This is a genomic window from Emticicia sp. TH156, assembly GCF_002855535.1.
GTDB classification, from domain to species: domain Bacteria; phylum Bacteroidota; class Bacteroidia; order Cytophagales; family Spirosomataceae; genus Emticicia; species Emticicia fluvialis.
Genome location: NZ_PKRS01000006.1, coordinates 173,015 through 230,685 on the forward strand (window position 1 = coordinate 173,015; position 57,671 = coordinate 230,685).

39 protein-coding genes (2 of these 39 running past the window's edge) are annotated in these 57,671 nt (G+C 44.8%); 10 read left to right on the forward strand and 29 right to left on the reverse strand.

Annotated elements, in window-relative coordinates; genetic code table 11:
* The 6 genes from C0V77_RS12845 to C0V77_RS12870 form a co-directional block, all read right to left on the reverse strand.
* Positions 1–853, reverse strand: partial view of a hypothetical protein gene (locus C0V77_RS12845; protein WP_101726743.1) — the 5' portion only. The gene continues 395 nt to the left of window position 1, outside the view; only the first 853 of its 1,248 coding nucleotides appear in the window; it begins with the start codon at positions 851–853; the stop codon falls past the left edge of the window.
* A 92-nt stretch (positions 854–945) separates the two neighbouring features.
* The gene (locus tag C0V77_RS12850) at positions 946–1,983 is read right to left on the reverse strand and encodes a glycosyltransferase family 4 protein (protein WP_101726744.1); all 1,038 of its coding nucleotides are present in this window, start codon (positions 1,981–1,983) and stop codon (positions 946–948) included.
* Between the two features lie 4 nt (positions 1,984–1,987).
* Positions 1,988–3,001 (reverse strand): polysaccharide pyruvyl transferase family protein, encoded by a 1,014-nt coding sequence (locus C0V77_RS12855; RefSeq protein ID WP_158237955.1) that lies wholly within the window; start codon positions 2,999–3,001, stop codon positions 1,988–1,990.
* Positions 3,002–3,093: 92 nt separating this feature from the next.
* Positions 3,094–4,626 (reverse strand): lipopolysaccharide biosynthesis protein, encoded by a 1,533-nt coding sequence (locus C0V77_RS12860; RefSeq protein ID WP_101726746.1) that lies wholly within the window; start codon positions 4,624–4,626, stop codon positions 3,094–3,096.
* A 31-nt stretch (positions 4,627–4,657) separates the two neighbouring features.
* Positions 4,658–7,027: a polysaccharide biosynthesis tyrosine autokinase gene (locus tag C0V77_RS12865; protein WP_101726747.1), complete on the reverse strand. Its 2,370-nt coding sequence runs from the start codon at positions 7,025–7,027 to the stop codon at positions 4,658–4,660.
* A 1,514-nt stretch (positions 7,028–8,541) separates the two neighbouring features.
* On the reverse strand, positions 8,542–9,711 hold the full coding sequence (locus C0V77_RS12870) for a LacI family DNA-binding transcriptional regulator (protein WP_101726748.1): 1,170 nt from the start codon (positions 9,709–9,711) through the stop codon (positions 8,542–8,544).
* A 305-nt stretch (positions 9,712–10,016) separates the two neighbouring features.
* On the opposite strand from C0V77_RS12870, the gene C0V77_RS12875 reads away from it, so the two are divergent.
* From C0V77_RS12875 to C0V77_RS12910, 8 genes are all read left to right on the forward strand, one after another.
* On the forward strand, positions 10,017–13,178 hold the full coding sequence (locus tag C0V77_RS12875; protein WP_101726749.1) for a SusC/RagA family TonB-linked outer membrane protein: 3,162 nt from the start codon (positions 10,017–10,019) through the stop codon (positions 13,176–13,178).
* 12 nt (positions 13,179–13,190) lie between these two features.
* Positions 13,191–14,741 (forward strand): SusD/RagB family nutrient-binding outer membrane lipoprotein, encoded by a 1,551-nt coding sequence (locus C0V77_RS12880; RefSeq protein ID WP_101726750.1) that lies wholly within the window; start codon positions 13,191–13,193, stop codon positions 14,739–14,741.
* A 92-nt stretch (positions 14,742–14,833) separates the two neighbouring features.
* Complete coding sequence (locus C0V77_RS12885) at positions 14,834–15,787, forward strand: bile acid:sodium symporter family protein (RefSeq protein WP_101726751.1); 954 nt, start codon at positions 14,834–14,836, stop codon at positions 15,785–15,787.
* A gap of 32 nt (positions 15,788–15,819) precedes the next feature.
* Positions 15,820–16,761 carry an RraA family protein gene (locus tag C0V77_RS12890; RefSeq protein WP_101726752.1) on the forward strand — a complete coding sequence of 314 codons (942 nt, stop codon included), beginning with the start codon at positions 15,820–15,822 and terminating at the stop codon, positions 16,759–16,761.
* A 106-nt stretch (positions 16,762–16,867) separates the two neighbouring features.
* Complete coding sequence (locus C0V77_RS12895) at positions 16,868–18,097, forward strand: mandelate racemase/muconate lactonizing enzyme family protein (RefSeq protein ID WP_101726753.1); 1,230 nt, start codon at positions 16,868–16,870, stop codon at positions 18,095–18,097.
* A gap of 101 nt (positions 18,098–18,198) precedes the next feature.
* The gene (locus C0V77_RS12900; RefSeq protein WP_101726754.1) at positions 18,199–19,029 is read left to right on the forward strand and encodes a fumarylacetoacetate hydrolase family protein; all 831 of its coding nucleotides are present in this window, start codon (positions 18,199–18,201) and stop codon (positions 19,027–19,029) included.
* 496 nt (positions 19,030–19,525) lie between these two features.
* On the forward strand, positions 19,526–22,657 hold the full coding sequence (locus C0V77_RS12905) for a TonB-dependent receptor (RefSeq protein ID WP_229236274.1): 3,132 nt from the start codon (positions 19,526–19,528) through the stop codon (positions 22,655–22,657).
* A gap of 13 nt (positions 22,658–22,670) precedes the next feature.
* Complete coding sequence (locus C0V77_RS12910) at positions 22,671–24,482, forward strand: RagB/SusD family nutrient uptake outer membrane protein (protein WP_101726756.1); 1,812 nt, start codon at positions 22,671–22,673, stop codon at positions 24,480–24,482.
* On the opposite strand, the gene C0V77_RS22955 is transcribed toward C0V77_RS12910, so the two are convergent.
* A complete protein-coding gene (locus tag C0V77_RS22955) occupies positions 24,454–24,630 on the reverse strand; it encodes a hypothetical protein (protein WP_158237956.1) in 177 nt (58 codons plus the stop codon). The two genes, C0V77_RS12910 and C0V77_RS22955, sit on opposite strands and share 29 nt — an antisense overlap.
* Positions 24,631–24,772: 142 nt before the next feature.
* Here C0V77_RS22955 and C0V77_RS12915 point away from each other — a divergent pair, with 142 nt between their 5' ends.
* Together C0V77_RS12915 and C0V77_RS12920 are read left to right on the forward strand one after the other, a co-directional pair.
* Positions 24,773–25,876 (forward strand): endo-1,4-beta-xylanase, encoded by a 1,104-nt coding sequence (locus C0V77_RS12915; protein WP_101726757.1) that lies wholly within the window; start codon positions 24,773–24,775, stop codon positions 25,874–25,876.
* Between the two features lie 89 nt (positions 25,877–25,965).
* Positions 25,966–26,304: a hypothetical protein gene (locus C0V77_RS12920; protein WP_101726758.1), complete on the forward strand. Its 339-nt coding sequence runs from the start codon at positions 25,966–25,968 to the stop codon at positions 26,302–26,304.
* Between the two features lie 49 nt (positions 26,305–26,353).
* Here C0V77_RS12920 and C0V77_RS12925 read toward each other — a convergent pair whose 3' ends face one another.
* The 22 genes from C0V77_RS12925 to C0V77_RS13030 all read right to left on the reverse strand — a co-directional run.
* Positions 26,354–27,517, reverse strand: a complete 1,164-nt coding sequence (locus tag C0V77_RS12925; protein WP_101726892.1) for an aldose epimerase family protein — start codon at positions 27,515–27,517, stop codon at positions 26,354–26,356.
* Positions 27,518–27,537: 20 nt separating this feature from the next.
* Entirely contained in the window at positions 27,538–29,193 is a 1,656-nt protein-coding gene (locus C0V77_RS12930) for a sodium/sugar symporter (RefSeq protein WP_101726759.1), read from the reverse strand.
* A gap of 51 nt (positions 29,194–29,244) precedes the next feature.
* Positions 29,245–29,901, reverse strand: a complete 657-nt coding sequence (gene fsa, locus C0V77_RS12935; RefSeq protein ID WP_101726760.1) for a fructose-6-phosphate aldolase — start codon at positions 29,899–29,901, stop codon at positions 29,245–29,247.
* A 36-nt stretch (positions 29,902–29,937) separates the two neighbouring features.
* Entirely contained in the window at positions 29,938–30,642 is a 705-nt protein-coding gene (locus C0V77_RS12940) for an L-ribulose-5-phosphate 4-epimerase (RefSeq protein ID WP_101726761.1), read from the reverse strand.
* On the reverse strand, positions 30,639–32,129 hold the full coding sequence (araA, locus tag C0V77_RS12945) for an L-arabinose isomerase (RefSeq protein ID WP_101726762.1): 1,491 nt from the start codon (positions 32,127–32,129) through the stop codon (positions 30,639–30,641). The genes C0V77_RS12940 and araA overlap by 4 nt, the downstream gene beginning before the upstream one ends.
* Positions 32,122–33,759, reverse strand: coding sequence for a ribulokinase (locus tag C0V77_RS12950; RefSeq protein ID WP_101726763.1), 1,638 nt, complete (start codon positions 33,757–33,759; stop codon positions 32,122–32,124). The genes araA and C0V77_RS12950 overlap by 8 nt, the downstream gene beginning before the upstream one ends.
* A gap of 76 nt (positions 33,760–33,835) precedes the next feature.
* Positions 33,836–34,534 (reverse strand): NrtR DNA-binding winged helix domain-containing protein, encoded by a 699-nt coding sequence (locus C0V77_RS12955; RefSeq protein ID WP_101726764.1) that lies wholly within the window; start codon positions 34,532–34,534, stop codon positions 33,836–33,838.
* Positions 34,535–34,731: 197 nt separating this feature from the next.
* Positions 34,732–36,273 carry an alpha-N-arabinofuranosidase gene (locus C0V77_RS12960; RefSeq protein ID WP_101726765.1) on the reverse strand — a complete coding sequence of 514 codons (1,542 nt, stop codon included), beginning with the start codon at positions 36,271–36,273 and terminating at the stop codon, positions 34,732–34,734.
* Between the two features lie 30 nt (positions 36,274–36,303).
* Positions 36,304–38,580 (reverse strand): glycoside hydrolase family 127 protein, encoded by a 2,277-nt coding sequence (locus C0V77_RS12965; RefSeq protein WP_229236275.1) that lies wholly within the window; start codon positions 38,578–38,580, stop codon positions 36,304–36,306.
* A 52-nt stretch (positions 38,581–38,632) separates the two neighbouring features.
* Positions 38,633–40,555, reverse strand: coding sequence for an alpha/beta hydrolase-fold protein (locus C0V77_RS12970; RefSeq protein ID WP_101726766.1), 1,923 nt, complete (start codon positions 40,553–40,555; stop codon positions 38,633–38,635).
* A gap of 80 nt (positions 40,556–40,635) precedes the next feature.
* Positions 40,636–41,757: an alpha/beta hydrolase-fold protein gene (locus C0V77_RS12975; RefSeq protein ID WP_101726767.1), complete on the reverse strand. Its 1,122-nt coding sequence runs from the start codon at positions 41,755–41,757 to the stop codon at positions 40,636–40,638.
* Between the two features lie 36 nt (positions 41,758–41,793).
* Complete coding sequence (locus C0V77_RS12980) at positions 41,794–42,873, reverse strand: esterase family protein (RefSeq protein ID WP_101726768.1); 1,080 nt, start codon at positions 42,871–42,873, stop codon at positions 41,794–41,796.
* 10 nt (positions 42,874–42,883) lie between these two features.
* Positions 42,884–44,044 (reverse strand): esterase family protein, encoded by a 1,161-nt coding sequence (locus tag C0V77_RS12985; protein ID WP_101726894.1) that lies wholly within the window; start codon positions 44,042–44,044, stop codon positions 42,884–42,886.
* Between the two features lie 32 nt (positions 44,045–44,076).
* Positions 44,077–45,192 carry an esterase gene (locus tag C0V77_RS12990; protein ID WP_101726769.1) on the reverse strand — a complete coding sequence of 372 codons (1,116 nt, stop codon included), beginning with the start codon at positions 45,190–45,192 and terminating at the stop codon, positions 44,077–44,079.
* A gap of 16 nt (positions 45,193–45,208) precedes the next feature.
* A complete protein-coding gene (locus C0V77_RS12995) occupies positions 45,209–47,293 on the reverse strand; it encodes an alpha-L-fucosidase (RefSeq protein WP_101726770.1) in 2,085 nt (694 codons plus the stop codon).
* 19 nt (positions 47,294–47,312) lie between these two features.
* Complete coding sequence (locus C0V77_RS13000; protein WP_101726771.1) at positions 47,313–48,878, reverse strand: carboxylesterase/lipase family protein; 1,566 nt, start codon at positions 48,876–48,878, stop codon at positions 47,313–47,315.
* Positions 48,879–48,891: 13 nt separating this feature from the next.
* The gene (locus C0V77_RS13005) at positions 48,892–49,797 is read right to left on the reverse strand and encodes an alpha/beta hydrolase (RefSeq protein ID WP_101726772.1); all 906 of its coding nucleotides are present in this window, start codon (positions 49,795–49,797) and stop codon (positions 48,892–48,894) included.
* 96 nt (positions 49,798–49,893) lie between these two features.
* A complete protein-coding gene (locus tag C0V77_RS13010) occupies positions 49,894–50,742 on the reverse strand; it encodes a sialate O-acetylesterase (RefSeq protein ID WP_101726773.1) in 849 nt (282 codons plus the stop codon).
* Between the two features lie 22 nt (positions 50,743–50,764).
* The gene (locus C0V77_RS13015) at positions 50,765–52,342 is read right to left on the reverse strand and encodes a glycoside hydrolase 43 family protein (RefSeq protein ID WP_101726774.1); all 1,578 of its coding nucleotides are present in this window, start codon (positions 52,340–52,342) and stop codon (positions 50,765–50,767) included.
* Complete coding sequence (locus tag C0V77_RS13020; protein WP_229236281.1) at positions 52,339–53,991, reverse strand: glycoside hydrolase family 43 protein; 1,653 nt, start codon at positions 53,989–53,991, stop codon at positions 52,339–52,341. The genes C0V77_RS13015 and C0V77_RS13020 overlap by 4 nt, the downstream gene beginning before the upstream one ends.
* A 49-nt stretch (positions 53,992–54,040) precedes the next feature.
* Positions 54,041–56,497: a glycosyl hydrolase family 95 catalytic domain-containing protein gene (locus tag C0V77_RS13025; protein ID WP_101726776.1), complete on the reverse strand. Its 2,457-nt coding sequence runs from the start codon at positions 56,495–56,497 to the stop codon at positions 54,041–54,043.
* A gap of 341 nt (positions 56,498–56,838) precedes the next feature.
* Positions 56,839–57,671, reverse strand: partial view of a RagB/SusD family nutrient uptake outer membrane protein gene (locus C0V77_RS13030; RefSeq protein ID WP_101726777.1) — the 3' portion only. The gene runs 718 nt beyond the window's last position; 833 of the gene's 1,551 nt are visible here — the last part of the coding sequence; the start codon falls outside the window, past its right edge; its stop codon occupies positions 56,839–56,841.

The window sequence follows — 57,671 nt, forward strand, 5'->3', positions numbered from 1 at the left end:
TTCCTTGAAAACTTTGAAAGAAAAATTCCTCAACACCGCTTCTGGTATCTTCCCCAGCCCTAGAAACTAATAATGAGAAGTTTGAGTTAATGAATGTCAAAATACTAGTACCCAAAATAGCAACAATCAAAACCGCTAAAACAATTTGAATTACTTTATTTTTGGAGTAAAGTAAATACTGAAAAATGAATAATGTTATTAAAAGTAACATATTAAAAACCCCTCCTCGTCTAGCGGCATATGCAGTAGTAAATATACCCAAGCACCAAGAAATAAAGCTAACAAGCTTGTATGGCCTAGATAAAAACGCAAACCAAAGTAAGCAGTAAGCAGATGTAACTAGGAAGGATGTTGGAATGCCTGTTATTCCAATATAGACTTGATAACTTTCGTCATCATAATAAGCATTACCTCTAAAAATATCATTAGAAAACACTATTAATAGTCCAATACCTATTATTCCTGAAATAAAAGAAAATCGAAATATGCTCTTCAGGGAGATCCTCTCAGAATTTATAAAGCAAATACATGGTACAAAGTAGGCCAGCCATGTATATTGATTTATAAACGAGTATCCGTCTCTATTTAAATTCTCCCCTGTAACAATTGGACGAATAATAATTCCAATACTCCACAGCAAATAAAAATAAAATAAGAATCGTAAAATACCACTAAAAGGGATTTGATAGCTTAACTTAAAAGAAAAATTAAAAATAACAATAAATAGCCCTAAGGCACAAATTAAATAACAAACCGGCTTAGAAGACAAAAAGAATATCCTCCCTATGGCATGAATAATCAGGCCGATAAGTATCCATTCAAAGGAGGTAAATTTAAAACTTATTCGCTTCATACTTTTCGCTTTTCTTCTTTCTTCTAATCTTTACCCGCGGTCTGACAGCCTATCATTTGCCTGTCATAAAATTGGGGTACTCAGCACAATTATTAATCTGCAATCAATAAAGCCTTGGTTTCAATTGCTATTTTGTTCCAGGAGTATTTGTCTGATACAAACTCTCTGATTTTTGAGGCCTTAGACTGGTCATAGGGTGTATCAATACTGTTTATCAGCCTCTCAACAATTTTGCCAGTTTCTAATGGCATCAACTCTATTTGCTCAGTTTCAAAATATGAGTTATTAAAATTATTGGTCGCAATTAAAATCGGACACCCCGCTGATGCCGCTTCTAAAACAGCATTATTGGCTGTAAACGACACTAATGGCAAAAACATGCAATTAACTGTTCTATAGAGGTTCCTTAGTTCTTCATCTGTAATACCCGATAATAGCTGAATCTTACTATTATTAAAATGGTAATGATTATGCTTTGATGTAACTACAATCACATTCAGGTCGGGTACCTTTTCAAGCAAGATATTAAACACCTCATTTGCCAGTTTAAAATCTCTCAGCCAGTTGCCCACCATCAGAATGGTCTTTTCTCTTTTCATACCATAATCAGGGCTATAAAAGTCTATGTCTATGCCATGAGGTATAAAAAAAACGTTATCTCTGCCAGTCCATTCCTTAAACGCACTAACCTCCTTTTCACTCATCAGAATTATTTTGTCGAGACACTTTATTGTATTAATCAGCGCCGGCTTATCAACAAAGAACTGTAATGGCTGATGATAGGTACAAACTATTTTGTTTGTTTTGCCTTTCAAACGATGCAGCCACTTATAATTATTTTCTCCATAAACAAAATGAAATACCTGATTCTTCCTGAATACAATCAAATACAAACACTTAATCAGGGTTATCAAATAGGTACTGCCAAAAACAATCATATAGAGCTTTCTGATTATCTTAGACCCAATGTTGCTTAATGAATAACTCAACCATTCGTGTTCTGCCTGACTATCTATTTCTAAATCGTACTTGAGGTAATTCTTAATCTTATCATAACCTGCGTGAGTCCCTTTGTGATGCCTGAACACAAAACCTACATAAATCAGTCTTTTAGATAGATGTTTGTTCATTACTTTAGTTCAAACTTTTTTTAAGAAACTCAAAAGATTCATTTCTAACAGCATTCAACTTTTGATAAACCGCCTGGTAATCTATTTTTGGTATATCGTCTATTTTATGGAAATCCGCCTCTGTTATAAGTAGGTGCTTCAAACCTACCAGCCCAAGCAGGCTTTCCAGCCTTGCCATACCTCTTACCGGGTTACCAATACAAATGAAAGGCTTCTTGAAAATAAGACAGAACGCAACACAATGAAAAGAATCGGTAATAGTAATTTCACTATTCTTTATGAAGTTCAACCATTGCGGAATCGTATATAACTTATTTGTTATCCTACCTAGCACCGGATACTTTTTACCCTTCAGGTTAAGGACCTTCGTATTAACTTTATTTGCTAAATTGTTAATAAAATTAATGTGGCTTGGTTCAACATCAAGGAGCATCTGTGCTATATATCTTTCGTTTTTCACATCAGATATTCCTTCTTTTTTTATTAAATCTGTGTAGTCTTTCTCATCCAGTAAAAAAACCGGGTCAAGCACCAATTGTGCATTTACACCTAAGTCTTCACATATTTTAACTCCTGAAACTTCCCTAACAGAAACAGAGCTGAATCTATTAATCAATGCCTTTATTCTGTCAACATCTTTGGCTGGTACTTCAAGACGGTCAAGGCCAAAGCTTGCTGCATAAGAAATCTTCTTGTGGTTATCATCAACGAAAGAAAAAAAGAAATCTTCTATATCAGGAACGTAAGAATACCTCCAAACCTGGTCGCTTCCTACAAGAAATAAATCAATTGATGCGTTTAAATCAGCTGCCGATGCAGATGTAACCTCTTTGGTTTTGTTAGGTAAATATTTTGCCGAAAATTCACTAAATGGCTTGGTACCCAGCGAATTCAGGATAAAATTTCTAATAGAAGCCTTTAACCCACCACCACTCTCTTTTAAAAACTTATAATTGATTACTACAGGAGTGTGGCCCAGTTTGCTTAGAGTAGTATACGTTGCAAAAAGCTGAAGCATTGCTCCGTAATTTCTATTTTCAGGGTAATGATGCGTTAATATCCCGATTTTCATAATAAAAAAAGCACCTCAATTTAAAATGTGTGTAATCACTAGCTCTTAAAAACCTTTTTCTTTGCCGTTTGAATTAACTGGGCAATCATTGTTTTTTCGGTATCTTTCAAACCTAACAGGTAAATAAAGCCAATGTATGTAACTCCTGAAACCAGGCATGTAATAATAAACTTGAACCACTCGCCGTGTAAATGCTGTTGTACAAACCAAACAATTAATACTGTTGGTAAAAGACTGGCGAAGCTATCAAAGATAACTCCTTTAAAATACTCTTTGACAGAGTAGCCGGTCAGGTAATTGAAGTAAAATATCCTGAATACCGTAGAAATACATTCTAATCCAAAACCTACCAGTATTATATATTGTGGCGGATACCCAAGTTTCAAAAATACGTATCCAACGGGTAATGTTAAAAGCAAAATTCCACCTGCAACCATCTGATAAACCTTTATCTTTCCTATTGCCTGCACAGCTGTTATCAATCCCTGGTTAATCTGGCTGGCCATTGTTAATAAAATAATGGCCCGACAAAACTCTACCGAATAATCCGGCACGTTAGCTAACCATAACTTCAAAATAAACGGCAATTCAAAATAAAACGGAACCGCAAAAAAGGTAAAAAGATAAAACGCAAACCGGTTTGCTGTAAGGGCCAGCCTGATCATACGCGCTCTGTCATTGGCTCCTTCGCTTTTCATTATTTGTGGACGAACAGCACTCAACATCGTTTCTGAAAAAAACATCAGCTGTGTATTAATCTGGTTTGCCACACCATAAGCCGCATTTACTACTGTTGTATAAAACAAGTTAAGTACTACTGCAACCCCTTGATTTCTGGCAATAGCGGCCAGATTACCGAATAACTGCCAACCTGCAAATGAACCTAACTCTACTATCTGCTTTTTGCTATACTCGGCTTTTAAACTGACCGTACACTCAGGGTATTTTCTGGTACAATAGATTTGCTTTATTAACCTTATAACAAAACTTACCACCAGCATTAGTAAGCCATAAAGCAGCAGTTTATCTTCACCAAAGTAAAATATAACAATTGCGGCCAGGAATCTCAAAATGGTTTCAAATACCCCTATAATGGCCAGAAATGTCATGTTTTCATGTGCATTCACTACCGCATCATAAGGAACCGAGATAACCGTCAGAAAGGTAGAAACAGAGACGAAATGTAAAATATATACGGCAGTTGAGATTCTTGTGTGATTAATCTGCAACTTATTATAGATAAAGTACATTCCTGTTACTTCAATTCCGATTAGTATTACTACGCCAATAATTAAATGGGCGATAATACTATTGGCGAAAATTCTTTTGATGTTACCAATATCGCCTCCGCCTAAGCTAAGGGAGATGTATCGCTGGGTAGAGGTGGTCATTACTGAGTTCAGAAAAGCCAGCATGGCTATAAGACCTCCAATCACATTATATAAACCAAAATCTTCTGCTCCGAGCGCATTAAGCACTAACCTAGTTGTATATAATGAGATAAATACAGTAACTGCTGCTTTGGCGTATGTTATACCTGTATTAAAAACTACCCTTTTTGCTTGATTCATCAACAACTAATTTTCAATTTTATCAATCAGGTCACCCAAGGACATTCCACCACTTTTTCTTTTTCTTCTCTTCTCCATAGGCATACGTATAACCGTATCCGTAGCCGTATCCATACCCGTAGCCATATCCATAACTGCTATTGCTGTAATCAACGCCATTGAATATCACATTAAGCGATTTAAACTTACCTGATTTCTTAAGGTCAGCCAATAAATTAATGTAGCTCTTCGGTGTAAATTCGTGCCTTACTAAATAGAAACAGATATCGGTATACTGACTTAATATAACAGCATCTGTTACTAATCCTACTGGCGGGGTATCCAAAATGATATAATCATATTCGGTTTTCAGGAAACTCATTAATTTTTCAAAACGGCCATTAGAAAGTAACTCAGCCGGATTTGGTGGCACAGGTCCGCAAGGTATTACGTACAGGTTATCACTTATACTGCTTCGCTTAACAAGTTCTTCTTCGGTTGCCTGCCCAATCAGATAATTTGAAATCCCCTTGTCTTCAGCAATACCCAAATATTTAGATACTTTAGGTTTACGTAGGTCGAGTTCAAGTATTACAACTTTTTTATCAAGTAAAGCAATACTGGCTGCAAGGTTAATACTCACAAAGCTTTTCCCTTCACCACTTATAGATGAAGTTAGCAAGATTGTTTTGCTTTTTTCATGGGTTGTACCAATGTACTGTAGATTAGTACGGAGAATTCTGAATTGCTCAGAAATAAAACTTTTGCTGGTCAGGTCAAGAATATTATCCTGTACCTCCTTAGGTTTTTTGGCGATTTCTCCAAAAACCGTAATACCATTTACTGCTTCAATTTCCTTGCGCGACTGAATTTTGTTATATATCAGATCTTTACCATTAATAACAGCTGCCGGAATAACCAGACCTACAAGCAGGGCAATGGCATAAATAACGCTTCTTTTAGGTTTTACAGGGTTTGAAACCGTGTAAGGGTCATCTACTACGCGGCTATCAGTAACTGTTGATGCGTAAGAAATAGCTGTTTCTTCACGTTTTTGCAAAAGCAATAGATACAAGCTCTCTTTTATACCCTGTTGGCGCTTGATGTTAACAAACTCCCTTTCCTTTTTAGGAATAGTTCTGATAGAAGACTCAAACCTGTTATTCAGGTTCTTTAAACTGTTTCTTGTAACAACCAACCCTTGTTTCTGGTTAGCTATATTCTCTCTGATGGCCCCTTTAATATTAGCTATTTGTGTATTAACTGTTTCAAGCAATGGGTTGCCGGCCTGTGTAGTACGGGCATATTTTTCTTTCTGGATATCAAGCTCATTTAATTTGCTCAACAGCCCTGTAAGAACAGGGTCACTCACCATGAGTGTGGCAGGGGCTACGCCGGTCTGGCTGCTTCTAAGATATGACTCAACACCATCTAAAACTTTTAACTGAATATCCACTTCATTCAGTTTTGAATCATTGTCTTTTACTTTTTCCAGAAACAAATTAGCCTCAACACTCAGGTCTGTAATACCCTGGCTACTTTTATAAACCTCTACATCTTTTTCAACATCGCCCAGTTCATTGGTAATGAGCTTCAGGCGCTCGTCAATAAACTGAATAGTGTTAGAAGCCTCTCTGTTTTTATCACTCAAGGCAGAAAAAGTGTAGGCCTCAAGCAATTTGCTAAGGAAGGCTTTCCCTTTTGACGGCACTGCATCTTCAATTGTCAGCTTAAGCACTGAACTTTTCTGGTTCAATAACTCTACCTGCAAACTACCCTGATACATCTGAACAAGGCCTTCTTTAGGCGCAAATGTTACCTTAATAAGGTCATTATCCTTACGATACAAAGAGTCGTGAAGAAATACCCTGAACGTACCAAACTCACTTTTGATGTTCTGGCTGTATTGGAAAACTCCTTTAGATTGACCGTACTCATTCAGCAGCTCATATTTTTGTTTATTTAGAATCTTAACAAAAAGAGGCTCTTCATAAGCAACAGGCGTAAGTTTTCCGTGCTGAACCCAAATTGGCGAAGAACCAAAGGCTATCTCGTCGTAGTCTCTGATAGCCCCTTCCTGAAAGTAGGAAACGGTTAGGTTCAGTTCATTTACAACTTTTTCCATTAGGGATCTGGACTTCAAAACCTCCATTTCATTCTCCACAATCTTATTACCCGAAAACAGCTCAAGGTCTTTGAGCACATCGTTTCCGGCCATTCCTCCCTTCTTCTCGTCTTTAATCAACAAAATCGAATTTACCTGATAAATAGGAGTGGTGTACCTTAGGTAGAGAAAAGCCCAGATACCAGTAATGGCCAATGAGATAAAAAACCAGTACCAATACCGCAGGTACTTCATGAAAAATACGCGTATATCAAAATCCTCTTCCTTTTCCCAAAGGTTCAAATCATTACTATTCATCCGTATTTAAGTGTTTTGTTGTTAATTTTTAGATTAATCTTCAATTGACTCTCTACGACGCTCAGCGTTAATGAATAAGACTGCTAGCAGAATCACAATTAGTACAATGAAATCGGTAAGCATTTTTTTTACTTTTTAAAGTTAACTTATTTGGTTGTCTGCAAATTTCAATTTACAATCAGAGCTTGTAAGAAGCTTCGTTTCATGGCTGGTAAAACTCTTTGCTCTGGTTGGTCAGAAACCTGTGATTTAATTCAGACTCAGTTTGATGAAAATTCTAGTGTAATCCCTGTTAAACAATTAATCTTTTTTAAATCACAATTATTCTGAAGGTATTATTTTTTACTTATTATTACTTGGGTTCAGCCTTTTGTTACTACGCAGGTAAAATATCTGTTAAAATTCTTTTACTAATTTTGAAAGGTATTATTCTTTACTTAATTATTACTTGGGTTTTGCCTTTTGTTACTATGCAGGTAAAATATCTGTTAAAATTCTTTTACTAATTTTGATGAGTATGGATTGTTACAACCGTCTGTAAAACTGTCAGACTTAGGTAAAATAACTGAGTAGCGGTTAATTAATGAAAAACTCATTTTTTTAATATAAACTTAGCAGATTGACTTCACCTAAAACACAGCTTCAAGAGCTATTTTGAAAACTTGTTATTCAAAGGTAAACAATTAAAAAACACAATATCAAGATAAATCTATTATTTGGTCAAACTTCTTCGTAAAATACAACTATTACTTTTTTTGGTAATAAACTAACCTTACAATTTTAAGCGCAAAAAATATTCTAAATTATTCCACAAAAACAAAATTAATTAGAAGTAAATCGCATCTGTATTAACGTATTGCAATGGTGTTTGTCTGAATTCTTTTACTTTAAAAAGTATAGCTGCAGGCCTCTTTTTTTTGAAACTCAGATATGAAATTATTATTACCTAATCTTGAAAATTTACTAAACCAATCAGACTATTAATATAACAATTTCAGTACACTTTTCAAAGAAAAATCTAAATTGTTAACAAAAATTAATATGAGTTTAGCAGTTTTTAATTAAAAATTTTCACAGAAAAAGAAGGTATAAAGCAGTAGTAATGATGACGATTTTTTCTTTAAACTCCGGGTAGGTTAGACCTGTTAAGCCTGCATGAAATATTAGTGCAGCTCTAAAAAAAGGATAGAATTCTAATAAAAAATCAGGTTATGTAAGACCCAGGAAAATCTAAGAAACAAAGTTCATAAAGTTATCCGGAGTTTTGATTAATGGCTTAATCAGGCGAAATATAAAACGTTTTGGTTACAAAAATAGTATAAAAGCTCTTTTTTTTGTTTTTTTCTTTCGGTGCCAGGGTATTTTATAAGACCTTTCAGCCCTGCTATATATAGTTTACGCCGGCATAGGTTTGTATCAACATATTGTTGAATATATGCCGCCAATGGCAGTTATGAAGAAAAAGCAATTAGCCTACCGGCCATCAAGCGGGCCGGTAAGCAGGGCAGGTGATTTTATAGACAATATTCTTTCACTCTGCTTGATGAGTTTCTGACCACCAGTTTGCCCTGAATGGCATGAGTAACCGGGGCTTCCTGATTGTTTTTGTTTTTGATGTTTTCAATGAGCAGTTGAATGGCTGCTTCGCCCACTTTGGTAGGATAATGATTAAAAACCGTAAGTGATGGTTCAAAAAGTTCACACAGGGTTTCGTCGCCAAAACTCACAAAAGCCATATCGTCCGGTATTCTGATATGCTTTTTCTTGGCTGCTACCATCATTTCAATGGCGTTTCTTGACAACATCGCAAAAATTCCGTCTGGTGGCTGTGGCAGATTAGTAAAATATTCAAAGGCTTTGGTGCCATCATGTTTATTCATTTCAGAATAATAAATGTATTCATCAACCACTGCTATGCCATGCTTCTGCAAGGCTGCTTTGTACCCCGCAAGCCTGATTTGAGAAATATAAAACTTTTCAGGGCCCAGCATGACAGCAATTTTCCTGCAACCCTGTAAAATTAAATGTTCCACGAGGTCAAAACTACCCTTGAAATCCTGGTGTACTACCTTGGTGGTAGCCACTTCATGGCATACGCGGTCAAAGTGTACAATCGGGATATTCTTCGCCAGCACACGTCTGATGTGCTCAAAAGTAGTAGTCTCTTTCGAATGGCTAATCAGCAATCCATCGACCCGGCAGGCAATCAGGGTATCTGTATTGAGTATCTCAATTTCTTCTGACTCACTTGAGTGGCACACCATAATGCGGTAGCCCGTTTCAATAGCCACCTTTTGCATACTGGCCAGCGCCGTGGCAAAAAAAGGCAACTCTACATTTGGTATCACCACCCCTATGGTATTGGTCTTCCCACGATTCAGGCTTTGGGCCAGCAGGTTGGGTCTGTAATCCAGGTCAACCGCTGCCTTCACAACGGCCTCCCGCGTGCATGGGCTGATATCGGTCTTCCCATTCAAGGCTCTTGAAACAGTTGAAGCCGAAATTCCGAGATACCTGGCCAGATCAACAATGGTAATCTGATTGTTCTTTTTTAGCGGAGCAGATTCTTCGATTTCCAGCACAAAATTGAGGTTACATGACTTACAGTAAAATCGTTGCCTGCCTCTCAGAAAACCTGACTTGATTACTCCGTCTACCGTGTTACATTTAATACACCTCTGCATGTTTGATATTGTATTATTTTAAGATTGCTTTTTAATAATCAAATTCATCAAAAATTCCTCTCTAAGACCCAAAATCTGCTTTAAATATCTATTTATCAGTTTTTTACATCCAAAAAAACGCCCAAAACACGCATCACAAACGTTTCTGATAGTTCGTGTTTGCAAGTTGGTGTCAAATTGACACTTTCCGCTTGCAAATCAAAATTTTGCCGATAGTTTCGATAATATTATTTCAAAAAAGCATCACAATTTTTAGCATTTGAATCATATAAAATTGTACTAATCGAATAAAACTCTACAGAAAAATGAAACATTTTTACCCTGCAAAAAACAGCAGTTTCAAACTGAAGCTACTGGTCTTATGGCTCTATCTCTGTCCGCTGGCCTTGCTGGCTCAGACCAGGCAGCTATCCGGCCGTGTTATCGGAAGTGTAAACAAAGACCCCATGCCCGGCGTAGGCATAACCGTAAAAGGAACCCAGAGAGGCGCCATTACCGATGCCGCCGGAAACTTTAAAATTGATGCTGCCGCAGGCGAAACGCTGGTATTCAGCTTTATCGGATACCTCACGCAGGAAATAAAAGCAGGCAACAGTTCTACCATTGAGGTGGCACTTGTAGAAGACACACAGGCACTTGAAGAAGTAGTAGTTACTGCCCTGGGTATAAAAAAGGAATCAAAAAGGCTGGGTTACGCGGCCGAAACCGTGAAAGTAAGTGAAATTCAGCAAAACAGAACCGTTAACGTGATGGCTTCTCTGGAAGGCAAAATTGCCGGACTTGACATCTCTCCACCGTCATCGGGGGCAGGTGCCAGTACAAAAATCAGACTCCGCGGCCAGTCAGCATTTGCGGGTGCCAATAACTCTCCGCTCATTGTTATCAATGGCCTGCCTATGGATCAGGGCGCTCGCGGGGCCAATGGTTTTGCCACCAGTACGGCATCTGTAGACCTGGGCGATAACATGCAGCAGTTTAACCCTGATGATGTTGAAAGCATGACCGTTCTTAAAGGCGCTACGGCAGCTGCCATTTACGGCTCGCGTGCGGCCAATGGTGCCATTATCATTACCACCAAGAGTGGCAATAAAAACACCGGCATAGGGCTTGAATACTCATCGAACTATGCGGCTGATGAGGTACTGGATTTTACCGATTTCCAGTATGAATACGGCCAGGGGCAGGGCGGTATAAAGCCTACCACCCAGGGCCAGGCCATTACCACAGGCCAGTTTGGCTGGGGAGCCAAATATGACGGCAAGCCCACCATACAGTTTGACGGCGTAGAAAGGCCCTACTTACCACAAAAGAACAGAATCAAAAACTTTTACAGAACAGGAAGCGCCTTTACCAATACCATTGCGCTTTCGGGTGGTAATGGCATGGGTAGTTTCAGAGCCTCATATTCGAATCAGGATGCCCTGGGGATTTCACCGAACAACGATTACCACAAGAAGATTTTCAATGCGGGTATCAACCAGAAAATCGGTAATAAACTCACCACCACCCTCAATATCAATTATACCAACGAAATCAACAATAACCCGCCACAGGTAGGGGTACAAGGTATAGGGTCTCCAAATTTCCTGTATCGCTTATCTAACTCTATCGGTCTTGATGTGCTGAAAGAAAAAGCGGTAGCCGACAACGGCACTGAAAGGCAAACTTCTGGCTTTCAGACCACGCTCCTGAACCCCTATTATATTATGGACCGGCAGTTTATCAGAAACAAACGCGACCGCTTTCTGGGTACGGCCACTGTTAAATACGATATCTTCAAATGGTTGTATTTGCAGGGCCGGGTGAATATGGACTATGGCGTTTCTTTTCTGGAACAAAATCTGCCAACCGGTGTAGGTACTTCTACCCCGCTTAACCAGGCCGGTACAGGCTATAACGGTTCTTATGGCGTTAATACCAGCAACGGCCGCCAGATGAACATGGACTTCCTGCTGGCAGGTAATAAAGAATTTGGTGATTTTTCTGCCGATGTAAGCCTGGGTGGCAATATTTTCACCAATCGCAGCCGCACTTTTGACCAGAGCGTAACCGATTTTACAGTCCGAGACCTGTATTCAATTGAAAACGGTATCACCAAATCGCAATCATTCGGGGTTTACACCGAACAGGTAAACTCTTTATACGGGTTTGCCGAGCTGGGTTATAAAGATATGATATACCTGAACCTGACCGGCCGCAACGACTGGTTTTCAGTTCTGAACCCCAAAAATAACAGCTCGTTTTACCCTTCAGTAAGTGGTAGCTTCATCTTCTCTGAGCTACTGAAAGAGATACCCTGGCTAAGTTATGGAAAACTAAGGGCATCCTTTGCTGATGTGGGTAGCGCCAATGGTATCAATGCATTCAGTGGCCTGCTTACCTACGGCATATTACAGAACGCCTTTAATGGTTATCCACTGGGTACAATCAATAATACCAACAGCCCCAACCCCTTGTTAAGGCCTTTCAGTGTCAGCGAGCGCGAGGTAGGTCTGGAACTCAGAATGTTTAAAAGCAGAGTTAACCTGGACATAGCTTACTACGACAAACAAACCCGCGATCAGATTTTAACTGTCGTTGTTTCCAATAGTTCAGGCTATGACGGCACACCGCTTAACCTGGGTTCGTTACAAAACCGGGGGATGGAGTTTATGCTTGACGTAACCCCTGTACAAACCGGAAACTTTACCTGGAAAAGCTCATTTAATACCGCCATCAATACCACTAAAGTACTGGCCCTGGCACCCAACACCAACCGTCTGGTGGTAACTTCTTTTGGCGGCAATGAGTTTATCGGCAGCCTGGTTTATGAGGTTGGCCAGCCTTTGAACCAACTGGCAGCCAAAACATATAAGCGAAACGACAAAGGTGAAATCATCGTTAACTCAAGCGGCAGACTGGTTCCTAACGATGGCGCCGATGTGCTGCTTGGAAGTGCGCTTCCGAAATTTACCGGAGGCTGGAACAACACCTTCAGCTACAAAAACCTGAGCCTGCTGGTGCATTTAGACTACAAAGCAGGTGGAAAGATACTTTCTTCCACGGCGCTTAACGGCCTCAGACAAGGGCATACCAAGGCCTCATTAGTGGGCCGCAATGGTGGGGTGGTATTTCCGGCAGTTTATGCCAACGGCGAAAAAAATACAACTGCCGTTGACCCGCAGTCTTTTTATACAGATTACCGGAATGCCCAGATTGCCGACCCGTTTTTATTCAAATCTGACTTTATCAAGCTCAGAAACATCACGCTCAATTACGACGCCACCAGGCTGATTGGCAGCCGGGTAAAGTTCATCAAAGGGCTTGCGCTTTCAGTTTCCTGCCGAAACGTGCTGATCATCAAAAAATACCTGGCCGACCTTGACCCCGAGGCTTTCGCTTCATCGGGCGATTTCCGGGTAGGTTATGAGCAAACCACTTTGCCTACCACCCGTACTTACGGTGTTAACCTCAATGTTAAATTCTAAAATTCCAGAAAAATGAAGAAGTTTATATATACAATAAGCACCATTTTTGCCGCTCTGGTTGTTTCTTCGTGCGACAAAGGGTTTGCCGTTATTAACACCAACCCTTATGCACTCACCAAGATTGACCCAGCCATTTTATTTACCAACGCCCAGCGCAATACCGACGCGGGCTCATGGGAAGGCGAACAAACCATCGTACAACAATTTGTGAATGCCTACAACACCGGAGCCACCGCGGGCTTCAATTTCAATGAAGACAACAACAACTTCAACATTCCGCGCTGGAATAACAGCTACCCGGGCCCGCTGAAATTACTCGAACAAATCATTAGCCTTACCAAAACAGATGCCACCAAAGCGAATCTGTACCAGATGGCGCGCATCTGGAAATCGCACATCTATATTGTGCTGGTAGATACTTACGGCGACATACCCTACAGCCAGGCCGGAAAAGGAAACCTGGAAGGTTTGTTTTACCCGAAATATGATGAAGACAAAGTAATTTATGAAGAATTATACAACGAAATAAAGTCGGCAGTGGCGGCGCTTGATGCATCCAAAGGTGCAGTGAAAGAAGATTTGTTTTTTGGAAAACTGGCGGCTGCCGAGCAAATCGACAAATGGAAAAAGCTGGGTAATTCTTTGCTGCTGAGATTAGGGATGCGGTACTCAAAAATTGACCAGAATAAAGCGAAGTCAATTGTACAGGAGGCCTACAAAGGCGGGCTGATACAAACCAATGCCGATAATCCTTACATTGTCTATAATGCCATTTACAATAATCCGCTCAATGCCGGCCCCAGAGGTACCAACCCTTACTTTTACTATCTGGCTGAGCCTTTTATAAATCAGCTGAAATCAACCTACGACCCACGCCTGAAATACATATCGGGTAAATATGCTGACCCGAATCAGGTGCTGGCACTTACCCCGGACACCACCCGTGCCAACCAGTTCGGCTACCCGATAGGCTATGACCAACTGACCATTGTAAAAAACCCGGCTTACCGCGGCCCGCAGGGAACAGGCCATAACTACTCGCAACTGAACTACTCGGTTTTTGGCAGTGCTACTGCACCCGTATTTTATGTAACCAATGCCCAGACCAAGCTACTGCTGGCAGAGGCGTCTCAAAGAGGCTGGCTTACAGGCCTCAGCAACGTGCTCACTACCAAAGAGTATTATGAGGCCGGGGTTATTGCTTCGATGGACGAGTACTCGCTTTATCCGAACGTCCCTAACCCTGCCGTTCCTGCTGCTTTAAAATTAAGCTATCTGGAAAACCCGCTTGTGAAGTTTTCTGAAGCCAAAGCCCTGGAGCTGATTAACACCCAATACTGGATTGCCAGCCTGGGCAATGGCGCCGAATCATTTGCCAATTTCAGAAGAAGCGGCTTCCCGGCCTTAAGCCCGAATAACTACAACAATAACCTGCAGGGTGGCTTTACCAGACGTTTTGGGTATCCGGATGCCGAGTCGTCTACCAATAATGAAAATTATCAGAAAGCAGCCAGCCGGATTGGCGGCGACAAACTGACCAGCAGGGTTTTCTGGGACAAATAATTAAAAATACAAATGTAACTAGCCTATTATGGGGTTAAGCACCTGCTTAACCCTCCTTTCCACCATTCAAAAATCATTATTTAATCAAGCTGATGAAACTCAAAGATTACTGGTACACCCTGGGTATTATTTTCCTTGTTATAATAGGCTACTATTTCCCGCACAGCTTTACCAGCATTGGGGGTGTTAAACTCAACACTTTCATCAAGCCTGTTTTACAGGTAATTATGCTGGGCATGGGCGCTACCATGACCATTGATGATTTTGCCGAAGTCTTCAAATCTCCGCTTAAAGTACTGGTTGGTCTGGTATGCCACTTTACCATTATGCCATTTTCAGGGCTGGCGTTATCCATGATTTTCGACTTCCCGCCTGAAATAGCCGCCGGCATTATACTCATTGGCAGCAGCCCAAGCGGCCTGGCTTCAAATGTCATGGCCTTGATGGCCAAGGCCAATGTGGCGCTATCTGTTACCATCACCACCCTGTCTACGCTGGTGGCTCCGGTGATGACCCCTTTTCTGATGAAATCGCTGGGCGGAGGTCTGATAGCCGTAAATTTCTGGGATATGTTCTGGGATATGTCGCAGATGGTCATATTACCGGTGGTTATAGGTCTGGCCCTGCATAAATTTATACCGCGTCTGATGGCCCGGTTCAACCGGGCGCTTCCGGTTTTTTCTATGCTGGGCATTGCCTACATTATTCTTATAGTAACTGCCAGTGGTGCCAGCTCGCTTAAAACGGTCGGCTTATTATTGGTAGTGGTAGTTATTATTCATAACATTTTCGGGTATGCGCTCGGTTATTTTTTCTCGCGCCTGCTGAAGTTCAAAGAGGCAGACGCCAGAGCCATATCACTGGAAGTAGGAATGCAGAATGCAGGGCTGGCCTCAGCATTGGCCAATGAAATGGGTCGTATTGCCACAGTAGGCATAGCAGCAGCCATCTTCGGGCCGGTTATGAATATTTCAGGGTCTATCATTGCCAACTATTGGAGCAAACGCCCTCCTGAAGACACAGACGCAGCAGTCGCAGGTCATTAATCCCATTGTCAAACCTTAAACCTCTCATAAGCATGCTAAAAATTTATCTGGGCATTTTGCTTTTTTTCGGAGCTAAAACCTTGCACGCCCAACAAATATCAAAAGAGTACTTATTACACCTGACACGTGAATGGAAGGGTGAAAGATTTGCCGACGGCAGGCCTAAAGTAGATGACGCCCTGCTGAAAAGAATGAAAAAAGTAACGCTTGAAGAAGCCTGGGCGGTATTGCGCAACCATAATTACAAGTACCAGTTTGAAGGAAACTGGCAGACCATCAACCCCGATTCGGTACTGGTAGGCAGGGCGGTAACTGCCACTTTTACGCCCGGCAGGCCAGACCTGCAAACAGCCATTGACGACAAAGGACATGAAAAAGACGGCCGGATTAAATCGCAGAACGCCTGGCCGATTGACCTGCTGGTAAAAGGAGATGTATATGTGGTTGACCAGTTTAACGCCTACGAAGACGGCCCAACCATTGGCGACAACCTCGGCAACTCTATCTATGCCAAAACCGGCAACGGCATTGTGTACGAAGGCGCCCTGAGAGACTTAAACGGGCTGAAAGAAATAGGCGGGTTTACTTCTTTCTTCAGAAGCTATCATCCATCGCACCACCTTAATGATGCCAAAAGGGCTTTAAATACCACCCTGGTTGGCATCAATCAGCCTACCCGTATCGGTAAGGCCACCGTAATGCCGGGCGACATAGTACTGGGTCGCGAAGGCGGCGTTGTTTTCATACCACCGCATCTGGCCGAAGAAGTAGTAAAGGTTTCGGAGGTAGTAAGGCTACGGGATATGTTTGGCCATCAGCGGCTGCGCGAACAGAAATATACACCGGGGCAGATAGACAACCGTTGGTCAGACGACATCGAAAAAGATTTTTCGCAATGGCTGCGCGAACACATCAACAAACTACCTGTTGACCCGGCACAGATTCAGGAGATTCTGAAACAAAGAACCTGGTAACCCAGCACCAACCAATCATATTCCACCCGGGAGCTTGCCTCTCGCTAAACACATTTAAAAAGTGAACAGAAGAAATTTTTTCCAGAAAGCAGCAATCAGCTCAGCTATGGCTGCCACTTCATTTTCAACGTTCGGTAATGAATTTATTCAGGCCGTAGACAGAGCCCCTAAAAGTTCGGCGCCCACAGACCTGAAAATCACCGACATCAAGGCGGGCTATATACGCGGCGGCCATAGTTTATTTGTAAAAATTTACACCAATCAGGGTATTATCGGGCATGGAGAAGGGGTGGATGCCACACCCGGCACCTATCATCTGGTCAAATCAATGGGCAGGCGTATTCAGGGTCAGAACCCCCTGAATGTACACAAACTGTTTGAGTCTATCCGTAAATCAGGCTTTTTTGAAGGCGCCCAGTCAGGTATGTTTGTGGCCGTACTTACAGCGGTAGAAACCGCCCTTTGGGACATTGCCGGCAAAGCGCTGGGTGTACCCGTGTATCAGCTGCTGGGTGGAAAGTTCAGAGATACCGTCAGGGTTTACATGGATACCGCCCTTTATCAGAACCAGTTGCCCAAACCTGAAGAATTTGCCAAAGCCGCACGCGAAGCGGTAGATATGGGCTTTACGGCTGTTAAGTTCGACCTCGACCAGGCCAATGACCCTAACAAATATGACCGCTTTAACTGGACAGCCAGCCCGGCCGAGTTGCAACGGATGTACGACCAGATGGCCGCTGCTCGCAAAGAAGTAGGCCCCAAAATTGATATATGCGCCGATATGCACGGCCGCTACGACGCCACCACCGGCGAGCGGGCCGCCAAAATGCTGGAACCACTGGGGCTGATGTGGCTGGAAGAACCCATACCGGCCGAAAACACAGATGCTTACAAAAAAATAGCGGCCTCTACCTCTACCCCTATCTGTGCCGGAGAAAACCATTACCTGGCCTACGGTTTCAGACCTTTGCTGGAAAGCGGCGCCGTAGATATCATCATGCCCGACCTGCAAAAATGCGGGGGTCTGGGCGAGGGCCAGCGAATTGCCAATCTGGCCAACCTTTATTACGTGCCGTTTGCCCCGCACATGGTGGCCTCTTACCTGGGCGCCATGGCCTGTGCCCATGTGTGTGCTTCGGTACCCAATTTTATGATTATGGAATGGCAAATTTACTTTCATAAAGACCCGATGTTTAAAGAAATTGTAACCTTTAAGGGTGACATGGTTGAAAAAAACGGGTACATCAGAGTAAGAGACGAACCCGGCATCGGGGTAGAAATAAACGAAGAAGGCATGAAAAAATATGCCACACCCGGCGTGCCGTTTTTTGAGTAACTTATCCGATACACTTTGCTGACAGACTATCCAGGGTAATTCCGGCACGCCGGAATTACCCCTATCTTACTGAAAAACATAATCAATGCATACCAAACCAGATGAAAATATACAACACAACCCAGGGCCCTTTTGTAGCGCATAAAGACCAATTCTACTCGTTTGCCGAACTCAGCTTTGATTCCCTCGTCAATCAGCCCGGTCTTTATCAATGGCTGCTTCAGGCCGTATCCACCCGGCAACCAGTACAAAATTTTGATTTAAACCCGGCTTTGTTACCGCCTATTGTTTCACAGGAGGTTTGGGCCTCGGGGGTTACCTACCTGCGCAGCAAAAACGCCAGAATGGAAGAATCTAAAGACGCAGGCGGAGGCGATTTTTATGACAGGGTATATGAAGCCGGGCGCCCCGAGATTTTTTTCAAGGCCACCGCGGCCCGAACCGTAGGCCACGGTCAGGGCGTAAAGATTCGCCGGGATTCCAAATGGAATGTCCCTGAACCTGAATTAACGCTTTTTGTTAACTCCGGCGGTAAAATTGCCGGCTATACCATCGGTAATGACATGAGCTCCAGAGACATTGAAGGCGAAAACCCCCTGTATCTGCCTCAGGCAAAATCATACGATAAAAGCGCAGCCATCGGCCCCTGTATATGGGTAACAGGGCAGCCAATAGACCGCGAAACTGAAATCAGACTAACTATTGAAAGAGAAGCAACCGTAGTATTTGCAAACGCTACCCGCCTGAGTCAGATGAAAAGAGGACTCCAAGAACTGGTCAGCTACCTGACATTCGAGTGCAGTTTCCCTAATGGTTGTTTTCTGATGACAGGCACCGGAATTGTGCCGCCAGACAGCTTTACTTTGCAACACAAAGATATAATCCATATTTCCATTGATGGTATTGGCACGCTCACAAATTGGGTGGAATAAGAACCGCATCAGCGTAGGTTCAGTCTTTTTCTCTTACGCTGAGGCTATTTTTCAGGGCTGACAGCCAGCCCGGCATTCCATTAAAATGATGCCCTGATAACATCTGAAACGCAAAATATAACCGAAATCAGGACAACCCAATAATTAAAACTATTCACAACATAATACAATTTAACATTACAGACCTGGCACCGTATTGTATTTTTTATAGATTATTTAGTAAGATACCAAAAATTTTGCTGTTTTTTTTTCGAAAACACTGCTGCTGTTTTAGGCTTCTGATACCCCATGCAAGCAGCCAAAAGTAATGCCGGCACTACGCTCGGCAACGTTACCGATAGTTGGCGTAAAATATTTTGTGTCAATTTGACACCATTTACTTGCCTTTATCAAAGCAGGCACTAGTTTAGGGTTTTAATACCGAAAAGTTCAAAAACAACAATTTTGGATGTCAGGTATTGAAAATTGTACTTTTCATATAAACCTATTTTCTTTTATGATTAAAATTTACAACCTTAAACAACAGTTAACGTGTTGGATGTGGGTTTCGGTTTTATTGCTGTGCCCGCTGCTACTGGCAGCCCAGTCTAAATCTGTAACCGGACAAGTCACAGACGCATCTACCAAAGAGCGCTTACCCAGTGTAAGTATTACCGTAAAAGGCACCAAAAGAGGAACCACCACTGACGTGTCGGGTAATTTCAAAATTGACGCTGCACCCAACGAAACCCTTGTGTTCAGTTTTTTAGGCTATGTTACCAAAGAGATAGGGGTTGGCAACCAGACTAATATCAGTGTAACACTTGACAATAATACCGCCACAGACCTGGAAGAAGTAATTGTGGTGGGCTATGGAACCCAGAAAAAACGCGACATCACAGGTGCGGTTGTCTCGGTCTCAGAATCAACCCTTAAAGAAGTTCCAGCCCCTAACCTGTTAAACTCACTCAAGGGCAGGGCCGCCGGTGTATCTATTGTAAGCAACGGGTCTACCCCGGGCAGCCAGGCAACTATCCGTATCAGAGGTAACCGTTCTATCACCACAGGTAATGGCGACGGACTCGACGGCCCGCTGGTGGTAGTAGATGGTATTCCTTTTGGTGGCCTGAACGACATTAACCCGGACGACATCTCCAGCCTTGAAATATTAAAAGATGCATCTGCAACGGCCATTTTCGGTTCCAGAGGCGCCGGAGGGGTAATACTAATTACCACCAAAAGAGGCCGGACAGGCAAACCCGTAATTACCTATGACGGATACCATGGCGTAACCAGTATCATGGGCAAATACAATGTCATGAATGGCGCGCAGTATGCCAAATTCAAGGAGCAGTCTGCGGCCTTAAACACACAGGGTGCCGGTACAACGGCCTATCCGCTAACAGAAGAAGAAAAAGCCAACCTGGCCGCGGGGGTATCTACCGACTGGCAGGACTTGCTCTATAAACCCGGCTTCAATACCAGCCATCAGCTGGGTTTGCAGGGAGGTGTGGAAAACACACAATACGGGCTGGGTATTGGCTACTTCAATGAAACCGGAATCATGCCTAATCAGGATTTCGACCGGATGAATATCCGCGCTACTATTGACCAGAAAATAGGCAAGCGCATAAAAATAGGCCTGAACACCATCAATACCCTTACCAGAAGAAACGACCCTGCCGGTGGTGGTGTACCTACCGAACTGGTGCGGTTGTCGCCACTGGTTAAGCCTTACAACGAAGACGGAACCATAAACCTGAACCCGAAAAAGGGAACCATTGAAGCGCAGGCGGTGAGTCCGCTTACGCTGATTACCCGCGGCAGCGATATCATTTCAAACGAGCGGTCTATCAGAACCTTCAACAGCCTGTATGCTGAAGTAAACATCCTTGACGGCCTCAGATATCGCTTCAACGCCGGATTAAACTTCAGCCAGGTTCATTTTAACGGCTATGCGCCACCCAATACCTTTGTAAACACAGGTACTGAACAAAGCGTATCAAATGCCGATATCCGCAATACCGAGTATTGGGACGTGAACCTGCAACACTTGTTGTACTACGACAAAACATTTGCAAGCAAACACAAAATTGGCCTTACCGCCCTGTATGAGCTTACTAAAAATCATAACCTGGGCAGCAGCTTTAACGTAAAAGGCGTACCGGCCGATTACATCAAAACAGCCAATTTCTCTTTGGCCTCAGGCCAGCCTACGGGTAGTGGTAGTTTTGCCGAAACCGGTCTGCTTTCTTATATGGCCCGCTTAAACTATACTTTTAACGATAAATATACCCTTACTGCTACCTTCCGCCGTGACGGCTCCTCTACCCTCTCGCCGGGAAACCAGTACTTTAATTATCCGGCTATTGGTCTAAGCTGGAACATCATTGACGAACCCTTCATGAAAGACCTCTCCTTCCTGAGCAATTTAAAACTGAGAGGAGGCTGGGGGATTTCCGGTAACCGTAACGTAGGCGCCTACGCCACGCTGGGAGCGCTTTCAACAGGTTATTACAATTTCGGAACCACTACCGCAGGGCAGGTGCTGGCCTATACCGTAACAAGCCTTCCTGCCACTAACCTGGGTTGGCAATCTACTTCACAGTCTGATATTGGTGTGGAAATCGGATTATTTGATAACCGGATCGTGGGTTCAATAGATGTCTACCAACAAAAAACCAAAGACATTCTGTTGTCGGTAAACCTGCCTGAAAGTAACGGGGCGGGGTCAACCTTAAAAAACCTTGGCAAAACTGAGGGTAAAGGTCTTGAAACCTCATTAACCTTTGATGTACTGAGAAACAAAAACGGTTTCAACTGGAGCCTGGATGCCACGTACTTCTTCAACCGGGAAAAAATCACTCAGTTAACCACCCCAACCGAGCTAGACAACAAAGGTAATTTCTGGTTTGTGGGGCATCCGCTTACCGTAATTTACGACTACAACAAAATAGGTATCTGGCAGCAGGCCGATGCAGACAACGGAACGCTGAAAGCGCAAACTTCACCAGTACAGGTTCCGGGTGAAATCCGGGTAGAAGATGTTGATAAAAATGGGGTAATAGATGCCAACGACCGCAAGATTATCGGCAATTTTCAGCCTAAATGGGAAGGAGGCCTGACCAGCAGAATGTCTTACAAAGGATTTGACCTTTCAATAGTAACCTTTGCCCGTATGGGTATGAAAGTAGTAGTGCCTTATCTGTCTGGTACATCAGGCGGTGGCTCAGGCTTTGGATTCCTTAACCAGGGGCGTTCAAACCAGCTGGTAATGGACTACTGGACACCAGAAAACCCTACGAATGCATTCCCAAGACCTGACGCAGGCGGCGGGGTACGCAACTTTACATCTACCACTTCGTACCAGGACGGCTCGTTCATCAAAATGAGAAGTATCAACTTAGGATATTCATTTGACAGCAAGGTAATCAGCAAAATTGGTTTCTCTACCGTTCGCGTTTATGTCAATGCCACCAATCCGTTTATCATTTACTCTCCATTGGTTAAAGCCAAACTGGCTGTTGACCCGGAAGGCAACGGATACGGCAACACCATTCAGGGTGGCAATTTCAACCGCTTTGTAACAGTAAACCTTAACAACCCGCCGGTACGCCAGTTTACGTTAGGTGTAAATCTTAAATTCTAATTTTTGAAAAGACATGAAAAAAATAAAAGTTATACTCATCATCGCAACGCTGTTTTCTAGCCTGGGTTGCGAAAAAATTCTTGAAGAACACCCCCAGTCGCAGATAGTACCTTCATTTTTTAACAGCCCTGCAGGGGTTCTGGGTGGTATTGCCGGGGTATACAACGAAATCCGTAACCAGTGGGGCACCGAAGGTTTCTCTTCTGAAATGCAGGCCGGTACCGACGAATTTATTCAGGGCGCCAGTAGCGGTGGCGGGCCTATACACACTTTTAACGGCCTGAACGGCACCAACTTCGGTTCTGCCTGGGCTACTTCGTTTACCTGTATCAATACCCTGAATGGTGTATTGAAATTCGGACAGGACATCTCATTGCCCGAGGCCACCAAAAAACAATACCTGGCACAAGCCAAGTTTCTGAGAGGTTTCTGGTATTTTTATCTGGTTCAGACCTGGGGAGATGTGCCGCTGAATACCCAATTTATTACCGTACCGTCTCAAAGCGCCAAAAGAGACCCGGCATCTGAGGTTTACAAGCTGATTATACAAGACTTAACCGAGGCCGCAGCCTCATTGCCAGACAAACCTACGGCTCCGTTTCTGGGCAAAGCTGCTACCAAGCCGGTGGCTCAGTTCTTTCTGGCCAAGGCCTATCTTACACGTGGCTGGTTGACAGGCTCGCAGGCAGATTATGCCGAAGCAGCCAAAATTGCAAGCGATATTATTGCCAACAAAGCCACTTATGGACTGGATCTCTGGCAAGACTTTGGCGATGCCTTTGTGCCCGCTAATGACTACGGCAAAGAAACCATGTTTGTGAGCGATCACATGCTCGATGCCAAGTTTGGGTATTACACCGTTGGCGCCGGTGCCAGCGGCGGGGCTGCTCAAAACCTTACCCCCTGGTTTACCAACTGGAACTACCCCAACAACAGTGGGGTTAACTCTTTCGTTAATGCTTCCGGTGTTCTGGTTAACTCTGGTACATCGGGCATGATCCGTGATTCTTACTATGGCCGCCCGTATCAACGCATTCGTCCAAACAGTGTCAAACAAACATCCGGCGAATATGCCGGCAAGAACTACTTTCTTGACCAGGCCTTTGTAAGAAGAGACATTGACGCCAGATACGCCAATACCTTTTACTCAGTTTACATTGCCAATACCAGTGTTACCAACACCCCAACTGCTGCCAATAATAAACGCGGCATTGGCTATACTACCCAGATAGGGATAGATACTGCCGTATGGCTGCCTGACTTTGAGGTTGTGGGTGCACCGCAGTTTTATGGCAACAGGCCATTTAAGGGCATCATTGCTCCACCCAGCCTTTGGAAAGCCGACTTATACCCGGCCATCAAGAAATTTATGGACCCCAGCCGTGGCAGTAACTTCAATGACCCTTCTACCCGGCCGGTGGTAATTACCCGCTTTGCAGAGGTGTATCTGGTAGGTGCCGAGGCTTATCTGCAAGCCGGAGACAAAACCAAAGCTGCCGAACTGCTGAACGTGATACGCCAGAGAGCGGCTTACCGGAAAACCAACACGGCCGCGCAAAATGCTGCCGCAGCCGAAGCCATGTTAATTAAACCGGAAAACGTAACCGTAGACTTCATTCTGGATGAAAGAAGCCGGGAGCTTTTCGGGGAGTGGATGCGATACCACGACCTGGTACGTACCAAAACGCTGGTAAAACGTGTAAAGGCCTGGAACATCGAGGCCGCCAATTATGTGAAGGATTTTCACATGCTGAGACCAATTCCGCAATCGCAGATTGACCGGACGGTGGAAGGCCCTAAGTTTCCGCAGAACCCGGGATACTGATAAGGTTCTGAATGAATTTGTACTCACTTACCTTAACTGAATAGCTGTTCAGACGTGGCTCAGGCACCCAACCATGATACCGCCACTGCCTTTCAGGCGTGGCAGATTCATGGGCCTGATTCACGCCGGGCTGAAACACCTCAGTCATCTTAGAAAGTTTACAGTACCAATAACAATAGTAGTTTCGTTTCATACAAGTGGGTCTAACGTCTGTATATTACAGGCGTTAGATTTTATTCAGAAGCGTCATAACCCCATTTCATAGATGTTTTACTTTTAATAATTCCCACATGAGAATAAAGCTGTTCATCATCATTGCCTGGGTGGCTGTCCTGTTTGCCAACTTTACCTTTCAGGACAACACCAAAAAAGCCAAGACCCTGAAAGAGGCATTTAAAAAAGACTTTGCTATTGGCACCGCCTTGAATACCGCACAAATTGAAGAGCGTAACGCTGCCGTAAATGAGCTTATCATTGCTCAGTTTAACAGTGCCACGCCCGAAAACATTATGAAATCTGCCCTGTTGCACCCTCAATGGGACACCTATGATTTTACCTTGGCAGATAAGCTGGTAGCTTATGGAAAAAAGCATAAGATTAAAATAAACGGGCATACACTGATTTGGCATAGCCAGCTGCCCGGGTTTATCCGTCGTATCCAGAGCGCCGACTCCATCCGAATGTTCTTTACCGACCACATCAAAACCGTGGCCGGCCGTTATGATGGCCAGGTGTTTTCATGGGATGTAGTCAATGAAGCGCTCAATGAAGACGGCACCCTCCGAAAATCGGTTTTTCTGCAAAAATTAGGAGAAAGTTACATCACAGAGGCTTTCCGGCTGGCGCAGCAGGTATCACCCAAAAGTGAGCTTTATTACAACGATTATAATAACGAGCAACCCGCCAAAAGGGCAGGATGTATCAATCTGATAAAGAAAATACAGCAGGCCGGGGTAAGAATAGATGGTGTGGGTATTCAGGGGCATTGGCATCTGGGTAAGCTACCGCTTAAAGACATCGAAGAGAGCATCATTCAGTATGCAGCCCTGGGCATGAAAGTAATGTTTACAGAGCTGGACATAGAGATTTTACCAAGGAATTTTCAGGGGGCAGATGTGGGCCAGCGCATGACAGCCAACGCCGAGTCGAACCCCTACCCTGATGGTTTACCCGAGGCGGTTCAGAACCAGCTGGCAGATGATTATGAAGCGCTGTTTAAATTGTTTCTGAAACATAAAGACAAGATTACCAGGGTTACGTTCTGGGGTGTAAATGACGGCGACAGCTGGCTGAACAACTGGCCCATCAGGGGCAGAACCAACTACCCGCTATTGTTTGACAGAAACAATCAACCCAAACCGGCCTATTATAAGGTTTTAGGCCTCAGACAATGATATTACGGTCTGAAATCCTGTTTATGAATGTTTAACTTGTTTGTATCAAGTAAATTTTTTGTTTAATTATCAATTCAAATTTATCAACTATGAAACAGCTTTTTGTATTAATGCTGATGCTGGGTGCATTGACAGCTTTTGCGCAAAACCCCATTGATGGCAACTGGAAAGGGTCTCGTGAAACCCCGAATGGTACCTTTGAAGTAACCTATACTTTTAAAGTAGAAGGAAATGAACTAAAAGGAACCTGGAAAACACAATTTGGAGAGACCAAACTTGAAAACGGGAAAGTAGATGGCAAGAAGTTTTCTTACAGCATTTCGTTTAATGACATGACCATCGCCAGCACCGGTGAACTGATTAATGAGAATGAAATTATTGTAAAAAACGAGAGGGGCGAAATGAAACTAACGCGCCAGAAACCTTAAAAACAAGAAGGCCCTTACTCATAACAGAATAAGGGCCTTCTTGTTTTATTTATCTGGCAGAAAAACTATAAACCGTAGTAGTCTGATAGGTTTCGCCGGGTTTCAGCACCGTAGAGGGGAATTTTGGTTGATTGGGCGAATCGGGATAATGTTGGGTTTCCAGACAAAAACCTGTGCGGAATTTGGCAGGGATACCGCCTTTTCCGATAACGGTTCCATCCAGAAAATTACCTGAATAAAACTGAATGGCCGGCTCTGTGGTAGACACCTCCATCAAACGTCCGGTAGTAGGCTCATAAACAGAAGCTACTTTTTTCAATTTATTCCCGGTTTCGGTAAATACCCAGCAATGGTCATATCCTTTGCCGTACTTAATCTGAACATCTTTGGGGTCATTGATGCGCGCGCCTATAGAATGCGCCGTCGTAAAATCGAAAGGTGTTCCGGCTACGGCTTTCAACTCTCCGGTAGGTATAAGGGTTTCATCTACCGGCAAAAACTTATCTGCCAGCAGGGTTACTTCATGCCCCAGAATATCCTTTGTGGCATCACCCGTCAGGTTAAAATACGTATGATTGGTCAGATTCACAACCGTCGCCTTGTCGGTAGTAGCCTTGTAATCTATTTTTATAGCGTTATCTTTCTGCAGGGTATAAACTACCGATACTGCCAGTTTACCAGGATACCCCTCTTCTCCATCTGCTGAAGTATAGCTGAGTTTCAGTTGGGGTTCTGCTCCGTCAACAGGTGTGGCTGTCCAGAGTACCTTATCGAAACCCTTTTTGCCACCATGCAGGGCGTTCACTCCATTGTTTTGCGCAAGGGTGTACTGTTGCCCATCAAGGCTGAATTTACCCTTGGCTATGCGGTTACCATACCGGCCAATTAAGGCACCAAAGTAAGGTACACCTTTCAGATACCCGCTCAGAGAATCGCAGGCAAGCGTAATGTTTGCAAACCTGCCGTTTTTATCAGGCGTCTGCAGGCTTGTAATCGTGCCGCCGTAGTTAGTAATCTGTACCTGCATGCCATTGGCATTGCGCAAGGTATATACTTCGGCCGTTGTTCCGTCCGGCAATTGGCCGAAAGCTGCTTTTTCAATGGTGTTCACTTTGGCAGTGTCTGTCATTTGTGTATTTTCTGATGTTTTAGAGGCACAGCTCTGAAACAGCGCCATTCCGCAGAGAAGTACACCCAGTGTTTTTAGATTCATAATTATCAGATTGAATAGGTTTACCAAAAAACTGTATAAATTATAACAAAAATACCCACCACAACCCAGGCGCCTATGGTAAAAGGAGTATCTACCTTAAACCAGTCTTTCTTTACCTCAAAGGCATTGGCCTGATCTTTACCTTTACCCTGCAAAAGACTGATGACAATATGCACCAGCGAGCAAATCCAGAACACCAGACCCATCCGGTTCATAAACGGAAACTCGGGGTAAACACTGGCAATTACGGTCGATAACACAATACTGAGTACGGCAGCTGCCAGCGCGCCGTTGGCAGTAGCTTTTTTCCAGAAAAAGCCCAGTACAAAAATACTGAGAATACCCGGAGAAACATAGCCTGTATAAACCTGAATATACTCAAAAGCCTGCCCGAAATTAGCCAGAAGCGGGCTTACCAGCAAGGCAATGATAAAGGCAATAACAATGGCTACGCGGCCCGTCCAGACGGTTTGCTTTTCAGTCAGGTTTTTATTGAAAAACTTGGTGTGAATATCCAGCATATAAATCGTAGAAATACTGTTGGCCTTACCCGCCAGCGACGCCACAATGGCTGCCGTGAGTGCTGCAAATGCCAGGCCTTTTAAACCCACCGGCAACAGATTCAGCAAAACCGGATACGCATTATCAGGTTTAACGATGCCGTTCTGGGTAATGCCATTAACAATAGAACTATCGGCGTTTTCTTTGAATATCACATAAGCTGCCAGCCCGGGTAAAACCACAATAAAGGGCATCAGCATTTTCATAAAGGCCGCAAACAATACGCCCCTGCGAGCGGTGGTGATATTGGCACCCAATGCCCTTTGTGTAATATACTGGTTACAGCCAAAATAACTTAGGTTGTTAACCCACTGCCCGCCAATGATGAACATCATAATGCCTGGTACCTGATGATAGGCATCTATGAAACCTCCTTTGCCGTCATGTACCTGATATTCGCCGGGTTTGAAAATCATGTGCAGGTGGCCATTGGCTTTTTGGGCTATCAGACGCATGCCTTCTAAGACACCTGCGCCGGTACCGACTTTGTTCGATAACAATTCCAGTGCCAGGTAAGTAGTGGCCAGCCCGCCGAAAATCAGGCAAACTACCTGAATTACATCCGTATAGCCAATTACTTTCATACCACCCAGGGTGATAATCACAGCAAAAATGGTCAGGAATAGGGCGCAGGTCATAAAACTAAAACCTGTCATTTTCTCTAAACTGAGCCCCCCCAGATAAATGATAGAGGTAAGGTTGACAAAAATGTAAAGAAACAACCAAAAAACAGCCATGATGGTTGCCAGGCGGCCGTCGTAGCGTTTGGCAAGAAACTGCGGCATTGTAAAAATCTTGTTGTTCAGATACATGGGCAGAAAATACACCGCCACTATCAATAAAGACACCCCACCTAAAAGCTCATACACCGAAATAGCGATACCCAACTGAAAAGCCTGCCCGCTCATACCAATAAATTGCTCGGCAGAAATATTTGAGGCAATTATAGAAGCGCCAATGGCCCACCAGGTTAGCGAGCCTTCTGCCAGGAAAAAATCCTTGCTATCGGCCGACTGCTTCCCTTTGTTTTTATAAATCCAGTATCCGTAAGCAGATACAATAACAAAATATATCAGAAATATGATATAGTCCAGGCTTTCGAGTCCGAGTGTCATTAGATTCAGGTGTAATAAGGTTGAATGAGGTTGTCTGGTAAAAGCCGTATATCAGCCGTTTACTTTTTTGTAATCAGCCAAAAATTTCTCCAGGCCAATGTCAGTAAGCGGGTGCTTCAATAAAGCTGTAATAGCGCTCAAGGGGCCGGTCATAACGTCAGAACCGATTTCAGCACATTTAATGATATGCATAGGATGGCGAACCGAAGCGGCCAGAATCTCCGTTGGATACCCGTAGTTATCAAAAATCAGGCGGATTTGTCTGATTAACTCCAGACCATCCACTGATATATCGTCCAGCCTGCCAACAAACGGCGACACATAGCTGGCGCCTGCTTTGGCAGCCAGCAATGCCTGTCCTGCCGAAAATATCAGAGTACAGTTGGTTCTGATGCCCTTGTCTGTAAAGTACTTGATGGCCTTGATACCGTCTTTTACCATTGGTACTTTTACCACTATATTCTGGTGAATCTCAGCCAGTTCTTCTCCTTCTTTAATAATTCCGTTGAAGTCGGTAGCTATTACTTCTGCTGAAATGGGCCCATCGACAATCTGGCAAATGGCTTTGTAATGGTTCAGGATATTCTCTTTGCCGGCAATACCTTCTTTGGCCATTAGCGAAGGGTTGGTAGTAACCCCATCCAGCACGCCCAGGTCATTGGCTTCTTTAATTTCGGCCAGATTGGCCGTATCAATAAAAAATTTCATTGGTAATGTATTATTTAATGTAAAAATCAGGTTTAGTTAGCATCCTTGTCCGTAATACGCATTTTTACCGTGCTTGCGCTCATAGTGTTTCATGCGTAATGTATCTTTAATACGGGGGGTATCAGGGTTAATCTGCAAGGTAAGCAGCGCCATCCGGGCAACTTCTTCCAGCACAGCAGCATTGTAGACAGACTTTTCAGCGGTTTTGCCCCAGGTAAACGGACCGTGGTTCTGCAAAAGAACCATTTCCACTTCTTTGTGCGACAGCCCTCTGGCCTGAAAGACATCAAATATCTGGTTGCCGGTTTCAAATTCATAGTCTCCTTGTATCATTTCGTCTGTCAGCACCGGTGCACACGGAATATCATGATGAGTGTGGTCGGCATGGGTAGTACCAAACACCGGTATGTCCATACCGGCCTGTGCCCAGGCAACCGCATAAGTGCTGTGTGTATGCGTAACACCGCCGATATCCAGCCAGGTTTTGTAAAGCCGGGCATGCGTTTTGGTATCTGAAGACGGCCGCAGATTACCTTCAACCACCAGGGCATCGTAATCTACAATTACTATATCTTCAACTTTGAGGGTTTCGTAAGGTACCCCGCTGGGCTTAATGGCAAAAACAGCTTTTTCTCTGTCAACTACACTTACATTGCCAAAAGTAAACAAAACCAGCTTCAGCTTAGGCAGCATCATATTGGCTTCATAGCACTCTTCTTTTAATGATTGATAGGCGCTCATTTGTAGAATACTTCGTTGATTTTCAGTTCGTTCTTCAAACCTCTGATAGTGGTTGCTTTATCAATCACTACCAGTTCAATATCCAGCATTTCTGCCAGGTTTTCAAGGTGCTCAACCGTAAGGTTCTGGCTATATACGGTATGGTGTGCCCCTCCTGCCAGTATCCAGGCTTCCAGACCCACCTTTATATCGGGTTGAGGTTTCCATAGCGCCCGGGCAGTAGGTAGTTTAGGGAAAGACTCGGTTACCTCTACTGCTTCTACTTCATTAACAATAAGGCGGAAGCGGTTGCCGAGGTCTACCAGCGAAACGTTCAGAGCCGGGCCTGAGGCAGCATTGAACACCAGGCGCACAGGGTCTTCTTTACCCCCGATGCCCAAAGGATGCACTTCGCAATTAACCGTACCGTTGGCAATGGAAGGGCAGATTTCAAGCATATGAGAACCCAGAACCATGGTGTTTTCAGGGTCAAAGTGGTAAGTGTAGTCTTCCATAAAGGTGTTGCCTCCTTTCATACCGCTGGCCATCAGTTTCATCACATGCACCATAGCAGAGGTTTTCCAGTCGCCCTCACCGCCATAACCGTAGCCGGCGGCCATCATGCGCTGCGAACCGATACCCGGCAGCTGCCGCATACCATGCAGGTCTTCAAACGTATTGGTGTAGGCAGCGTAACCACCATCTGTTAAAAATGCTTTCAGGCCCGCCTCTATGCGTGCAGCCTCAACCAGCGAGCTGCGCCTTTCGCCGTTCTTTAGAAGGGAGGGCATCAAGGCATACGTATCTTCGTATTCCTGTATCAAACGTTCAATTTCCGCATCAGTAATCTGGTTAATTACCTGCACCAGGTCTCCTACCGCATGGGTATTCACTGAAAAACCGAACTTCATTTCAGCCGACACCTTGTCGCCGTCAGTAACGGCTACCTGGCGCATGTTATCGCCAAAACGCACCACTTTCAGGTGTTGCATCTGATACCTGCCTACGGCCACACGTGCCCAGGCATTGATTTTATCGTGCACCTCCGAATCTTGCCAATGCCCTACTACTACCTTGCGGTTCAGGCGCATTTTGGTCATGATATGCCCGAACTCCCTGTCGCCATGCGCCGACTGGTTCAGGTTCATGAAGTCCATATCGATGCTATCAAAAGGAATATTACGGTTGAACTGGGTATGCAAATGAAGTATGGGCAATTGCAGGGCATTTAAACCGCGGATCCACATTTTGGCCGGAGAGAAAGTGTGCATCCAGGTAATAACGCCTACGCAGTTGGGGGTATTATTGGCTGCTTTGCAAACAGACCATATCTCGTCGGGGGTTTTTACCACCGGTTTAAACACAATTTTTACGGGTATGGCAGAAGAATTATTGAGTGCATCAGCTATGATCTGCGAGTGTTCATCTACCTGCCGAAGGGTTTCTTCTCCGTAAAGATGCTGGCTACCTGTTACAAACCAAACCTCAAATGATTTTAGATTAAACATTGCTTTCTGTGAATTTTCCTAATCGATGATATTTCTTATATAATTGTTCATATACTTCAACATACGGAGCCCGTGGCACATAGTGGGCATCAAAGCCTGACCCCATGGCCTTTTGTGCGGCAAATAAGTCTGGGTGTATGCCTGCGGCTACTGCGGCATTCATGGCTGCACCTAAGGCACAAGCCTGGTCAGACGAGGCCACTTTTATGGGCATATTCAGCACATCTGCCAGTGTCTGCATCACGAACGGAGATTTTTTGGCCACGCCGCCAATGGCAATTACCTGTTTAATAGGCACCCCTTCTTCTATAAACCGGTCTACTATGGCCTTAGAGCCAAAGGCCGTTGCCTCTACAATCATTTTAAAAAGCCTGACGGCATCGGTGCCCAGATTCATACCGGCAAAAGCTGCTTTCAGGGCATGGTTGGCATCGGGTGTCCGCCGACCGTTAATCCAGTCGGTAGCTACCGGGTCATTTTCAGTTACCGGTATAGCGGCCGCTTTTTCTGATAAATAAGGAATCAGTTTTTCGGCCAGTTCATCCGCTGCTTTTTCGCCCAGCAAGGCTCGCACCGGCTCGGTAATTACTTTCTGAAACCAGGCGTAGTAGTCGCCATAGGCAGATTGCCCGGCTTCCATACCCAGCATTCCCGGTATAATGGAACCATCCACCTGCCCACAAATACCTTTGATAAGCAAATGGCCTATTTCTTCGTTAGGCGCAATGAGCATATCGCAGGTAGAAGTACCCATTACGCGCACAAAATCGTAGGGTTCAATTTCTGCGCCCACAGCGCCCATGTGGCAGTCAAATGCGCCAACTCCAATAACCACCTCTGGTGAAAGCCCGAGTTTTTGGGCCCATTCGGCAGATATTTTGCCCATTGCCTGGTCTGATGTAAAGGTATCTCTGAAAAGCCTTTCGCGTACACCTGTTAAAAGGGGGTCAAGCCTGCTCAGGAATTCTTCTGAAGGCAGCCCTTCAAATTCTTCATGCCACATGGCTTTATGCCCGGCCGCACAGCGTGAACGTTTCATGGTTAGCGGATGGGTATTGCCCGTAAGCACGGCAGAAATCCAGTCGCAATGTTCAACCCATGAAAATGCCTTGTTTCGCACGCCTGCGTCTACTCTTAATGTATGAAGTATTTTAGCCCAGAACCACTCAGAAGAATAAATGCCGCCTACATATTTGGTAAAGTCGGTGTCCCATCTATGGGCAAGATTATTGATTTCTTCGGCTTCGGCATTGGCGGTATGGTCTTTCCAGAGAATAAACATCCCATTGGGGTTTTCGGCAAACTCGGGCAACAATGCCAGGGGTGTTCCGGTAATATCTACCGCTACGGGGGTTGAGCCCGTGGTATCTATTGAAATACCGGCTATTTGCTGCTTTACTGCTTCCGGAATATTCTCTAACGCGGTCTGGATGGCACTTTCAATGCCTTCCAGATAATCCAGCGGGTGTTGTCTGAACTGCGCAACAGAAGGGTTACAATACAAACCCTCTTGCCAGCGCTTATAATAAGCAACGGCAGTGCTTAAACATTGCCCGTTGGAAGTATCCACTAATAAAGCACGCACAGAGTCGGTTCCGAAATCAACACCAATTGTAAACTTTTGCTCCATTTATTTATGTGTTAAAATGACACATTTCATTTTATAAAATTACGACCAGACATAGCGAATCTGGCATTATCTGAGTTTAGATGATTGCATCTGAAATAAAATAGTGAAAGGCGTTAAACTGGCTTTGATATTTTTCTTTGTCAAGCTTATAAAGAATAGCCTTTTTTGTGGTTGAATTTTGATTTTTCTCTCCGGTATCAATCAAAAGCTTGGTTGAAAGTATCTTACGGCTAAAGTTTCGTCTGTCAAGCGGTGTATCATAAATCGCTTCATAAAGCCTTTGCAGTTGTGGAATCGTAAATTGCTCTGGCAGCAGCTCAAAACCAATCGGATGCAAAGCAGCCTTGTAACGGAGTTGCTCCAGGGCCAGGTCTACCATCTGGTTATGATCAAAAATAAGGTCTGGTCTGTTTTTCAGGTTTATCCAATACGCATTTTGCGCCTTTGCCAGGTCCTGATTATGGGCATGAATGTTAATCAGTGCGAAAAAACATATTGAAATTGTTCGTTCAACGGGGTCACGCCCTACTTTGCCAAACGTTTTGATTTCTTCAAAATAAATATCTTTCAAGCCGGTCAAATCATATAAAATCCGGTTGGCTGCCACTTCCAGGTCTTCTTCTGCTTCCAAAAAACCACCCATCAAAGACCATTTTCCTTTTTCAGGCTCAAAATTCCTTTTTATCAGAAGTAACTTAAGCTCTTCACCATCAAAACCAAATACTATACAATCAAGTGCCACCAATATTCTGGTGGAGTGCGGGTATTTATTCATTATATAATTTGATGCATAAAATTTGCGCAATTTTAGTATTACCCTCCTTAAAATCAATAAAATTCGTGAAAATCAAGGATTTTCACGAATCAAATTAATCTTAACCTAATATAAACTAATAGTAGATGCAAATCTAATTGTGTAAATATAACACAATATTTTCAAATTATATAAAGTGCCGGAAAGTATTTAAGATTTTACTTCCTTACATTCAACACAATAACTGAGTATGCCGGCACTGTAAGTTTCAATACACCTTTCTCTAGTCTGGCTCCGCTAAAGTCTTTTACCGAAACTTTTTGTGGTTGCTCAAAGGTGTTGTGGTCGCTGATTTTTGCTGAACTCAGAATCTGTCCCGAAACTTTAGAGAACTCCTCGCCTCTCAGGCTGATAGTCACTTCGTGAGCTTTGGTGTAATCTATATTCGTCAATGATATATTAACGCCATTTTCATTTCTTGAAGCAGAAGCAGAAACGGCTGTCAGCTTTTTGCCCTGGTACTCATAAGCCGGAGACTCAATACTGATAGGTATCAGGCGGGCATCCTGATGCACATTATACATCTTCATGACATGGTAGGTGGGTGTCAGAATCATTTTCTCTTCGTTGGTCAGTATTACCGACTGCAGCACGTTAACTATCTGCGCCAGGTTGGCACCTCGCACACGGTCTGCATGATTATTGAAGATGTTAAGGGTAAGACCGGCTATCATGGCATCGCGCATGGTGTTCTGCTGATACAAAAACCCGGGATTCGTGCCCGGCTCTACATTGTACCAGCCACCCCATTCGTCTACAATTAAGGCTATGTTTTTCTGAGGGTCATACTTGTCCATAATGGTGCTGTGGCCTTTAATAAATTCTTCCATCTGCCAGGCCTCATCCATGGTTTTGAAATACTGCGCTTCAGTAAAATCTACCGACGGCCCCTTGTCTGTCCAGCTTAATACCGAGTAATGATGTAATGCAACAGCCGCCAGCATTTTATGCGGAATGTTCTTCATCAGGGTTTCTGTCCAGGCATAGTCGCCATCACTGGCACCCGAGGCTATACGATAAAGTTTAGAAGAGTTGTCCCAGTCTGTCATGAAAGTGGCATACTGGCGATAAATGTTGGCATAATAATCGGCCGTCATGTTTCCGCCGCATCCCCAGGCCTCATTACCTACACCCCACATCTTCACGCTCCAGGGTTTTTCACGGCCATTCTGCTTACGTAGCTCCGACATCGGGCTGCCCCCGGGATGATTCACATAAGTTACCCAATCGGTCAGATCTTTAACGGTACCGCTACCTACGTTGCCTGCCAGATACGGCTCAGCGCCGATGCGCTCGCACAAATCAAGGAAATCGTGCGTACCAAAACTGTTGTCTTCTGTTACGCCACCCCACCATACATTAACCATTTTGGGGCGGTTAGCCTTGGGCCCTATACCGTCTTTCCATTGGTAGGTATCGGCAAAGCATCCACCCGGCCAGCGCAGGTTAGGCACCTTCAGGTCTTTCAGTGCCTGAATAATATCATTTCTTACACCGGCGGTGTTGGGTATTCTGGTGTTTCCTTCTCCAACATAAATACCACCGTAAATACAGCGGCCCAGGTGTTCGGCAAAGTGGCCGTAAATATGCTTGCTGATCTGGGTTTTAGCCAGATCGGTGTTCAGGGTAATTTTGGTTTGCGCCAGTGTATTTACCAACGCAGCACACACCATAATTAATGATAAAATAGTTCTCTTCACGGTAATATAATTTTTATTTTTGTCTTTTTTTTACTCCTTCATGAGCCTGAACTGATTGAATCTGGGCGATAAAGCGTTTTGTATTGTTTCAATTCTTACCTCTACCCATTCGGCATCAATACCTGTAACTAGTAGTAAGTTATCTGCTTTAAGGATTGGTTCAACTGGTTTTCCGTTAATCAATATCCTTACTTTGCCGCTATTGAAGTTTTCCAGCGTGGTAATTTCCAGCTGCCTGCCAGCCAGCCCCTTGTTTTGCATCTGATAAGCAAAATACGCACGTGTAGAACGCCAGAAGTGCTCGTCATCATAGCCGGTATTACTTTTTTCTCCTTTATACTGGTGGTCAACTTCCGATTGCTGTTCTCCACAATTGACTCTATCAATCGTACGCGCTTCAATGGCCAGCAGTTCTTTTTCTTTCTGTTTCAGTTTCTGTTGATGTGCCTCATAATCCTTACCTGTAAAGGTAGGGAAATACATTTGATAGCGGGCTTCGTGAATCTCAAAAAAGGGCTGCAGTGTAAGCGAATCTAAACTAAACCTGAGATTACCGAGCGGCTTTAATTTTGAAACAAAATGGCCGGAGTCATCCACCAGTGCAAATGCCTTGTCGAGCGGATAAAGCGGGCCTTTGGTTTCATGACCCATGCGGCTGTCGTCGGCAAACTGACCCGTGAGGTCCCGGGTTGAGGTGGCTGCCGCCAGCACGATGGGGCCATTGACAAATGCCGCCCAGTTAGAGCCATCCGGCAGAATCTCCAGATGGGTGGCTGTCCTGAAACGGATAATGACCCTGTCGCCTGTTTTCCATTTCCTGTTCAAAGCTGCATAACCGGAAGGCTGCGCCACAAAGTTATGCCTTTTACCATTCACTAACACTTCAAAATGCTGTGCCCATTTCGGAATCCTGATATTGACAGCGAACCGTTTGGGAGGTACCGTTGTAAACACCAATTCTGCTTGATTTTGATATGGGAAATCGGTTTTCTGTGTCAGTCTAATCCCCTTTTCTTTCCAGGTCAGACTTGACGGAATGAACAGGTTGACAAATAATTCATCAGCCGTATGGCTGTAAATCAGCTCGCCATATTTAGTATGGTTTTCAATGCCAGACCCTACGCAGCACCACATACTGGTTTCTGGCTGAGAATACACCCGGTAATGATTGGGGCGGATGGGTGTAAAATACACAAAGCCGCCCTTTTTGGGATGCTGGCTGGACAAGATATGATTGTACATGGTACGCTCATAAAAATCCAGGTATTGCACATCCTGATTATCCAGAAATAAGGCCTTGCTCAGGCGCAACATATTAAACGAATTGCAGGTTTCGGGGCCTTGGTTGGTTGCCAGCATTTTGCTGAAATCATTAACCGGATTGAAATGTTCTCTCATGCTGTTACCGCCAAAGGCTACGCTTCTGGTTTGTGAAACATTCTGCCAGAAATACCGGGCCGCTGCCGACCACTGGCCGTTATTAGTTAAAGCCCCAATTTTCTCAAACCCGATTACTTTCGGAATCTGCGTGTTGGCATGCAGGCCGGTCAGTTTATCCTGCCTGGCTATGAGTGGGTCTAATAATGCCCGATGAGAAAGCCTTTCGGCGGCCTGGAGATACTTACGGTCTTGGGTAAGCATATACAAATCGGCGAAAGTTTCGTTGATACCGCCATGTTCGGTGCGCAGTATCTGCTGAATCTGCGTATCAGAAAGGGGCTGTATCAGGTCAATGAACCAGTCGCCCAAGCCCATCAGAACCTGTTTTGCCTGCTGATTACCGGCAAACTCATAGGCGTCTCGTAAACCGGCAAATAATTTATGAATATTATACAGCGGCACCCAGGTGTTGTTCAGACCAAAGCTGCTGCCGTCAATATCACCTTTATGGATTCTTTCCCAGAACACCTTGCCTTGCGGAATCCCCCCTACGTAACCATTGCCGTTTTTTGCCTGGCATTGAGCCAGCTCATCAATCATGTAATCGAGCCGGGTTTTCATTTCGGCGTTTCCGGTACTGGCATACATCATGGCCAGTGCCGATAGATAATGTCCTCCGATATGCCCATCCAGACCAGAACTTTCCCAGTTTCCATACCGGCTGGTTTTTGGAGGCAGACCGGCATCCATCAGGTAAGGTGCCAGCAGTTTATCGGGGTTCAGCGCCAGAATATACTTCAGGTCAACATCCTGAGCATTCTTAAAAATGCCATCGTTTAGCTTAACTTCCTGCAATGAAAAAGGCCGCATCTGTGCCTGAACAGACAAAGAGCAAAACACCAGACCAATGAATACTATTTTTCTCATATTGTTTTCTAAAAGCTTCACACCTCTAATGCTCAGGATGCACCACAATTAATTATTTGAACAGTAGCTGAGCGAACTCCATCAAATCATGTCGCCAGACAGGCCAGGTGTGTCCACCGGCATACTCACTGTATTTATACTTAACACCTAATTCGTCAAACTTTTTCATCATTATCTGGCAATTGGCATGGGCAATGTCTTCTTTACCTCCCTGCGATATCCAGAATTCTTTCAGGTTGCCGTTTATTTTATCCTTGTTGGTTTTCATGTACTCATACTGTGGGTCAGACAATTTGTTATTATTTGCCCACCAGCCCGAACTGAAAACGCCCAGATAATTAAACATTTCGGTGTTGTGTACACCCGCATGCAAGGTCTGCAAACCACCCATTGACAAACCTGCCAGAGCCCGGTTTTTGCCATCGGCCAGAACCCTGTAGTTCGCTTCAATTACCGGAATCACGCCATTCTTCAGTTCATTTTCAAAGGCTTTCAGGGCGTTTTCATTAAAACCGGCCACGCCGCCACCCATGCCAACGTTACCGTCTACCATCACAATCAGCATGGGTTTTGCTTTCTTTTCAGCAATGAGATTATCCAGAATCAAATCGGTTTTACCCTGTGTTGCCCAGCCTCTCTGGTCTTCACCACCGCCATGCAGCAGGTATAATACCGGATATTTTTCCGTAGACACATCATAACCGGGAGGTGCATAGATATACATTTCCCTCCAACTGTTAGAGGCCTTTGAGAAATACTTTTTGATGCGGATATCGCCATGAGGCACATCTTTCAGCGCATAAAAGCCTCCTTCTTTGTATGGTATTTCAATGCCGCTGGCCATTCGGCTCATACCGTAGAAACTTTCACTGGCGGGGTCGGCCACGGCCACGCCGTCAATCAGCAATGAGTAATAATGAAACCCTCTGCTCACCGAGTCGGTAGTTACCGTCCACACCCCACTGGTGTCTTTTACCATGTCATACTTTTTGCCCAGGTCAATCTGCACCTTTTGGGCTGCTGGCGCTTTTACCTTAAATATCACCCGGTTATCAGGCAGTATCTGCGGGTACTTGCTGTTTCTGATATTGGTGGCGGCGGGCGTACCCAACACTGAGTAACGGGTAAAGTCTTTGGTACTTACCGGCTTGAACAAAAACTGCGAAAACATATACAGGCCGTTTTTCCAGACTTTAAAATCGTGTACACCCGGCTCAAGGTAATAAATATGCGGCACGTCTTTCTCGTACAGGTAATCATGCGTGCGTTTACTGAAAGTAATCAGTCCGTCTGCATCACCGCACGAAATCCACAGAAGTTTCAGTTTTTTTCTGGCTTCTTCCGGGTCTGGTACCAGTTCTTCCGGCCTTTTGGTATTAGGGGCTGAAGAAAAACCACCTACCCAGGCAAACTTGTCCAGATTGCCCAGACCAAAATTAAGCGATTGCCCGCCACCCATTGACAGCCCCGCAATGGCTCTGTTTTCGCGGTCAGCCAGTACAGGGTATTTCTTTTCAATAAAGGGTATCAGGTCATTCAATAAATCTTTCTCAAAAGTAGCAAAAGCTTCCACTTTCTCGCGGTCAAATATATTGCCAATGGCGCGGTCGTCTTTCATGGCCCTGCCGTTTGGCATCACCACTATCATGGGTTGCAGCTTGCCTTGGGCGTAGAGGTTATCCAGAATTACCGGAGGATTCCCGCCATTCAGCCATTCTTTGTCGTCACCGCCAATGCCATGCAACAGATACAACACCGGATACTTTTTCTTTTTATCAAAACCCGGTGGTGTATACACCAGGGCCTTACGGGTGGCGCCAACGGTTTTGGATTCATATTTTATAGAATCCAGCCTGCCTTTGGCTATGCCGGTTTGTTCTTTATCAAAACCTTTGGGCGCTTCTTTTTCGATTGACTGGGCAAAGGATGAAATCACCATGCCTAAAATACCGATGAGCGATACAATTTTTTTCATCTGATGTAAGAATTTATCTGCCTGCAATAAGAAATTTTTTCAAGAATCTGGCGGGCCACAAGACCCACCAGACCAACGATTTATTTTTTGAAAAGAAGCGGTGCTAACTGAAACAGACTGCGGCGCCAGGTCTGAAACTCATGCCCGGTACCGTCTGACACATAAGATACGGCGTTAAAACCAGCGTTTTTCAGCTCTTCGGCCGCTTTTTTCACACCATCAGGGCGTTCTTTACTGCCACAGCTCAGAAAAATTAATTTCACTTTCGACTTATCCTTGATATCAGCCGGGGCATATATGCCACCACTTAACAAACCATAATAGCCAAAAACATCAGGGTTATTAAGCGTAATGGTCTTTGTTTCCATTCCGCCCATCGACAACCCAGCCATTGCGCGGTTATCCCGGTTGGCCAGTGTACGAAAATGGCCGTCTACATACGGAATCAGCTCATTAATCAGCACCGTCTGAAAAGGGTCAATCTTGAAATTGCGCATTCCACCCGGTTTTACATCGTTGGTCATTCCGTAGGTCATTACAATAATAAAGGGCTTTATTTTGCCTTCGGCTATCATATTATCCATAATCAGGTTGGCGTGGCCCTGGTTGCTCCAGGCGGTTTCATCTTCACCCCAGCCATGTTGCAGATACAAAACAGGATATTTAGCCTTAGTATCTTTTTCGTATCCCGGAGGGGTATAAACAAATGCTCTTCTGGAAGTATTGGTGCTGGGCGATGGGAACAACACCTGCTGTACATGGCCATGCGGTACGTTTTTCAGGGCATAGAAGTCCTGATCATGGGCAGGTATTTCAATGCCGCTTTCCCAACGAACCGAGCCATAATAGTTCAGCGCACCGGGGTCGTTGAATTTCCCGCCATCAATTCTTACATTGTAGTAGTGAAAACCCTCATCCATCGGGCCTTCGGTGGTACCCATCCAGGTACCATCTTCTGCTTTAGCCAGTTTGGTGCCTTTTCCACCGCCCAAACCCAGGCTCACGCGCACGCTGTCGGCGGCGGGTGCAACTATCTTGAAGCGGGCATAACGTTGCGAATTAACCATTGGGTATTCCTGCCCAGGCTGGTTTAATGATGAAGGCTTGAAGTCTTCAATAATACTGGCCTGTTGGGCCTGTGCCACAAAAGCACTACCTGCAAGGGCAGCCACAGCGGCAAGTTGTAATAATGTGCTTTTCATTGTTTTAAGGTTGATTTTGGTAAGAGAGGTATGTAATTATTTAAAAGCCTGTTGTAATGAATTTGCCAGAAACAGTTTACAGTTCATCCAGGTATGCCCGCCAGACACAATCAGCGGCTCCACCTTGATTTTCTTTTCCTGAAACATGGCTATATTTTGTTTCACGCTTTCATAGAGAAAATCTTCGGTGCCTACGCTGATGGTAAAGAGCTTCACCTGTTTGTTTATCAAACCGGCGTTGGGGTTCCAGTCGGTAAAATTATTCTTGAATTCTTCAGTAGCTGTGTACGGGGCATAAGAAAAAATATAACCGAATTTATCGGTATTGGTAAACCCGATATTCAGGGTTTGCCCGCCACCTACCGAAAACCCGGCTATTGCCCGGTTTTTACTGTCGGTCTTAGCCGGATAGTTTGCCTCAATAAACGGGATAATGTCATTAACTATCTCCTTCGTAAAGTCTGGCATCGGGCTTGGGCGCACATTGCCGTATGGCATCACAATAATCATGGGTGTTGCTTTTCCCTGAGCAATGAGGTTGTCGGCAATGAAATTGGCACGGCCTACTTTTGTCCAGGTCTCCTGCGTATCAGAACCGCCATGAATCAGATACAATACCGGATACTTGGTTTTGCCGCTGGCATCAAAATTCGGTGGGGTATATACCAGCAGGTCTCTTGTACGCCCTAGTGTTTTTGAGTTGTAGTATTGATAATGAATTTTTCCGTGCGGCACATTCTGCAAAGCATGCACCAGTGGTGTTTTACCCGGCACATCAACAATACTGCGTTTGAAACGCTCATTGGCAAAAATAAAAGTATTGTTAGGGTCGGCTATCTGTACGCTGTCTACATAGTAGCTGTATGGGTAAATATCCGGTTTAATAGCTGGTACGGTAACAGACCAGATTCCGGCGGTATCTCTGGTCATAGCTACTGGAGCTTTCAGAAATTCGCCTGAAAGTGAGACTCTCTGTGCTTTTTTAGAAAAGTATCTGAACGTAACGCTGTTGTCGGCCTGCACATCAGGCGAACTGATAACGGGCGGTCTTTGTTGTGCGAATACGCCCCCGCCCACCGTTAGCATCAGGAATATGAATAGGATATATTTTTTCATGATTTTAGTTTTATTGAAATAACAAGGGCAGGGTTTCGTTCAAATATTTCTTCACGTTCATCCAGGTATGCCCACCATCCGTTACATAGCTTTTGAAGTTGATTTTTCTGGCTTTAAGATAATCTTCAAACTCAACAGTACCTTTGTACAGAAAGTCTTCAGTACCAATGCCCGACCATAGCAGTTTCAGTTGTTGGTTGGTTTTGCCGGCATTGCCGCCAATATGGCTGAACCCTTTGTCCATTTCAGCGGGTGATATGTACGATGCATAACTGCAAACCCAGGCAAACTTATCCATATTATTAAAAGCAGCCCTGAGCGTTTGCCCCCCACCCCTTGAAAAACCCGCGATGGCTCGGTTCTCACGGTTATTCAGCGTGCGATAGTTTTTCTCTATATATGGAATAATATTGGTGATTAAATCGGTCTCAAAAAATTTGGCTCTTTTAATGGCATCTTCGCTGTCACGGTTCATGATGTCGGCTGGTTTAGCCTGGCTTTTCTGCTCGGCAATGCGTGCCGCCGGATTACCATAAGGCATAACCACAAGCATGGGTTTGGCTTTGCCGTCTGCAATCAGGTTATCTAGTATAAGGTTGGTTTTTCCTACTTTAAAAAAGGTTTCTTCGGTATCGGTTGTGCCGCTTATCAGATAAAAAACGGGGTATTTTTTGGCTTTATCTTTTGTGTATCCCGGTGGTGTGTACACTACCAGAGTTCCGGTTGAACCCTCCACAGAAGGGTAATACTCATAGCTGATGGTACCATGAGGCACATTAGTTAATGAATACACCGACGGGGCATCATCAGGAATCTCAACAAGGCTTGCCTTGAAACGTTCATTCGGGAAAAAGGCTACATTGGCCGGATCCATAACTGTAACGCCATCAACCACAAAACTGTAAGGATAAATATCCGGTTTTACAGGGACGGTGGTAACGCTCCAGATACCCTGCGCATCTTTGGAGAGGTCTACAGGGGCTTTCAGAAACTGCCCGCTGAGTTTTACTTCTTTGGCCGCTGGTGCCAGATACCTGAAAGTTACCGATTTGTCGGCGTTAACCTGTGGCGAAACCACCAAAGGCCCTCTGGGAGGCTGGCCGCTTACCTTGCCTGCGAAAACCAGCAGCAGGGTGAGCGTCAAAAGCTGGATAGTCACAATTGTTTTCATCTTCATAGTTTTTTATTTAAAGCTTAAATCAATTACCGGAATAATTTGGGCACAATGGTTGACAGATACAGTTTGCAGTTCATCCAGGTGTGTCCTCCGTCTGAAATCAGGCTTTCGTATCTGATTTTCTTCTGATTCAGCACCTCCATAAATTCCTGATTCACCCCATACAAACCATCTTCTTTGCCCACCCCAATCCAGAACAATTTCAGATTTTTATTTACCAGTTCAGGATTTTTAAAGGCTGTCTCATTGTTTCTGTCGAACTCGTTTTTGAGCATTCCCGGAGCAAAACCGCACACGTAAGCAAACTTGTCGGTATTGTTCAGTCCGAAGTAAAGGGTGGTGCCGCCTCCGCCCGAAAAACCGGCAATGGCTCTGCTGTTTTTGTCTTTGATGGTTCTGTAGTTTTGTTCAATATAGGGCATCAGGTTGTTGAAGAAATCTTTTTTAAACGCCTGCAGGTTATCCCAGTTTCGCAGGCTGCCTGACGACTTGCTGATAACCGGATAGGCCCGGCCGTAAGGCATCACAATAATCATGGGTATGGCTTTACCCTGCGCTATCAGGTTATCCAGAATAATATTGGCCCGGCCTACCTTTGTCCAGGTTTCTTCGGTATCTGTCGTCCCATGTAGCAGATAGAGTACCGGATAAGAAGCCTTTGTATTGGATTCGTATCCGGGAGGCGTATAAATGACCACGGGGCGTATCCCCAATTCAGGCGAGGTATAATAGCGATAAGCAACCGTACCATGCGGTACAGGCTGAATGGTATGCACCAATGGTGTGCTACCGGTTACTTCAACCAGACTATTCTGGAAACCTTCATTCGGAAAAATAACAGAATTGGCGGGATCGGCTACCGGAAGACCATCAACCTGAAAGGCATACGGATACATATCTGGTTTTACCGGGCCTACTTTCACGCTCCATACACCCCGCTCATCTTTGTTCATGGCCACTGCTGCCTTCTCAAACTGCGCATTGAGTTTTACTTCTCTGGCTGTTGGTGCATAAAGGCGGAAGGTAACGGTGTTATCAGGATGCACCTCCGGCGAAACCACCGTTGGCCTGGGGTTGGGCTGGGCTTTTGCCACTAACCCTAAACCCATCAGTAAGAGGCTTGTAATCAGCTTTTTTTGCATAGTACGGTTTAGATTTTTATTGGGTAATAATATCTATCTCGGCATATCCCGGAGCAGCGCCTTCCTGTACAGTTTTTAAAGCCCGCAGCCTGATGTATCTGGCCTGCGACGGCTCAAACAGCTTATCCTGCCAGAATGGACTGTTCTTAATATTGGCAAACTCGCCTTCACTTTTCAGTTGCCAGGTTTTGTTATCGATTGAAACCTCAAACTGATAATGAGTAATGATACCGGCATCGGCCCACCAGTTCTGGTCTGGCAGGTACTTGAAACCCCTCACCATGTGCTGTGTACCTAAGTCAATTGTTAAATCTACCGGCATCTTCAACCCCTTATCCTGATGCCAGGAGGTATGCGGGTTTCCGTCCAGTACCTGATAGGCTCCTTCTTTGCCGGTGCTAAGTATTTTCCAGCTTTTGCGTGCCACATCAAACTTCTCTTCGCTTATCACGCTTTTTTGCTTTGTAAACGGGTTATAAGCAATGGCTTTTACTTCCAGTTTACCTTCACCGCTTTTTACAGGACCTGTAAAACTGGCCGTATTCGGCCCCGGCATGGTTCCATCTAATGTATAATAGAGCACCGACTCCGCATCGCCAGACTGAAGGTGAACATTACCGGCCTGGTCGCGCATGATAACCGGTGGAGCAAGAATAATCGGGGCATTATAAATTTCCAGATTCGATATGAGCGGGGTACTTTTGGCATCCAGAATATTGAATCTTATCCGGGTTGTTTCCAGAGTCGGAAACCGCAGTATACGCTTGTAGCCAATGGTGGTTGCTCTGGCAATTTCCTGCCATTGGCCTTTTACCAATGCCTCTACGCTAAAGGCTTTTACCCGCTGCCCCAGCTTGATAGGCTCTTGCACCAGAAAGCGGTTAAAGGATATAGGCTTTGCATATTGCAGGGTAAGAGAAGCCTTTCTGCTTGTATCGTTTACCGCCCAGTAACTATCTTTGTCTGCATCTATGGCCTTGGCCGCGCCATAAGTCTGGCTGTTACCTCTAACCTGCGATGCACTGACTTTTGCACCTGCAGCCAGATTTTTTGCAAATGCGGCTTTAAGGGCATTGGCAAATTCAATAGCCACTTTTTCATCCTGCGGGTGAATCAACCCATTGGGCATCACCGGAAAATTAAGTAAAAGTGTACCATTACGCCCGATGGATTGATAGTAGGTATCCATTAGTTGCGGCAATGTTTTTACTTTTCTATTTTCTCTTTCATGATAAAACCATTCAGGACGAATAGAAGTGTTTACCTCGCCCGGCACCCAGGCATTGCCGTTTTCAACACCATGGCGCAACATATCTTCGGGTACATCGCCGGTGGCATTCAACAGGCTCCAGTTAGTTTCACCCACATAGCCTGCTTCAGTTCCCACCCATCGCAAATCGGCCCGGTCTCCGCCATCATTCCATATCACAATATTGGGTTGCAGTTTACGCACCAGCTTATAGGTTTCCGGCCAGTCATAATACGTTTTGGCATCAATTTTACGGGTTTCGTTGGCACCGCCATAATAGCCAGAACCGCCATTGGCGCCATCGAACCACACTTCAAATATATCTCCGTAGTTAGTCAGTAGTTCGGTCAGCTGGTTTCTGAAATAAGTAATATACTCCGGTTTTCCGTAGTCAGGATGGTTTCTGTCCCACGGAGACAGATAAACACCGAATTTGAGGCCATATTCTTTGCAGGCATCTGCCAGCTCTCTTACCACGTCGCCTTTGCCGTTTTTCCAGGGTGCGTTTTTTACCGAGTACTCTGTATATTTAGACGGCCACATACAAAATCCGCTATGGTGTTTAGCCGTAAAAATGATGCCTTTCATGCCAGCTTGCTTACATATTCTTGCCCATTGTCTGCAATCGAGTTTTTCAGGGTTAAACAAAGCCAAAGGTTCATTACCGAACCCCCAGGCCATATCGGTATAGGTGTTTACCGAATAATGAATGAAAGCATAATACTCCATTTTTTGCCACCGAAGCTGATTAGCACTGGGTAAAGGCCCGTAAGGCTGCGGTGGAGTAACCTGGCTAAAAGCCAGTAAAACCAGAAGACTTAAAACTAAAGTAAATAGTGCTGATTTCTTCATTGTAATTGATTATGTGAATTTATTTTGCCCACTCCTTCCCTTCTGCCGTCCGGCGCCACTCAAAGTATTTGTCCAGCACCTGCAAGGCCTCTGCACTTGGCACGGCACCCATTTGTGCTTTTTGATTAAAGTGCATCACTCCTTGTTTCTCCATGCTGAATGGCTCCCATTTGGGCACACCTTTGCCGTTTGGGTCGCCGTATTTGGCAAAGTTTGTCCAATAGGTCATAATAGTTTCTGATACATCGGCATCGGTTGGCGTCTTTTCCTGACTATTCGGATTAATGTGTCCGAACACAAAGCCTACGTCCTGCCCATGCGGAGAACCATAGCCATGTCGCGGTGAATCAGCCGGAAACTCCGGGTGCTGGTCGAAGTAGTAATAGTAAACCTTAGATTTACCCGTTTGTGCCTGCAACCTTGCCCAGCTCCAGGTTTGCCAGCCGAAAGCGGCATCCCGCGCTAAATCACGGGCAGTCTTTGGGACTTTGTTTGCCTCCACCGGATATGCCTTTATCAGTTGATCGGCAAATTTCCCGTAGCGTTTGTTTGTACCATCCACGTAATCTTTAGGAGTTTTGGGTGGAGAGAAACTGGCGCCTTCGTCTGAATTATAGCCAATCAAAATAGGGGTATCGTTATATTTTTTTCTTTCGTATAGCAAGTGCTGGTCGTCAGGCACTACGTAGCCGTCAATGATAGGCCAGGCACCAGGTAGGCCAAATCCCGACGGCAGTTTGTCGGCAGGTAAACTTCTTAATTCAGCCAGATTTTTAGCGCCGGCTTTCTCCATAAACTCTAGTCCCTGTTTTTCTGCCAAAGAAAGCAGTTTCATGTTTTCGCCGGGATACGTTGTACTCCGGTAAGGACCAAAAGAACCGCCACTCTGAGAAATAGCTCCATGAAACAGACCTTTGGCCAAAGGTGAAACACAAAGCATACTGACGGCTATACCCCCGGCAGACTCACCAAAGATGGTTACTTTGTCGGGGTTACCACCAAAGGCTTTGATATTTTGCCGAACCCATTTCAAACCGGCAATCATATCGAGCAATCCATAATTACCTGATACTCGCTGTGGGTTTTCAGCGCTTAACTCCGGATGTGCCAGAAAACCCATCTGCCCTACCCGGTAAGCGATGCTTACCAGTATTACTCCTTTTTGGGCAAGGTTTTCACCAGAGTAAACAGGCTCTGAGGTAGCACCGAAACTAAAGCCACCTCCGTAAATCCAGACCAACACCGGCAGGTTGTCTTTAGAAGTTTTGGCCGGCGACCAGATGTTGAGATACAGACAGTCTTCACTTTTACCAGAAGGTGGATTACCCCCCTGAAATGGAGCCAGAGCAAACTGTATGGTACTTTTTACGCCCGACCAGGCAGCCGCAGGCTGCGGGGCTTTCCAGCGAAGCTCACCGACAGGAGGTGCCGCAAACGGAATACCTTTAAAGACAGATAAACCACCTTCAATTGTACCCTGCACCAACCCCTGCTGCACTTTTACAGGTTTGTCCAGTTGGGCTACACCGGTAACAGGTACTAGCGCCAGCAAAAGTTTTAATAAGTATAAAGATTGTTTTTTCATTAGTTTCAGTTATTTATTTGGTATAACCATAACGTTTTAGCCAATCAAACAAGGGGTTCATCCAGCCCGGGTGCCTGAATATAAATCCATGGTCACCCTTCGGGAAAATATGCATTTCTACGTCTACTTTATGTTTTCTGAGCCGCTCAAAGTAGACGATGCTGTTGTCTACATCCACTACTTTATCATCTGCAGCATGGGTAAGCCATGCTGGTGGTGTATTGGCTTTGATTTGCAAATCGTTTGAAAAATACTGTTTGTCTTCTGAAGATGGATTTTTGCCGAGCAGGTTATCTCTTGAGCCATGATGCGTGAGGCTGTCTAGCATACTGATAACCGGATAAACCAGTATCTGGAAGTCTGGCCGAAGGCTTGTTTTTTCAGGATTACCCACCCAGGCTTTTTCGAAATGTGTGGCGGCGGTGCTGGCCAGATGCCCTCCGGCCGAGAAACCCATAATTCCGATTTTATTTGGGTCAATGCCCCATCCGGCGGCATTGTCTCTCACAAGCTTTATGGCTTGCTGGGCGTCCTGCAAGGGGCCGACTTTCTTATCGTTCATTATTTCGTCACTTGGCAGCCGATACTTTAACACAAAGGCGGCTATCCCTTTTTCTGCCAACGCTTTGGCCGTATTTATGCCTTCGCCGTTATAGACAATTACGCCATACCCTCCGCCGGCAACCACAATCACGGCAGCGCCGGTAGACAGTGCCGGATTAGCCTTGTAGTATTCCAGAGTCGGGTTGGTGATGCCTTTGTAAACGCCGTTTTCTGCCCCTGTCTCTTTTACGGCTGCGGGCTTTGCGTTCGGAACGCCATTCGGGTACAAGATTATTTTTTCCTGAGCAAGGGTAACCAAACTCTGGGCAAAATTGAAAAATGCTGAAATGCAGAATATAAGATATACCCTTTTCATGATAGTTTTATTTAAGGTTGATTTAAGAAAAATAATACTATTATAAATAAGTTTCAGCAATTCATCTAATCTATTGGCAAAGTGCCTTTTGTGCGTTTATTTTCTTCCTTCAGCAACCAGTAGAGCTGCAGCGTACCTCTTGCCGAAATCTCGCACCCCCTCACTGCTGAAATGCAGTTTGTCTGGTACTGCAGGCAGGCCTTTTGACGAAACAACGACGGCTTTTGGCAGAGTTTGAGGCAGCGTAGCTATAATTTCGTTCATGCTGGCACATTTACCGCCCTGGTCTGCACCCACCACTTCTCCGGCAAGCAGAGGAATAGAATTTGGAGTCAGGTTCAAATCAGCCAGAATATCATCATAGAGTTTCTTTACCTGGGCGGGCCAGGTTTTGTCGCCGGTGTTAGACTCTCCCTGATGCAACAGAATACCTTTAATAACGCCCGACTTCTGGGCAATTCTGGCCATTTCAATCAGCCTTTCGTACGGGTTGCCGCCATATTCTTTGGCCATGTTAATCATCCAGGGTTTTTCTTTGGCTGATGAATCCAGATAAGCCTTATACTTTACTTTATCAAAAATTTCAAGTTTGCTACCTGCTACGGCAACGTGTACGAGCCCGAGCGATTGCTCATTGGGCATGGTTTCAAGCATGGCTCGGCCAAAGTAATCAGCTGGCGAAAGCCCTGTTCTACAGCGACACAATGGTGGTTTGGCCGTATACCACTGGCCTTTTGCGCGGTTAATCTGGGGGCAATCTACGGCTTCCAGTATTTTAAAGCGGGGGTCAATAGATAGGGTATCCTGTGCTTCAATGCGCCCGGCACCTTCCATATTTGACTGACCAATGCAGAGGTAGATATGAAAGTTGGGGTTCTGAGCCCTACAAACCTGCCCTGCCAGCAGGGAAGCAGAAATCAGCAGGTAAACAAAGACATTTTTCATAGTTTTAAAGAGGCCATACGATTTATGGATTGCTTGAAATAGTATCTGTGATTCTGAAAAAATCAAAGTCGGCAAAACCGCCTGTCTGCTTAGTAGCATAATTAAAAAGCCCGAATCGGTAGCCCATAAAATGGGGTATGGTATAAGGCATTTTCAGGTGTTCGCCAATTCGTTGCCAGGTTTTGCCATCAAGGCTGTAATAAAAAAGGGCAGTATCTTTTCTGTCTCTGAAATTACATTCGGCTTTCAGGTACACCGTGCTTCGGGTAAGCGGAATACGTTCAATTTCTACGGGTTTACCTGTATTGGCACTTATCATCACAAGTAATTTACCTGCTGAAGTCGCTTTTACACCTACCAGCCCATAGTTTTTCTGCAATAGGCCCAGACCGGCGAAATCGCCTTCTTTCAGATTTGAAACATCAAGTAAAGTAGAGCCTGACGACTCAGGCCCTACGGTTCTTTGGGTAAGTGTATTGCGTGCTAAAACAAAAGAAGTATCCAGTCTACCTGTTTTTAATCTTAAAAAACCTTTGCGGTCAGTTACCGACCACAAGGTATTATCGGGGTTGTGGTTCCATTGCCAGACCAAAGGCAAGGCAGGCTCACCTTTTTTGCGGGTAAACTCATCTGAATGCACTATTCCGGGAATCAGCCCCTTTCCTGCCGGTAAGTCCAGCGTTTCCGGTACTTTGCCATTTTCGCCCAGCACCGGCCAGCCGTCTTCCCATTTGACAGGCACCAGATACGGAATCCGCCCCACTCCGCCAAAATCACGGAACAGGTAGGCAAACCAGCGGCCGTCGGGCGTATCTATCAGGCCGCCCTGTGCAACCCCCAAATCCTGCAAGGCCACACGCCCTTCCCACGGGCCTGTAATTGTATCAGCCCGGTGAACCAGTACCGTACGCATGCCGCCCCGGGGCCATACAATATTAAAAAGGTAGTACTTACCGTTTACCTTGAACAACTGCGAGCCCTCGGCACCAAGCATAATTTTATCGCCAGCAGGGGCATTGGCATTTTCAATAAGTGTCTGGTTAATGCCCCCTTTTTTAAGGCCCGATACATCGGCATTCAGCTCTATGATACTTAGTTTACCGTTTCCGTAAACCATATACACCCGGCCGTCGTCATCAAAAAACAAGCTGTGGTCGTGCAGACTTGGCGTAAATGACACCTCTTTCCAGGGGCCTTTTTCTATATTTCTGGTGCTATAAATATGCGTTCTGCCAGTTGTTTGCGCAAAAGTGGTAACATAATAGATACCCTGATGATACCTGATACAGCTTGCCCATGAACCCCGCCCGTAAGTACCTTTGCCATCTGCCAGATTCAAGGCCGGAATATTCGCCAGGGTGTCATATACATAGCCCATCATCTGCCAGTTCACTAAATCGGTGGACTTCATCAGCGGAACCCCCGGGCTCATGTGCATGGTGGTGCTGCTCATGTAGTAATTCTTGCCTACACGTATCATAGCCATGTCTGGCACATCGGCATAAATAATCGGGTTTCTTGCCTTACTTACCTGTGCCTGTAAGCCAGGTTGTATTGCCAGAGCCAGGCATGTTACCCATATTTGTGCTAGTCTTTTCATTTCAGCATGGGGTCGTTGCCACTGTATTTCAAAAACCTGAATGAAGCGCTGTTCACTGAGCTTTCGCCAGTTGAGGTGGCATACAATCCATACACACAGCCAATGAAACTACCCGCTTCTTTGGTGCTCAGGAACTTACCATCTACTTTGTCTTTCAGCAATTGCCAGTTTTTCGCATCTGTTGAGTAGTAAAAGCCGTAGTCTGCACCGGCAGAGGTGATTCTGAAAAACACTTTGCCTGTGTTGGTGGTCAGCGGCACTTCGGTGATTAAATCTGTCGATTTTCCTTTCGGCTGGCTTTTATACAACTGAATTACATCTTTGCCTTCGCTTTTCGATTGGGCTATAAAATAATAGTGTCTTTCGTCCTGAAAAATCACCAGACCAGCTTTCTCCTTGTCTGACTTAGGCGTAAAGCTCAACTGTGTTTCGGCAGTACTGTTCAGGTGCTGCTGGCGCCTGCCCACAAAAGAAGGGTTGGTCAGTTCAGAAATCGTTTCAGGCTTCAACTTCAGGGTCAGACCGGCCGACTTTGAGGTCTTGAAAGCGCTACTGTCAACCGTACGCATAAACAGCCATGAGTAGTCAAGTCCTTTATCAAAAGTTATGGTGTACTGAAAATTACCCGATTGCGGTAAAGACCCTTTGTGCTTTACTTCCTTGATACCCGTTTGGTAGCTGTATGGAATAGCCTTTTCGCCGTGCTCAATCATCGGCCAATCGTCTTTCCAGGTAACCGGGGCGATGAAGGTTTCGCGACCTGTATTGTAATAATCTCCCTCATACGGGCGCACGGCCAGAAAAATGCTGTACATTTTGCCATCAGGGCCTTCAACAAACTGTGCATGGCCTGCTGATGTTATCGGGTAAGGCCTGTCGGCAGGTAATTCTCTCTGGGTTAAAATCGGGTTTCCTTCAAAGGGTATGTAAGGCCCCCATACTGATTTACTGCGTAGCACCACTTCAGAGTGGTTAACAGAGGTGCCCCCTTCGGCTGCATATAAATAATACCATCCGTTACGTTTCAGAATATGCGGACCCTCTATCCATACAGGTTTTTTAGAAAGGTCTACCCCACCGTTTACCAGTTGTTTTTCTTCGCCCACCACCTTCAGATTCTGATAATCAAATTCATACATCCTGATGGTTCTATGGCCTGAATACAGGGGTTTTCTGTCTGGGGCATCGCTGTTATAAATGATATAGGCTTTGTCGGTTTCTTCATCAAAGTAGATAGACGGGTCAATGCCGCGCACTTGCGGAATCTTCACCGGATTGCTCCAGGGTCCTGCCGGATTTTTGGCCGTTACCACAAAGTTGCCATCGTGGTCTATGTCGGTGCAGGTAACATAAAAAGTACCTTTGTAATAGCTGATGGCCGGTGCAAACAAGCCACGGGTCATCCGTTCGCCCATAAAATCAAGTTGAGACGGGCGGTCAATCACATTTCCTATCTGTTTCCAGTTTTTCAGGTCTTTGCTGTGCATAATGGGCAGACCCGGAAAATAGGAAAACGTTGAATTGACGATGTAATAATCAGGCCCTACCTTTACTATACTCGGGTCAGGATAAAACCCGGTAAGAATAGGGTTCTTTATGGTGGTTTGTGATTGAGCAAAGCTGATGGTCAGGCATAACTGTGTAATCATTAAAAGCCTGGAAACAAGGGTCTTCATTTTTTTGATTTTAAATTTTGGTTTACAATCCGGTCAGTTCAATGGTTTGTCCTTTCCGGGTGGATATATCAAATAATCTGGTCTCTTTCAGAATCAGCGGCTGAATGGTCGATTGCCCGGAAATAATAGCTTTTGGGGTATCGTCCACCTCGAAAAATGGATTAGGATTTTCACCAACTGCCGGTTTAAGTTTTTTTCCACCAGCCAATTGCACATCATTAGGCAGGCGCAAGCGAAGGTTGCCACCTAAGGTAGATTTTACCGTTAGCCTGGTTATTTTGCCTTTTTCCCATTTCATTTCTACAAGCTCGAAACCCCCTCTGGTTCGCAGGCCTCTAATACTGCCTGTTTGCCATACATCCGGCAGGGCAGGCAAAACATGAACGGCACCGTCTGAGCTCTGCATCAGCATTTCGGTAATGCCTGAGGTACAGCCAAAGTTTCCGTCTATCTGAAAAGGCGGGTGGGCATCAAACAGATTATTGTAAGTGCCGCCACCGTCTTTATTGGTTCCCAAAGGTGTAAGTTGATTCTGAATCAGAGAATAGGCATGGTTGCCGTCCTGCAATTTGGCCCACCAGTTTACTTTCCAGCCCATGCTCCAACCGGTAGACACATCGCCCCTTTGTATGAGTGTGTTCTTTGAGGCTGCAAACAATTCGGGTGTTCGGTAAGCCGAAATCTGGTTGGAAGGATACAAGCCATATAAATGAGAAACATGGCGGTGATGGTCGTTGGGGTCGTCTACATCGTCCAGCCATTCCTGCAACTGATTATGCCTGCCAACCTGCATCGGTGCCAGCCTGCTTCTTACGTGCAAAAGGGTATCTACCAGCGACTTGTCTTTATTTAACAAACCGGCTGCCCTGATGGCGTTATTGAGTACATCCATTACTATCTGGTTGTCCATAGTTGTGCCGGCATCCAGAGATGAGCCACCGTGGGCAGCCGGAGCGTTTTCAGGCGAATTACCCGGATTCACCACCAGCCATTTGTATTTGGGGTGCTCAACCAGAAAATCAATATAAAACAAGGCGGCATCTTTCAGAACCGGATATACCGACGCCAGAAAGGTTTTGTCGCCGGTGTAGAGGTAATGCTCCCACAGATGCTGGCTTACCCAGCCGCCGCCTGCGGTCCACATACCCCAGAAAGCCCCGTCTATGGCGCCGGTAGCCCGCCAGATGTCTGTGTTGTGATGAGCCATCCACCCTCTGGCTCCATACATGCTTCTGGCTGTTTCGCGGCCTGTTACTGCCAGTTCTTTAACCATGGTCAGGAACGGCTCATGCAGTTCTGAAAGGTTTGTTTTTTCGGCCGGCCAGTAATTCATCTCAGCATTGATATTGATAGTGTACTTGCTGTCCCAGGGTGGGTTGACACGGTGGTTCCAGATGCCCTGCAGATTAGCCGGCTGCCCGCCGGGTTGAGATGAAGATATCAAGAGGTAGCGGCCATACTGGTAGTACAGGGTTACCAGGTGGGGGTCGTTTACGTTTCTGAAGTTGCGGAGGCGTTCGTTGGTAGGCGCCTGAGCGGCAGGCGTAGTACCTAAATCAAGTTTTACCCGATTGAAGAATTTCTGATATGCCGCTACGTGGGCATTGAGCAGGGCGGTATAGGTTTTGCTGCCGGCCTTGTTCATATACCCGGCGGCGCGGCTGTTCTGGTCACCACTGATGTCCTGATAATTATTAAAATTAGTAGCAACTGAAATAAAGATAACCGCCGCATTGGCACCTGTCAAGGTCAGGGTACTATCGGTTAGTGTCAGATGCCCCCCCTCTGGCTGAATACGGGTAATACCCTTAAAGTTAACCAGTCCTTTTACTGTTTCGTGGTCATTGGTTGTACCGGCTATGGTTAGTTCGCGGTTTGTGGTGGTGGCAATGGTTTTTCTTTTTTGAGGAGACGAATACCCGGCCGTAAATGACAACTGGCCTGCCTTGCTGGCCGAGATTCTCATTACAATAACCCTGTCGGCCAGAGAAGCAAATGCTTCCCGGGTATAAACCACCTCGCCTACCTTATAACTGGTTTTGGCAATGGCCTTTTGGATGTCTAGTTCGCGGATGTAATCTGTATATTTTTCATGCCCCTCAAACAAAAGGTTGAGGCTGCCTACGGGTTCAAACTTTTGTCCGTGCGATTTCCTGGTAATAATGGCTTTGTTGGCCAGATTCTCTGCTTCCTTGTGCTTACCATCAAAAATCAGCTTTCTGATTTCTGCCAGGTTCTCAAGCGCCAGCGGGTTATCGTTTCTGTTAGGGCTTCCACTCCATACTGTATGTTCGTTCAACTGAATGATTTCTTTCTCCACATTGCCGTATATCATGGCACCCTGGCGCCCGTTACCAATAGGTAGGGCGTTTTCCCAGGTATTGCCGGAAGGCTGCTTATACCAAAGTTTTAAAGGAACCTGCCCGGATGCTATTCCTTTTCCGAAAATGAACAGGATAATGAGTAGTTTTATTTTCATTAGAATGGATAGTAGTCAATAGAAATTATCTGGATTCAGACGTATAACTTTTACCTGGATTGAATATGTGTCATTTATACACAAATATACTTATTATTACAGCTCAGCCAAATTTTTGTAGAAAAAAAAGAATTAATTTTACATTTTTAATTTTGCAGGGTCAACTGCCAGCACTACCATTTCAATGAAGAGGGCTTTTATGTACGGAGTCGGAAAAACTTTAAATAATTGTAAATCAGTCAAAAATTGTTTTGGGTAGCATCGCCCAAGTGTTTACACGGCTATCACATTAATCAGTTAAGAATAGACCGCCTTTCAACGGTCTATTCTCAGGCTTTGCATTAATATCCCGGATTCTGGTCTTTAGGATCAATCTTCGGATTATTATCAATTTCTGTTTGTGGCAGAGGCAGTAATTCATGCTTGCTTGCTACAAAATAAGATATAGGTTCTGCTGTGGCTTTTTTGTTTTTCCGCCATCTGATAATATCAAAGTTACGCACCTGCTCGGCAGCCAGTTCTACATAGCGCTCATGCTGTAGGGCTGCAAATACCTGTGCTTTTGAACCGACAGGATAATTGGCTGTTGGATAAGGAGGCATATTTACCGATGCTCTGGCACGCACCTGATTCATCAGCTGAATCGCCCTTGTCGAATTACCCAATTCGTTCTCACATTCGGCCAGCATCAGCAATACATCTGCATAGCGCATAATTCTCATATTGATACCGCTGGTGGTGAATCCTGAATTTGACTTATAAAGCACCGAATATTTTCTCCAGCTGATTTTAAGCGTTTGTCCGTTTAACTTTGACGAATTACCCTGCACATTTTCGTCTTTCATTACATCGTTACCGTTATTGAATTTATCTCCGGCCTTCCAGAAAGACATATCAAAGCGCGGGTCGTTTTTGGCATCACCCTTAGCTGTGCTTTCATAGCTGTTAATCATTTTGTCAGACGGTATCAGGTTTCTCCAGCCAATAGGCGAATACTCCTGTGTTCTGATGGTTTCTTCCTGAGCACTGGTTCCGTCGCCATCCGGGCCACTCCAGTTAAAGGCACCATTAGACGGCGAAAACACGACTTCAAAGATGGATTCTGAGTTAAACTCACCTTCCTCGTTAGTCAGGTCAAGGTAGTTATCAACCAGCTTGTAAAGGCCCGAACTCA

What these genes read in the sequence shown, in the direction of transcription:
- C0V77_RS12925 (WP_101726892.1), bottom strand. Translation starts at nt 27,517, where the DNA reads ATGAATCTAAAAACACTGGGTGTACTTCTCTGCGGAATGGCGCTGTTT.
- C0V77_RS22955 (WP_158237956.1), bottom strand. Translation starts at nt 24,630, where the DNA reads ATGACTGAGGTGTTTCAGCCCGGCGTGAATCAGGCCCATGAATCTGCC.
- C0V77_RS12965 (WP_229236275.1), bottom strand. Translation starts at nt 38,580, where the DNA reads ATGAGAAAAATAGTATTCATTGGTCTGGTGTTTTGCTCTTTGTCTGTT.
- C0V77_RS12855 (WP_158237955.1), bottom strand. Translation starts at nt 3,001, where the DNA reads ATGCTTCAGCTTTTTGCAACGTATACTACTCTAAGCAAACTGGGCCAC.
- fsa (WP_101726760.1), bottom strand. Translation starts at nt 29,901, where the DNA reads ATGAAATTTTTTATTGATACGGCCAATCTGGCCGAAATTAAAGAAGCC.
- C0V77_RS13000 (WP_101726771.1), bottom strand. Translation starts at nt 48,878, where the DNA reads ATGAAAAAACAATCTTTATACTTATTAAAACTTTTGCTGGCGCTAGTA.
- C0V77_RS12995 (WP_101726770.1), bottom strand. Translation starts at nt 47,293, where the DNA reads ATGAAGAAATCAGCACTATTTACTTTAGTTTTAAGTCTTCTGGTTTTA.
- C0V77_RS12975 (WP_101726767.1), bottom strand. Translation starts at nt 41,757, where the DNA reads ATGAAAAGCACATTATTACAACTTGCCGCTGTGGCTGCCCTTGCAGGT.
- C0V77_RS12870 (WP_101726748.1), bottom strand. Translation starts at nt 9,711, where the DNA reads ATGCAGAGGTGTATTAAATGTAACACGGTAGACGGAGTAATCAAGTCA.
- C0V77_RS12970 (WP_101726766.1), bottom strand. Translation starts at nt 40,555, where the DNA reads ATGAAAAAAATTGTATCGCTCATCGGTATTTTAGGCATGGTGATTTCA.
- C0V77_RS12880 (WP_101726750.1), top strand. Translation starts at nt 13,191, where the DNA reads ATGAAGAAGTTTATATATACAATAAGCACCATTTTTGCCGCTCTGGTT.
- C0V77_RS12985 (WP_101726894.1), bottom strand. Translation starts at nt 44,044, where the DNA reads ATGAAAACAATTGTGACTATCCAGCTTTTGACGCTCACCCTGCTGCTG.
- C0V77_RS13025 (WP_101726776.1), bottom strand. Translation starts at nt 56,497, where the DNA reads ATGAAAATAAAACTACTCATTATCCTGTTCATTTTCGGAAAAGGAATA.
- C0V77_RS12885 (WP_101726751.1), top strand. Translation starts at nt 14,834, where the DNA reads ATGAAACTCAAAGATTACTGGTACACCCTGGGTATTATTTTCCTTGTT.
- C0V77_RS13010 (WP_101726773.1), bottom strand. Translation starts at nt 50,742, where the DNA reads ATGAAAAATGTCTTTGTTTACCTGCTGATTTCTGCTTCCCTGCTGGCA.
- C0V77_RS13015 (WP_101726774.1), bottom strand. Translation starts at nt 52,342, where the DNA reads ATGAAAAGACTAGCACAAATATGGGTAACATGCCTGGCTCTGGCAATA.
- C0V77_RS12955 (WP_101726764.1), bottom strand. Translation starts at nt 34,534, where the DNA reads ATGAATAAATACCCGCACTCCACCAGAATATTGGTGGCACTTGATTGT.
- C0V77_RS12950 (WP_101726763.1), bottom strand. Translation starts at nt 33,759, where the DNA reads ATGGAGCAAAAGTTTACAATTGGTGTTGATTTCGGAACCGACTCTGTG.
- C0V77_RS12930 (WP_101726759.1), bottom strand. Translation starts at nt 29,193, where the DNA reads ATGACACTCGGACTCGAAAGCCTGGACTATATCATATTTCTGATATAT.
- C0V77_RS12875 (WP_101726749.1), top strand. Translation starts at nt 10,017, where the DNA reads ATGAAACATTTTTACCCTGCAAAAAACAGCAGTTTCAAACTGAAGCTA.
- C0V77_RS12920 (WP_101726758.1), top strand. Translation starts at nt 25,966, where the DNA reads ATGAAACAGCTTTTTGTATTAATGCTGATGCTGGGTGCATTGACAGCT.
- C0V77_RS12910 (WP_101726756.1), top strand. Translation starts at nt 22,671, where the DNA reads ATGAAAAAAATAAAAGTTATACTCATCATCGCAACGCTGTTTTCTAGC.
- C0V77_RS12895 (WP_101726753.1), top strand. Translation starts at nt 16,868, where the DNA reads ATGGCTGCCACTTCATTTTCAACGTTCGGTAATGAATTTATTCAGGCC.
- C0V77_RS12990 (WP_101726769.1), bottom strand. Translation starts at nt 45,192, where the DNA reads ATGCAAAAAAAGCTGATTACAAGCCTCTTACTGATGGGTTTAGGGTTA.
- C0V77_RS12905 (WP_229236274.1), top strand. Translation starts at nt 19,526, where the DNA reads ATGATTAAAATTTACAACCTTAAACAACAGTTAACGTGTTGGATGTGG.
- C0V77_RS12865 (WP_101726747.1), bottom strand. Translation starts at nt 7,027, where the DNA reads ATGAATAGTAATGATTTGAACCTTTGGGAAAAGGAAGAGGATTTTGAT.
- C0V77_RS12890 (WP_101726752.1), top strand. Translation starts at nt 15,820, where the DNA reads ATGCTAAAAATTTATCTGGGCATTTTGCTTTTTTTCGGAGCTAAAACC.
- C0V77_RS12900 (WP_101726754.1), top strand. Translation starts at nt 18,199, where the DNA reads ATGAAAATATACAACACAACCCAGGGCCCTTTTGTAGCGCATAAAGAC.
- C0V77_RS13005 (WP_101726772.1), bottom strand. Translation starts at nt 49,797, where the DNA reads ATGAAAAGGGTATATCTTATATTCTGCATTTCAGCATTTTTCAATTTT.
- araA (WP_101726762.1), bottom strand. Translation starts at nt 32,129, where the DNA reads ATGTTTAATCTAAAATCATTTGAGGTTTGGTTTGTAACAGGTAGCCAG.
- C0V77_RS13020 (WP_229236281.1), bottom strand. Translation starts at nt 53,991, where the DNA reads ATGATTACACAGTTATGCCTGACCATCAGCTTTGCTCAATCACAAACC.
- C0V77_RS12980 (WP_101726768.1), bottom strand. Translation starts at nt 42,873, where the DNA reads ATGAAAAAATATATCCTATTCATATTCCTGATGCTAACGGTGGGCGGG.
- C0V77_RS12940 (WP_101726761.1), bottom strand. Translation starts at nt 30,642, where the DNA reads ATGAGCGCCTATCAATCATTAAAAGAAGAGTGCTATGAAGCCAATATG.
- C0V77_RS12860 (WP_101726746.1), bottom strand. Translation starts at nt 4,626, where the DNA reads ATGAATCAAGCAAAAAGGGTAGTTTTTAATACAGGTATAACATACGCC.
- C0V77_RS12850 (WP_101726744.1), bottom strand. Translation starts at nt 1,983, where the DNA reads ATGAACAAACATCTATCTAAAAGACTGATTTATGTAGGTTTTGTGTTC.
- C0V77_RS12915 (WP_101726757.1), top strand. Translation starts at nt 24,773, where the DNA reads ATGAGAATAAAGCTGTTCATCATCATTGCCTGGGTGGCTGTCCTGTTT.